The sequence below is a fragment of the Paenibacillus sp. Soil522 genome (assembly GCF_001428245.1).
Lineage (GTDB): Bacteria > Bacillota > Bacilli > Paenibacillales > Paenibacillaceae > Pristimantibacillus.
Map to the genome: position 1 here is coordinate 173,015 of NZ_LMRV01000055.1, position 57,671 is coordinate 230,685.

Consider the following 57,671-nt stretch of genomic DNA (forward strand, 5'->3'; position numbering starts at 1 on the left):
CGGAGCTGCCTGTGTCATTGCCTAAGTGCATGCTCGGCTTAAAAGAAAAGAAGACGGGTCTAAGCGGCGAAGCCCTACTTCGTCAAGAAGTGACGACGAAGCTGATGTTGGAGGCTCTAATTGGTCCTAGCTCCAAGCTTTATCAACAGCTTTATGAAAATGATCTGATCTCGGATTCCTTCGGACACGAATACAATTCGAGCACCGGCTATGCCTTCTCGGTTATTGGCGGCGATACTCCTAACCCGGATGAGCTCATCAAGCAAATACGAACGTCTGTAGAAGGACTATTGGCCAGAGGAATCGAACCAACCGCGTTCGAGAGATCCAAACGAAAAAAAATCGGCGGATATTTACGCATGCTAAACTCCCCAGAAGCGATTGCCGGCGAATTTACGAAATATCGGTTCCGTGACAGCGATATGTTCGATGTGCTCGATTTCTATGAAAAATGTACGCTTGACGAGGTAAACGAGCGGCTGCGCGAGCATTTCGATTTTGACCAGCTTGCAGTATCGATTGTGGAACAGCCGTCAAAATGAAGACGCTCCAGCAAATGACGGTGCTTATTACCGGGGGAGGCCGCGGTATCGGGGCAGCCATTGCCAAACGATTTGCGGCTGAGGGTTTAAATATCGTCATACATTATTTGCAATCGCATGAAACGGCTAACGAGACGGCACGTACGTGCATGGCTCTTGGGGCAAACGTATTAACAATCTCTGCGGATTTACGCTCGAAGGAGCAGCTCGAGCGGATGCGGGAGAAGCTGGAGAGCCATAACATGCTTCCGGATATATTGGTTAACAATGGCGGTATCTCGCACTACGGCATGCTGATGGATGTGTCGGAGGAAGAATGGGATGAAGTGATGGCCGTTAACCTGAAGGGAATGTTTCTTTGCTCGCAGCTATTTATGCCTAATATGATTGCACAGCGTTATGGCCGAATTATTAATGTTTCTTCTATTTGGGGAATGTCGGGAGCATCCTGCGAAGTGCTTTATTCTACAACCAAGGGCGGCATGAACGCTTTTACGAAGGCGCTGGCGAAGGAGCTGGCGCCGACGGGCGTTACCGTCAACGCCGTTGCCCCAGGAGCTGTTGACACGGAAATGATGGACGGGTTTAATGCGGAGGAGAAGGCTGCGATGCAGCAGGAAATTCCAGTCGGACGATTCGGCTCCACTGATGAAATCGCTTCGCTTGTTTATTTTCTGGCGCTGCCGGAGTCATCCTACATTACGGGGCAAATCATCAGCCCTAACGGCGGTTGGCATACTTAATTTCGCTTAATTTCGAGACTGCCTTTTTTACGGACAAGTCTTTTGGCTTTTTGCATAATCAGAGCGGCATTTACACATGATAGAACTGTTGATGATTCTTTTCTATACCTGTAGGAGGCGAAGAAACATGTCAACTGTCCTTACTAATTTTGCAACATGGAAGCATTTTTTGGCAGACCGAGTATCGCATGCGAAAAAGATGGGGATGACGGAAGAAACAATTTCATCTTTAGCTTACGAAATCGGTTCCTTTCTCGAAGAGAAGGTCGATCCGAAAAATGAGGAAGAACGCGTGTTGAAGGAGCTATGGGATGTTGGTGACGAGAGTGAACGCAAAGCGCTTTCATGCATGATGGTCAAGCTCGTCCAAAATTCTTAACTGCCACCGTACGGAGACGATATTTTCGTCAACAGAAGCAGAAGCAGAAGCAGGAGAGCCTCCCACTAGGAGGCTTTTCTGCAATGTTTCTTTTTAGGTTGCAGGATTGTGACGAAAATTGTAGAATTATGTTTTATGACGAACATATCCATCATTTACATACTTCTATATCAACAGGTTTAGGACGGTGACAGTTTTGGAATCAAAACAGTGGTACATGGAATACAAAATACATAAGAACCGCCCGGGTTTACTCGGAGATATCGCCTCATTGCTAGGTATGCTTGAGGTTAATATTATGACCATTAACGGCGTTGAGGATCGGACACGGGGGATGCTCCTTCAGACCAATGACGACGAGAAGATTGAGTTGCTTGGTAAAATGCTGCAAAAGGTTGATAATATTACAGTAAATAAACTGAGAACGCCAACAATCGTCGATATATTGGCGGTTCGTCATGGACGTTATATCGAGCGCGATTCTGACGACCGCAAAACATTCCGCTTTACGCGCGATGAGCTTGGTATTTTGGTCGACTTTTTAGGCGAAGTGTTTAAGCGTGACGGTAACCAGGTTATAGGATTACGGGGGATGCCTCGAGTGGGTAAGACGGAATCTATCATTGCAGGCAGCGTATGCTCAAACAAGCGATGGACATTTGTGTCCTCTACTTTGCTTCGCCAAACGGTTAGAAGTCAGCTTTCTGATGACGAGATGCAGCCAAACAATATTTTTATTATTGACGGAATCGTAAGCACCATTCGCTCGAATGAGAAGCATTATGGCTTGCTGCAGGAAATTATGGCCATGCCATCGACGAAAGTGATTGAACACCCGGATATATTCATTAGGGAATCTAATTTCGATTATAGCCATTTTGACATTATTGTTGAATTACGCAATACGCCAGATGAGGAAATATCGTATGAATCTTTCACAGCAAACTATACAGACGATTTCTAATCGGAAGGAGGCCGTCTCATGTCTGATTTAGGTGAATTGCTTCGTAAAGCGAGGGACCAGCGCGGCTTAACGCTAGATGATATTCAAGAAACAACGAAAATAAGAAAACGGTACTTGGAAGCAATCGAGAGTGGAGACCACAGGGTTTTGCCCGGTCCATTTTATGTTCGGGCATTTGTGAAAAATTACTCAGAAGCTGTAGGGCTGGATCCTGAAGAAGTGCTTCGTTTGTATCAGCATGAGGTGCCTGCTCCACCGGTTGAACAAATTTCAGAGCCTATTGTGGCAAGATCGCCACGTCGGGTGAAGTCACAATCGTCAGAGAGACTTGGCAAAATCGGTTTCAATGTCATGATGTGGTCCTTTCTTATTTTGATCGTTGTCGTCATATGGGTTTATGTCATCAATAGCGACACAAACGATCCTAAACAGGTTGATAATAGCACGGATATTACGGAAGCCTCCGAACCGCCGGTAATCGATACGGAGGATAATGTCACAGGTACAGGGAACGTAAGCACGCCGACTGCCCCGCCCGTTTCTCCTACACCAACTGAAGCGCCGACTACCGTTACTTTCGGAAGCAAGGTGGGAAAGGCTGACCAATATGATATTGGACCAGCAGGCACCATCCATAAGGTTGAAGTTAAAGTAGCTGGCGGAAGAAGCTGGCTGGAGGTTCGCTCGGGCAGCAATACAGGAGAGAAGCTTTACTCGGCAAATGCAGAGGACGGAACTGTCGAATCCTATGATCTTACCGAACCAATCTACATTAATGTGGGCAGATCCGATCTGACGGAAATAAAAGTGGATGGCGTGCTTGTGCCGGACGGCGATCGGGCGGGCTCCAAAAAACTGCTGCTTAAGCCCGTTAGCGGTGGAACTCCGGCAGTCGACGGAACCACAGGTACCGAGGCAGGTACAGAAACAGGCACTGAATCAGGCACTGAATCAGGTACCGGGGCTGGCGCCGATCAGGTGAAAACTGAATAATGATTACAGTAACAAAGGAGAGGTTTTTAAATGGCTTCAGAAAATGCTTTTGATATCGTATCTAAGGTAGACATGCAAGAATTAGCGAACGCGATTAAGCAAGCGGAGCGTGAGATTGAAACGCGCTTTGACTTTAAAGGCAGCAAGAGCTCTATCGCACTTGAGAAGGAAGAGCTCGTAGTCGCTTCAGACGATGATTATAAGCTAAAAAACGTTCTTGATATATTATTGTCCAAAATGGTAAAACGAGGCGTTCCGATCAAAAACTTGGATTACGGAAAAATTGAAGGCGCATCGGGCAATACCGTTCGTCAGCGTATTAAGCTAAGACAAGGCATAGAGCAGGATGTTTCGAAGAAAATCAATATTTTAATCCGCGATTCGAAGCTGAAGGTAAAGAGCTTAATTCAAGGCGATCAGATAAGAGTATCAGGTAAAAGTCTTGACGATTTGCAAGCGGTTATGAAGCTGCTTAGAGAAGCAGACTTGCCTGTTGAGCTTCAATTTACTAATTATCGCTCATAATAATAATAATGAAGCTTCGTTTCATCGGAATTCGATAAACGGGGCTTTTCGTTTTTGCTGCAGCCGCAGTTCCAAAATGAGGCTTTAGCCGCTTTTGACACGTGTATTAGCATGTATTATACTTGGTTAGATAGCTTCAGGGAAGGATCTGGAGGATACATAGATGAGAGAGAGAACAAATGCATTAACTCAAGGTTGCTTAGCTAGTGATCCGCAACTGGAAATAAAATCCGGTTTTATTCTCAAACAAAGGGTTCCCGTAACGCACACCAATGAGTTAGATCGATCTAAGGAGGGAATTGCGTGAATCTGGCGAACCGCATTACACTTGCCAGAATATTTTTGGTGCCGGTTATTATGTTTTTTCTGCTTATTAAAGTGGATTTGGGGTCGTTCAGCATCTCGGACTTCTCCATTACATACAATCAAATCGCAGCGGCACTCATTTTTATTGTGGCGGCAAGTACAGACGGATTAGATGGCTACATTGCGCGTAAGAACAAAATCGTAACGAACCTCGGCAAGCTGCTCGACCCTTTGGCGGATAAGCTGCTTGTAGCTGCTGTTCTTATTTCGCTTGTTGAAATGGACAAGGTGAATGCTTTGATTGCGATTGTTATCATTAGCCGAGAATTCGCAGTAACGGGTCTCCGTCAGGTAGCGCTTCTTGAAGGCTCCGTAATGGCTGCCAGCAAATGGGGAAAATGGAAGACGGCTATTCAAATTACAATGATTATCGCGCTATTGATCAACAATTTTCCTTTCAATTTCATTGACTTTCCTTTCGATGTTGTCGCTAGCTGGGCGGCAGCCATCATTACAGTTTACTCAGGTATCGATTATTTCGTAAAGAACAAGCATTTGATTCCGGTAGAATAACTTCAAAGCATCTTTCCTTTAAACGGAGAGATGCTTTTGTATATTTGCTTACGGTCAAACTTACTTTTGAAGTCGGAGGGAAACCAGTATTATGAAAGCAGAAATCATCGCGGTCGGAACGGAGCTGCTGCTCGGCCAAATCGTAAATACGAATGCACAATTTTTGTCACAGAAGCTTGCTGGATTAGGTGTCGACGTTTATTTTCAAACGGTTGTCGGAGACAATTCCGAGCGGCTGCGGCAAGCGATTGAAATCGGGAGAAGCCGGGCGGATTTACTAGTCTTTACGGGGGGACTCGGACCGACACAGGATGATCTTACGAAGGATGTATTAGCTGATTATTTGAAGCGTAAGCTCATTATTCATGAGCCTTCGATGGCTCAAATCGAGGAAATGTTCAGCTCCCGCGGCATTCATATGGCCCTGAGCAACCGCCGGCAGGCGTTAATGATCGAAGGCGGTGATCCGCTCGAAAATACGACGGGCCTAGCCGTAGGCAACGGCTTATCCGTAGACGGTACGCTGTATTTGCTTCTTCCAGGGCCGCCGCGCGAAATGAAGCCGATGATGGATGGCGCCGGCGAGGTTTGGCTTCGTTCTGTGCTTGGTGAGACAAAGCCGCTTTATTCGCGAATACTGAAATTCGCCGGGATCGGAGAATCGAACCTTGAAGCGAAGCTGCTTGATTTGATCGACGGTCAGGTTGACCCAACGATTGCCCCTTACGCGAAGGAGGGCGAGGTTTCCATTCGGGTATCCACCAAAGCAGGCACACCTGATGAAGCGGGTCAGAAAATCGATAAAACGCTCGAGAAAATCAAGGAACGTGTCGGCGAGCATTTATACGCACAGCAGGATATCCCGATCGAAGAAGAGGTTGTACACCTGCTGAGAGCCTCAAGGCGCAAGCTGGCGAGCGCGGAAAGCTGCAGCGGGGGTTTGCTTGCCGAGCTTATTACAAACGTTCCTGGAAGCAGTGGAGAGTATGTAGGAGGGGTTGTTACCTACACCAATATAATGAAGCATCATTTGCTTAGCATTCCGATGACGCAGCTTGAGGGGGAAGGTACGCCCGGCGCCATTAGCGATTCGACTGCCGCATTGATGGCGGAGCGGGTCAGAGAGCTTGCGGACGCTGATTTTGGCGTTTCTTTGACAGGAGTTGCGGGACCGTCAGAATCCGAGGGCAAGCCTGTTGGGCTTGTTTATGTAGGTATCGCAGAGCGCGGCAAGAAGGCCGTCGTGCATACCTTGAACTTAAGCGGAGGCAGAAGCATGATTAGGCTGCGTGCAGTCAAGGTTGCTTTATATCGTCTGTGGCTGGCGCTGCAAGGGCGTTAAGGAATCGAAATCGGATGGCTGAAGTCTGCCGTTTCTGAGGAAATTCGATAAAATAAATAATATTTGTCAAATGTCGACTTTCAAGCTATAATTAATTATAGTTACCGGAAGAACCGTGGCGAAGATTACTTTGCTGCGGTTTTTTTATGTCCATATGAGGGGGAAACAAAAAGGCGAATGTATGTTCGAAAAAATGCTTGTCAACCTCTCGGAAAAAAGGTATCATAACATTATAAATAAAGAAGGATGTGAGTTTCTTGTCGGATCGTCGCGCTGCACTAGAAATGGCTTTGCGTCAAATTGAGAAGCAATTTGGTAAAGGCTCCATCATGAAATTAGGAGAATCCACACACATGCAGGTAGAGACCGTGCCTAGCGGCTCGCTTGCTCTAGATATCGCTTTAGGAATAGGCGGCTTGCCGCGTGGACGTGTTATTGAAATATATGGACCGGAATCTTCCGGTAAAACGACAGTTGCGCTTCATGCAATTGCAGAGGTTCAACGAATTGGCGGACAAGCTGCTTTTATCGATGCGGAGCATGCGCTAGATCCGCTTTATGCAAGCAAACTTGGTGTTAATATTGATGAGCTTTTGCTTTCACAGCCTGATACAGGCGAGCAAGCCTTGGAAATCGCTGAAGCACTCGTACGCAGTGGCGCTGTTGATATCGTCGTTATTGACTCCGTTGCGGCACTTGTACCGAAAGCCGAAATTGAAGGCGATATGGGTGATTCCCACGTAGGTCTTCAAGCACGTCTAATGTCACAGGCTTTGCGGAAACTTTCGGGGGCAATCAGCAAATCGAAGACGATTGCGATTTTCATCAACCAATTGCGTGAAAAAGTAGGCGTTATGTTCGGTAACCCCGAGACAACGCCAGGCGGACGCGCTTTGAAGTTCTACTCGAGTGTACGCCTTGACGTACGCCGTATCGAGACATTGAAGCAAGGCAATGATATGGTCGGTAACCGTACCCGTATTAAGGTCGTTAAGAACAAAGTTGCTCCTCCGTTTAAGCAAGCGGAAATCGACATCATGTACGGCGAAGGCATTTCCAGAGAAGGAACGCTTATCGATATTGGCGTAGAGATGGATATTGTGCAGAAGAGCGGTGCATGGTTCTCTTACAATGGCGAGCGTCTTGGCCAAGGCCGTGAGAATGCGAAGCAGTATTTGAAGGATCACAAGGATATCGCTGAAGTCATCGAAAAGCAGATTCGCGAAGCGAGCAACCTGTCGGCTGCAGCAACTCAGGCTAACTTTAAGGCTGAGGAAGACGACGAAGAGTTCGAAGATCTGGAATAAAATTACCTGATCATATATACTTACTGATGCTTCGCCGTCCCTTTAGGGGCGGCGATGCTGTGTTTAGAGAGGATGTACAGTGTGGCCTATAGCAATCCAAGCGATGTAGAAGAATGGATGATCCTATCTGTTCGACAGGACAAGAAGGAACGAAAATTATATCATCTCTTTGCTGAATCAGACAAAGAGATGCTATCGGTGCATGAAGACATATTGATCCGTTTTCGGCTGACGAAAGGGCAAATATTAACGGAAGTTCAAATGGAAGAAATACGAATGGAAGATGAACGGTACCGTGCTTATGTGCTGGCTATCGCTTATTTGGGTGCAAAGCCGCGAACAAGAAAGCAAATCGAACAATATTTAAATCGCAAATGGTTTGAGGCTGACAATATTCAATATGCGCTTGACCGTTTAGAAAGGGAGCATATTGTGGATGATGAACAATATGCTCATATGTTTGCTATCGGCCGGCTTAGAAACAGCTTGAAGGGGCGTCGCTTTATCAAGCAGGAGCTGCAGCTGCGAGGCGTGTCGAAAGAAGTCGCAGCGGAAGCAACCGAATCGTTAGACCGTAAGGTAGAACTGGCGTCAGCAAAAAAGGCTGCTGAGAAGAAATGGCGCTCTTTAAAAGGAGAGCCGATTGACCGAAAGCGCAAGCTAATGGGCTATTTAATGCGTAGAGGCTTTCCAGGAGATATCGTGAAGGAAGCGTTAAAGTCGATCGATCTGAATGGGGAAGACGATGTATTCGAGGAAGATGATGGGCTTTTGCTTGACAATTGATTTTACGAAACGATAAAATGAGGTTGTATTCCTTCATTTTTGAATCAATTTTCCTTCCAAAAGTTGATTCGAAACGATTATTTTCGTCAAATTAGTAAATGTTGAAACGGTTTGTAGCCGGTTGAAAACCTAATATCATCCCAAGCAGTGCCTTGGTGTATGCAGCAAGGAGGTGAAACAGATGCTTAATGAGGTCATTTGGATCTTGATCTGTCTCTTTGTTGGCGCAATTTTCTTTGGGATTGGTTATTTTATTCGAAAGTCGATTGCCGAGGCCAAAATTTCAAGCGCTGAGCAAGCAGCTGTCCAAATCGTAGAAAATGCGAAGAAAGAAGCTGAAGCTCAGAAGAAAGAAACCGTGCTAGAAGCAAAAGATGAAGTCCACAAACTTCGTTCCGAAGCCGAGAGAGACATTCGTGAACGACGCAACGAGGCTCAACGTCAGGAAAGACGTTTGCTCCAAAAAGAGGAGTCGCTGGATAAAAAGTTAGAAGCGCTAGAACGCAAAGAAGAAACTGTAGCCAACAAAGAAAAACGGATCGAAGAAACGCAAGAGCAGATTGATTCCATTTACAAGCAGCAGCTTAGTGAATTGGAACGTATATCAGGTCTGACAACGGAAGATGCGAAATCGATCATTTTATCCAATGTTGAACAGGAAGTACGACATGAAACAGCACAGATGATTAAAGAGATCGAGCAGCAAGCGAAAGAAGAAGCCGACAAGAAAGCCCGTGATATTATATCACTTGCTATTCAACGTTGTGCGGCTGATCATGTGGCTGAGACGACGGTTTCCGTCGTAACATTGCCTAATGAAGAAATGAAAGGCCGTATTATTGGGCGTGAAGGCCGAAATATCCGAGCTTTGGAAACATTGACTGGTATCGATCTCATTATCGACGATACACCGGAAGCGGTCATTTTGTCTGGTTTCGACCCGATAAGACGCGAAATTGCCCGCACTTCTTTGGAAAAGCTTGTGGCTGACGGTCGTATCCATCCTGCCCGCATTGAAGAAATGGTTGAAAAATCTCGTAAAGAAGTGGACGAGCGAATCCGTGAATACGGTGAGCAAGCTACTTTCGAGGTTGGCGTTCATGGCTTGCATCCGGATTTAATCAAGATTTTAGGTCGATTGAAGTACCGGACAAGTTATGGTCAAAACGTATTGAAGCATTCCATGGAGGTTGCTTACTTGACTGGCTTGATGGCAGCAGAGCTTGGCGAAGATATAACGCTGGCAAAGCGTGCAGGATTGCTGCATGATATCGGTAAAGCGCTGGACCACGAAGTGGAAGGCTCACACGTTGAAATCGGTGTTGAGCTTGCTAAGAAATACAAGGAGCATCCTGTCGTAATTAACAGTATTGCCTCCCACCACGGTGATACGGAAGCGACTTCTGTTATTGCGATGCTCGTAGGAGCGGCTGATGCATTATCGGCTGCACGTCCTGGGGCTCGTCGCGAAACGCTTGAAACGTACATTAAACGACTGGAAAAGCTCGAAGATATTTCCGAATCGTTTGAAGGCGTTGAGAAATCGTATGCGATCCAAGCTGGCCGCGAAGTACGCGTCATGGTGCAGCCAGAAAAAATCGACGACACGGAAGCATTCCGCCTCGCACGAGATATTACGAAAAAAATCGAGAGCGAACTCGATTATCCGGGACATATTAAAGTCACGGTTATTCGAGAGACACGCGCGGTTGAATATGCGAAGTAATCAACAAAAAAATATCAGCTTTACAGAAAAGTGGCTGCTTGTTAGCCACTTTTCTGTTTGCAGGCGTACAAAAAAGGAAGTGTAATGACATGAATGTATTATTTATCGGCGATATCGTAGGGAACGTAGGAAGAAATGCATTAAAGCGTGTGCTGCCAGCTCTTAAAAGTAAATATAACCCTCATATCATTATTGCAAATGGCGAGAATGCGGCTGCAGGCAGAGGGATTACGGCAACGATTGCGAAGGAATTTTTCGAATGGGGTATTCATGGCATAACGATGGGTAACCATACGTGGGATAATAAAGATATTTTTGAATGGATTGATGAAGAACCCCGCCTTGTTCGCCCGGCGAATTATGCAGAAGGCGCTCCTGGACAAGGCATGGCCTTTATCAAAGCCGGAGGGAAACAGCTGGCCATTATCAATTTGCAAGGCCGTACGTTTTTGCCGCCGATCGATTGCCCTTTCCGCAAGGCTGATGAGCTGATCGAAGAGGCTAGAGAGCAAACGCAAAACATTTTGGTCGATTTTCATGCGGAAGCAACCTCCGAGAAGATTGCGATGGGCTGGCATCTGGACGGCAGAGCTTCGATCGTGCTTGGAACTCATACGCATGTACAAACGAATGACGATACGATTTTGCCTGGAGGAACGGCTTACATAACCGATGTTGGCATGGTTGGTCCTAAGGAAGGCGTGCTAGGCATGGAGCGCAATGCTGTATTGCATAAATTTATTACGCAGCTGCCGGTCCGTTTTGTGGTGGATGAGGGAAAATGGCATTTGCATGCCATTTCCGTTCAGATCGATGATGCAACGGGACAAGCGCGCAAAATTGAGAAAATTCGTCTCACAGAGGACGAATGGCTTCTGATGTAACGCTTTTAATCTTCGAAAAGTTCCGACAATTCAGAACAGTTTGTGAATAGGCGAAATAAAAGCAGGAATTTTTTAATCTCCCTCGAATACTATTTAAAAGTGGAATCCATCCAACAGTCCAAGGGGAGGTACTTTTTTTATGGATGTATTAAAAGTTTCAGCAAAGTCCAATCCAAATTCCGTTGCAGGTGCGCTCGCAGGCGTTCTTCGTGAACGTGGCGGTGCGGAACTGCAAGCCATTGGTGCTGGTGCGTTAAACCAAGCGATTAAAGCAGTCGCGATTGCTCGCGGATTTGTCGCTCCCAGCGGGGTGGATTTAATTTGCATACCGGCTTTTACTGACATCGTTATCGACGGGGAGGATCGAACAGCAATCAAATTGATTGTTGAGCCTCGGTAGCAAGTCCAAGCGGCGTTAATGCATCAGCCAATTGGATAAAATGAAAGGGTTTCGCCTGTTTACGTCGTAGACAGGTTTTTTTGCTGCGAGTCAAACGAACGGTGAGGTGTCTCTATGAAAGTAGTCGATTTTCATTGCGATGTGCTCTGCAAGCTGCTGATTGATGAGGATTTAAATTTTCAAGGAAACGAGCCTGGCCGTTTAGATGTTACATACGAGCGCCTGAAGGCAGCAGGAACTGTTCTGCAGACATTTGCGATCTACATACCGCAATCTATGAACGGAAGATTAGAGCCTGTTTTGGAAAGCGTGGACCGCTTTCACCAAATGGTATTATCGTGCGAGGACATGATTTGGGTAAGAACGGCTCAGGATTTAGACGATTGTGTACGGGACGGAAAAATCGGAGCGCTTTTGTCGCTGGAAGGCGTCGATGGACTTCAAGGTCAAATGTCCCTGCTTCGAATCATGTATCGATTAGGCATTCGCGCTGCGGGACTGACCTGGAATCATGCCAACTGGGCAGCAGACGGAGCTATGGAGCCGCGCGGCGGAGGATTAACAATAAAAGGCAGAAGGTTTGTAGAAGAATGTGAAAATTTGGATATACTATTAGATGTATCCCATTTGTCAGAGCGGGCGTTTTGGGAGGTGGCCGAGCTTTCACAAAGACCAGTCATCGCCTCTCACTCCAATGCAAGAGCGATATGCGATCATCCGAGAAATTTAACGGATGCCCAGATTGAGAAATTAATTGCGAAGCAAGGCCTGATCGGGGTCACGTTCGTACCCTGGTTTGTATCGAACGCGGAGGTCGTAGTCATCGATGATTTGCTTCGTCATATCGAGCATATCTGTAAGCTTGGCGGAGAATCCCATATTATGCTTGGCTCTGATTTTGACGGGATTGACCGTTATATAGAGGGATTAACGCATCCAGGCGAGCTTATCTCGCTTCAAGAAGCGCTGCTGAAAAGGTATTCCGAGTGGCAAACCGAGCAGTTTATGTCTGGAAACGCGCTTCGTTTTCTGAGAAAGAGCCTCCCCAATGCTTAAGGGCTGTTCGATCTATTTGCGGTATGGAAACAATCGAAACAAACTATGTTTTGATTATGCGTTTACATCTTGATTTTTGTTCATGCGAGCTTTAAAATTGTTGTGACTGTTATGACTTATATTATATAATTGCTTGATGATATGAATATTTGTACGTTCTAGAAAAAGAGGAGTTGGGCATTTTGATCAGTCAATTGTCTTGGAAGATCGGGGGACAACAAGGCGAAGGCGTCGAAAGTACGGACCGGATCTTTTCCACGGCGCTTAATCGCTTGGGTTATTATTTATATGGGTATAGACATTTTTCTTCGAGGATCAAGGGCGGACATACGAATAATAAAATACGTATAAGCACAAAGCCGATTCGCGCAATTTCGGATGATTTGGATATTCTGGTTGCATTTGACCAAGAGAGTATTGATCTGAATGCAAAGGAACTTCGTCTCGGCGGCGTTATCGTCGCTGATGCAAAATTTAATCCAACCATACCTGATGGTATAAAAGCAAGACTGTTTGCCGTTCCTATTACAGCAATGGCTGAGGAGCTAGGCACGTCATTGATGAAAAACATGGTTGCTTCAGGCGCATCCTGGGCACTTCTTGGACTTCCGCTAGAAGTATTTAATAAAGCGGTTGAAGAAGAGTTCGGACGCAAAGGCGCAGCTATCGTTGAGAAAAATATTGAAGCGGTTAAACGCGGAGCTGAGTTTGTGCTGGAGCAAGCGGGCGGACCGCTTGATGAATTCAAGCTTGATGAGGCTGACGGGCAGCAGAAGCTGTTCATGATCGGAAATGAGGCGATCGGACTTGGCTCTATTGCGGCAGGCTGCCGTCTGATGGCCGCTTATCCGATTACGCCTGCATCCGAGATCATGGAATATCTGATCAAGAAACTTCCTAAGTTCGGCGGAACGGTCGTACAAACCGAGGATGAAATTGCAGCTGTAACGATGGCAATCGGCGCAAACTATGCAGGCGTTCGCACGATGACGGCATCCGCGGGTCCTGGCCTCTCGTTAATGATGGAGGCGATTGGTCTTGCAGGCATGACGGAAACGCCCCTTGTAATCGTGAATACGCAGCGGGGCGGTCCATCGACTGGACTGCCGACAAAGCAAGAGCAGTCGGACCTGAATGCCATGGTTTACGGTACGCATGGGGAAATTCCAAAAATCGTTATCGCGCCGGCTTCGATTGAAGACTGCTTCTACGATACGATCGAATCATTTAACTTGGCTGAGCAATACCAAGTTCCGGTTATTTTGATGACAGATTTGCAGCTATCGCTAGGTAAACAATCATGCGATGAGCTGGATTACAAGAAAATTGAAATCAAACGCGGCAAGCTGGTCGAAAATGTACCTGCGCTTGAAGGCCATGATTTGTTTAAGCGCTATGAGCTTACGGAGGACGGCATCTCCCCTCGCGTCTTGCCTGGCGAGAAGGGCGGTCTGCATCACGTAACAGGCGTTGAGCATGATGAGACGGGACGTCCGTCGGAAAATGCATTGAACCGTCAGAACATGATGGATAAGCGGCTTGGCAAGCTGAACGAGATGTATATTCGTGACGCGATCCGCGTAGACGCACCTTTTGATACGCCGGAATTGCTTCTTATCGGCATGGGCTCGACCGGCGGTACGATTGACGAGGCTAGAAGCCTGCTGTCGCAGGAAAAGATATCGTCGAACCACATTACGATTCGTCAAATTCATCCGTTCCCTACGAAGCTTCTGCTTCCTTACTTGCAAAATGCGAAAAAAGTGATCGTTATCGAGAACAACGCTACGGGACAGTTAGCAGCCCAAATTAAAATGAATGCAGGCTTTGCAGATAAAATTGAAAGCTTGCTTAAATATGACGGAAATCCGTTCTTGCCTTCCGACGTTCACAAAGCTTGTAAGGAGTTGAGTTTAGATGGCAACATTCAAAGAGTTTAGAAATAATGTAAAGCCCAACTGGTGCCCAGGCTGCGGAGATTTCTCCATTCAAGCGGCAATTCAACGTGCGGCTGCGAACGTAGGGCTGGAGCCTGAGCAGCTTGCTGTCATCTCGGGTATCGGCTGCTCCGGACGGATTTCCGGCTACATTAATGCATATGGCTTTCACGGCATACACGGTCGTGTGCTTCCAATCGCGCAAGGCGTTAAGCTTGCTAACCGCGAACTAACGGTTATCGCATCCGGAGGCGACGGAGACGGTTTCGCAATCGGCATGGGTCACACGGTTCACGCCATTCGCCGTAACCTGAACGTAACTTATATCGTGATGGATAACCAAATATACGGTTTGACGAAAGGTCAAACCTCGCCGCGCAGCGCCGAGGGCTTTAAAACGAAATCGACGCCTGAAGGCTCGATCGAGTCGACGCTTTCGCCGCTCGAAATTGCATTGTCCGCGGGCGCGACATTCGTTGCCCAATCGTTCTCCAGCGATTTGAAGCAATTGACGAAGCTGATTGAAGAGGGGATTAACCACGAAGGCTTCTCCCTTATCAACGTATTCAGCCCATGCGTTACGTTCAACAAAATCAATACTTACGACTGGTTCAAAGAAAACATCGTCAACCTGGAGCAATTCCCAGACTACGATCCATCGAACCGCGTGCAAGCGATGAACAAGATCATGGAAACGAACGGCATGCTCACGGGTCTTATTTATCAAAATAAAACGCGTAAGTCTTACGAGGATCTTGTTACCGGCTTCAAGCCTGAGGGCCTATCTAAGCAGAACATCAAGATTACTCCGGAAGAATTCGAGAAGCTTGTTGCCGAATTTAAATAAGCGGTATGATTAGCATACGGCCATTCGGCCGTATGCTTTTTCAAAATATAAGAATTTATAAGTTTCACATTTATAAATAAGCTTATATTTCACCGCGAAACGAGCTGTTACCGCCAAAGGACGGCGACAGCCGTTTACGCTTGATCGACAGGAGCGGCAGGTCGATTATTACATAGCAGGAGAGTGACAGCATGATACATAGAGAAGTACCAATCGGCGTATCCGCAAGACATATTCACTTATCACAGGAGCATGTTGAGCTATTGTTTGGCCAGGGATACGAATTAACGGAAATGAAGCCTTTGTCCCAACCGGGTCAATATGCAGCCAATGAGACGGTCGCTGTCGTTGGACCAAAAGGGAATTTCGCTAAAGTAAGAATTCTCGGTCCGGCCCGTAAACGGACACAGCTCGAGGTATCGCGTACGGATGCATTTGCGCTTGGCGTTAATCCGCCCGTACGGGAATCCGGCGATACGAAAGGCTCGGCGGGAATTAAGCTCCAAGGGCCTGCAGGCGAGGTAACAATAGAAGAGGGCGTAATCGTAGCAGCAAGGCATATACACTTCCACACGAGCGACGCAGAGCGGTTTGGCATAGCAGACAAGCAGTCGCTCAGAGTTCGCTTTGCCGGCGAGCGCGGCGTCGTGTTCGAAAATGTAGTCGCGCGCGTATCCGATCAATTTACGCTCGATATGCATATCGATACCGATGAAGCGAATGCGGCGGGCGTGAAAAACGGAGATATGGCAGAAATCATAGACTAACATTAAAAAAAGACTGCTCTCTGGTCGTCTGTGACGATTTGAAAGCAGTCTTTTGCATAGAGCAGCTGTCATTAACAGCGGTTAATGGCCCATCATCATAGACACTTCAGGTTTCTCTTCCGGATTTGTGCTTTGCTCTTGCTTCGGTCTGCGCAGCAATAATGCGACAATCGCACCGGCGATTGAAACGGAAGCTAGAATGAAGAACGTATCTCCATAGGAGGAATAGATGACGTTTGGTCCTGGATTTGTCGTGCTGTAGTGCTCTATTCTGCTGGCCAGTATTGTCGATAAGCCGGCGATTGCGAAGGAGGTCATTACCTGCTGTGCAGCAGCGGTTAAAGAGGTTACACGGCTAACAAGCTCTTTAGGTGCAGACTGCATGATGTGCGTATTAAGCGGCATCATCGACAAGCCCATGCCTGCGCCAAGCATCGTAAGTGGTATCATAAGCGTAAGAATAGTCGTATCCGCAGAAATTTGGCTAAGTATGAAGCCTGCAAACGTAACGATAGCTAAGCCGGAAATGACGACGGGACGGGCTCCAAAACGGTCAAACAGCTTGCCGCCGATCGGCATGAATATACCTGCAGCAATGGCTTGCGGAAGCAGGATAAGCCCCGTTTCAAAAGCGGAGTAGTTTTTGGCGATTTGCAGGAAAATAGGAACAAGGAACAACGTACCGAATAACGCGATTTGAACGATCCATTGCAGAACGATGCCGCGGGTGAAATTGCTTGATTTGAAAACACGAAGCTCGAGCAACGGTTCTTTGCGGCTAAGCTCAACGATTATGAAAACAATCAGCGCGATCCCGCCAACGATCATACCCGTCAATGCTGCAGGAGATGTCCAGCCGCTGCCTGCTCCGCCCTCTCCGCCGCCAGCTGAGCTTACGCCGTAAGCGAGCATAGCGAATGCCAGAGGCGCAAATATGATTCCTAAGAAATCAAGAGCGGGTACGCGTTTCCGTTCGACATTAGGCAATGTGCGAAGTCCGACGATAACGGCAACTACGCCGATCGGGAGATTGATAATAAAAATCCAATGCCAAGATACATAATCAACGAGCCAGCCGGCCACTACAGGGCCAAGAGCAGGTGCCAGAAGCATCGGAATACCGATCATGCCCATCACCGCGCCCTGCTTGCCCGGAGGGCTCAGTCTAAAGGTAAAGGCCATGGCGATTGGTGCAACCATACCGCCGCCAAGACCTTGGATGATCCGGAAAACGATAAGCTGCTCTGCTGTCGTGGCAAGGGCGCATAGACCCGAACCGAGCGTAAACATAATGATCGAGAACAAGAAAATCTGTTTCGCTCCAAATCGGTCGGACATCCATCCCGCAAGCGGAATAACGGCGGCTTGCGCAAGCGCGTAGCCCGTTATCGTCCATTGAACGAGAGACATGGAGCTTTTGAAATCAGCCATTAAACCAGGCATAGCGACATTCATTGCGGTGCCATCCAAAATAACCATAAACATACCGACTATAATAGCGGTGAGCGGTGCGATAATATTGCGAATCGACATCGGATCGCCATTGGGTGCTGCTTTTTTTGAAGCTGCAGACATTTCATTTCCTCCTATCCGAATATGGGGGTCTTCTCTTCCTCTTATTGACCTGTGCTAACTTGTCAGGCTACAATAAAAAGATGACCGCATCTATGTGCGGACAATTGTCCGCACTACTGAATCATAAAGACGGATTGAGCAATTGTCAATCGTTTATTTGTTAGCGCGGAAAAAGGAGACAGAATCGATGACTGCACCAGAAAACGGCAGAACGAAACAAGAACTAAGCAAAGCGATTTTGCACACTGCTAATCACTTGTTTACGGAGCATGGGGTAGAATCGGTCAGTATGCACCAAATTGCCAAATCGGTTGGGATTGGACAAGGTACCCTTTACCGAAGGTATTCTAATAAAGGCGATTTGTGCATGGATATGATGAAAGAGAACTTCGACATCTTTATCAGTGAAATCGATGAATATTTAACAGCGGGGGCGCAGCTGACCGTGCAGCAGCGCTTGAGCGGAGTCATGCGCAAAATTATCGCGTTCATCGATAAGGAGTCGAAATGGCTGGGCGTCATGCAATCCTATAATAAAATCGAAGATCATAAACCCGATTTTTTTCAAACGCCGCCCTATCAATATTTACACAATGTGCTCAGCAGCTTATTTCGGGAGGCTGTCGAGAAAGAGCAGGTTCATCCCATTGATCCGGCCTATTCGGCCCATTCTTTTATAGCTGTGCAATCGCCGCATACGTACAGGCATCTGCGGCATGTGATGGGCTATACGTGCGAAGAGATTCAGGACCGATTTTGTATGACCTTTATTGACCCTCTATTCCGTTAACTGGTATAATACTGATTTGGGCTATCCGAACAGCAACTATTTGTACCCATAAGGAAGTGAATCGGCATTGAAGAAGGAAAGTAGCCAGACCGCTGCGGACAAGAAGCAGGACCAGCTTAAGGATTACTCCAAATATTTTGATTTTAGCGATGCGAAAGTGATCGACCAGAATGAGCATTCAACGACCTACCGCATTAAAGGAAGGATCGTCAATATAAATGCGGCACCAAGCCACAAGGATGAGAAGAAACGCGGCAAAGAGGACATCGAGGTGCATTACGATTTTGCAATCCCCGATGAGCTGCGGACGATCGGCGCGGGCAAGCATTATCTGATCCAGACGTACGGCTGCCAAATGAACGAGCATGACACCGAGGTCATGAAGGGCATGTTCGAAGAAATGGGCTATACAGCCACAGAGGATCGGAAGCTTGCAGACGTTATTTTGCTCAATACTTGCGCGATCCGTGAAAACGCGGAGGACAAGGTGTTTGGCGAGCTAGGTCACCTCAAGACGCTGAAGACGGAGAAGCCGGACTTGCTGCTCGGCGTTTGCGGCTGCATGTCGCAGGAGGAATCGGTTGTCGGACGTATTTTGCAAAAGCATGCTTTTGTGGACATGATCTTTGGTACGCATAACATACACAGACTGCCGTATTTGCTGCAAAACGCTTATTTCAGCAAAGAACTGGTCGTCGAGGTATGGTCCAAGGAAGGCGACATTATCGAAAATATGCCTAAGAAGCGCGAAGGCATGCGTGCTTGGGTGAACATTATGTATGGCTGCGATAAGTTCTGTACTTATTGCATTGTGCCGTATACACGCGGCAAGGAGCGCAGCCGGCGTCCTGAGGATGTGATCGCCGAGGTGCGCGACTTAGCCCGCAAAGGGTTTAAGGAAATTACGCTGCTCGGCCAGAACGTTAATGCGTACGGGAAAGATTTCGAAGACATTAACTACCGCTTTGGCGATCTGATGTTGGACATGTCCAACATCGATATTCCGCGAATCCGCTTTATGACGAGCCACCCGCGTGATTTTGATGATCATTTAATTGAGGTGCTTGGAACGGGCGGCAATTTGGTGGAGCATATTCATTTGCCGGTGCAGTCCGGAAGCACTGAAATATTGAAACGAATGAGCCGCAAATATACCCGCGAGATGTATTTGGAGCTGGTGGGTAAAATTAAAAAAGCGATCCCAAGCGCCATGCTGACTTCGGATATCATCGTCGGCTTCCCTGGCGAAACGGATGAGCAGTTCGAGGATACGATGACGCTGGTTAAAGAAGTAGGCTTCGATTCCGCGTATACCTTCCTTTATTCTCCTCGCGAAGGAACACCTGCCGCAGGCATGGAGGACAATGTGCCGATAGAGGTGAAGAAGGCGCGGCTGCAGCGCTTAAACGCGCAGCTTGCTGCGAATGCGAGAGAAATGAATGAGAAGCTGCGAGGCCAAATCGTTGAAGTGCTCGTTGAAGGCGAAAGTAAAAACAATGCAAATGTCCTATCCGGACGGACGCGTACGAATAAATTAGTTCATTTGGAAGGTCCAAAGGAATGGATCGGGCAGTTCATTATGGCGAAGGTAACCGAGGCTCAAACCTGGTATATTAAAGCCGAAGCGATCGAACAGAGCCCGCAAGAAGCCGTTAGCTAACGGGAAAACAGGAGAGATGACAAATGGCAGAGCAGCATACAGCAGAAAATCAAGCGGGTCAATGCGATCACGGGCATGAGCATGGAGAGGGCTGCGGCATTCCGAGCTTTCATACGCGCGACCTTATTGTACGCGAAGATATTACGAAAAAAGCGAAGGAGCTGGCCGATCTAATCTTCACATCGGAGGAAGTACAGCACTATCGCCGCGCGGAGCAGCAAATCAATGGAAATGAGCGCATTCAGCAGCTTATTACCAAAATCAAAAAGAAACAAAAGGAAGTTGTCGCATTCGAAACGACTTTCAAAAACGCGGATATGGTTAAAAAAATTGAAGGCGAGATGGAAGAGCTGCAGGATGAGCTTGACGGTATTCCAATCGTAACCGAATTTCAACAAAGTCAATCCGACATTAACTATTTGCTGCAGCTTGTCATCTCAATTGTACGCGACACGGTAGCTGAGAAGATCAACGTGGAAGATGCGTCGGAGCCAGCTCCAGAGGAGTGCATCGAGTAAGCCGCTCTAGTCAACAAGTGAAGGCTGCCTGTATGAAAAGGAATAAGCCGTATATGATGCAGCTCCCGTCGGCGCAGTATCATATGCGGCTTTTTTTAAAATGAATTATTCAGATATTAAGAATTATCCGGGCACGGGGCCGAAAGGATAAATAACAAAAACCGCTTATCCCTTGTTGATGAGAATCAATGAAAGGAATAAGCGGTTTTTTATAAGTCAGCTGTGGCTTTGTGCGTTAAATGAAGATTTTTCCGCACGGCTGCTTGCGGTTGACGAGCGAATGTAGACAATGTAAGGTGTTAAGGAGATTGCTAAAATCGTGCCGGCGAGCGATTTCAGCGCATCACCGATGATGAAGGGATAAAACCCGGCTATCATCGCCTTCTGGAAGGTAAGATCGTAACCTTGCATGAGCCAAGGAATACCCGGAATGTATGCGCACAGTGAGCTGAATAACTCGAAAATAATGAAAAAAGCGATAAATGCGATGATTTTATTTCCTTTGGAGCCGCTGCTGCGTAAGAAGGCGCCAACCGCAAGGCTGACTAATAGCGCGCAGAACGGAAAGGCGAAGATAAAGCCGCCTGTAGGTCCTGTCAGATGTGCAATTCCGCCTTGGCCGCTGAACAACGGCAGGCCGAATGCCGCAAGCACGATGACGATGAATATGCTTAGGAAAGCGTTGCGCGGCGTCAGGAACAGGCCGGCTAACGCAACAGCTAATGTCTGAAGCGTAATGGGAACAAACGAGCCTCCGAGTTTAATCGTCAGTGAGCTCATGACGATAAACAATGCAGCGAATAAAGCAATGAAGACGAGCGATCGAATGTTATTGGTTTGCATAATTTGAAACGGCTCCTTTATGTAGCTGCGGATTTAATGTTAACCATATTTATTTGGACTCAGTTAACAAAATAGAATTGTAGCATAGCCAATCGTTTTGGGGAAGAGGTTGGGTGAAAGTTTTTTGGATGAAATCAGTCAGATCGAAATGAAGCAAGTAACGGTTACGCCGCCTGTCATGCTGGAAGGGCAGAAGCGGCTGCCCCTAATAAAAAATGTGTCCCTGACTATATATAAAGGGGAGTGGATAACGCTGGTTGGGCGAAACGGCAGCGGGAAGAGCACGCTTGCCAAAGTAGCTGCGGGCTTCCGTACAGCCGGCGTTGCCGGACAAATTACGAGGAGCATAAAGACTTCAGCAGAGGGCAAGCCGATTCCGATCGTGATGCAGCAGCCGGAGACAGCGATGGTCGGAGCAACGCCTTGGGAGGACGTCATTCTTATGCTTGAGCAAAATGAGCTGGCGGCTGCCGATATTCCATCAGAAGCCGCACTTGCGCTGCGAAAAGTCGGGATGGGCGACCGGCTGCATCAGCCAATTGAAACCCTATCCGGCGGGCAAAAGCAGCTGGTTGCCATAGCAGGCTGCTTGGCGGTGCAATCTCCATTGCTAGTTCTAGATGAAGTGACGGCTATGCTGGATCCCGAGGCAGCGTGCGCAGTGCTGGAGCAGGTCAGGCGCCTGCAGAAATCCGGCGTCACGGTTATGTGGATTACGCAAAAGCTGGAGGAGCTGCGCGAGGGAGATCGCATCGTGGCGATGAATGAAGGCTTGATTGCGTATGACGGACAAGCTGGAGAATGGTTTGCCAGATCTCAATCCGGGGCGAAAGACAGCATATGCGAGCAGCTCGGCTTTATAGCGCCTTATGCAGCGCAGGTCGCTTGGGAGCTTGAAGAGCAAGGCGTCAAGCTGCGGCCGTTTCCATTTACGGCCCATATGCTGGCAGAGGCGGTGAAACGCTATGAACGCTGATTGGAAGTTAAGCGGCGTTAGCGTCTATGCTGACGGAGCGGAAAAAAAACAGCTGCTTAAAGATGTTCATATGAGCTTCGAAGCGGGGAAAATTACTTTGCTGACCGGACGCAACGGTGCGGGAAAATCAACTTTGCTTGAGGCGATCGCAGGAATCCGAATGATCCAGGCGGGCAGCATCGAGCTCGGCGGTAATCCGCTGTGGGCGGAAGACAGCCGCAGAAGGCGGCTTAATCGGGACGTGGCGCTTAGGCTTTGCATAGCTATGCAAAGCTCTGAATCGCAATGGTTTGCTGCTACGGTTCGGGACGAGCTCCTTTATTCGCTAAAGCCTTACGATGTGGATGCCGCTAATGCGGAGGCGAGAATGGAGCGGGCGCTTGAGGGTGCAGGCTTGCCGCAGGAGATGCTGGAGCGTGATCCATGGACGCTCAGCGGAGGGCAGCAGCGACGGCTTTCACTCGCCTGTTTGCTGGCGTGCGAGCCGGAATGGCTGCTGCTGGACGAGCCGACGGCGGGGTTAGACGCCGCCGGTATCCGCCGCCTGTGCGCGGTGCTTGAGGCGCACAGGGCGGCGGGGCGCGGAGCGGTCGTGGCAACGCACGACCTCGACGCGCTGCTGCCGCTGGCGGACGCGGTCGCCGTGGTTGACGGCGGCACGGTCCGCGCAGCGGCTCCTGCGGCGGCGGTTGCGCATGCCGCAGCGGCGCCGCAGGCGCTTCGCGTGCTGGCGGAGCTGCGCGCGGAGGCGGCTTTGCCGCCGCAGGTGCCGGCGCGGAGCGACGGGGCGCCGTGGCCGGCGGCGCGCGAGGTTGCGGCGGCGCTGGCAGCGGAGCTGGCGCGGCGGACGGCGTTGCGGACGGCGCTGCATGCCGCCGCCCCAGCTGGTCAAGCGGAGGCGTGCATTTTGCCCAAACCATCACTGAAGGAAGAACAACCGTTAACCTGTAAACCGGAAGATGATCTTGCAGCAGCTAATGGATCCACTGCAGACTTCGCCCTTCCAGCAACAGAAAGACTTACGCCGCTCCGTTCCGACCGGTTCGATCCCCGTGCACTTGTCCTTGTTTATTTATTTCTTTCGGCAAGCGTGCTGGCGCAAAAAACGACTTTGGAGCTATCGCTTGCCGCGCTTGTAACGCTGTTGCTGTTAGTGCCATTTCGAGCGCTCATACGGCCTTGGCTGCGTGTCATTCGCGCTTATGTCATGATGATCCTTATTTTTTGCGTAATAGGGGGCGTAGAATTTGGGCCGTTATCCTTCGATTGGGATAAGGTCTGGCCGATTGCGATAAAGTTTGGCAAGCTGCTTCTTATTATGCTTATTGGGATGCCGATGCTTAAGCTCATGACGCCTTACAGGCTGCAGAGGGCCATCGAGCAAACGTTTGGCTGGCTTAACAGGCTGCGAGTACCGATTCATTCTTTCGCGCTAATCGTAACGCTAATTTTTCGGTTTATTCCGCTTTTAACAGGAGAGTGGGAGAGGTTTGCAAAGCTTGCACATGCGAGAGGGAAGGCGGTTACGCCTCTGAGAACAGTGCCATTCAACATGCTTCTTTCGGTTCTTATTCCTTATATGCGTTCTATGCTTCGTTTAGCGGAGCAGATGGCGGATGCGCTGGAGGCGCGCGGTTTCGGCTATTCGAAGCGAAAGCCCGCTTATGGCTTCCGCCTGCGATTCGGCCTGCCTGATGTCTATCTGCTCAGTATTGCTGCGGGAAGCGGCATATTGCTCTTCGTCTTAGCTTTCTTGCTTTAACAGCGGGAGAACGAAGGAAATCCACTGCCCATCCTCATCGGCAAGCAGCGTCCGCCAGCCGAGCGACGCTGCTTGCCTTATATTTTTTTCTTGATCATCGACGAACAACACATGGCTGCCTGACGGTATAAATGCGGCCGCCCTGGCGTAAATTTCCGGGTGAGGCTTTTTTAAAGCTGCCTCGCTTGAGATCGTTACGCTCTTCAAATAGGGCCTGATCGGCTTAACGATAGGCTCGATCCAAGCGGGTAGATGATTGCTTAGCAGGTGAATATCGGCGATATCGTTCCATTCAGCGATTTTCGCTAGCGCCGGCAATGGCTGCAAGCTTCTATCTATATAGGATCTCGCTCTTTCTGAGCTCAGCTTGGGCGCATGCTTATTGATCCATTCCCAAAACTGCTCCTCCGAAATGCTGCCCGTCCACAAATGTTCGCTTATTTGGCGTTTATATTCAGAGTAGAGCGCTTCTTCGGAAACGTTGGCTTCCGCTGCCAGCAGCCGCCAGAAGAGAGGCGATAAGTTTGTCGCAAGCACGCCGCCGATATCCAGCACGAGCTGGGGTCTCATCATCCTCTAACCTCCTCAGCACGCTCTTTACGTATGATCACCTTTGCATGGCGCTCCTTCATAGCCCACACGACGACAAGCGCGAATGCTATTGCGCCGAGCATTGAACCAAACAGGAAGCCTCCATTCAAGCCCCAGCTTTCATTCAGCCAGCCGGCCAGAAAAGGCCCCGAGAACATTCCGATCGCATACAATGCCTGATACAAGCCCATCGCGGTAGCGCGTCCGGGAAGCTCGACATCGCGAATAGCGAGTCCAAGCAGAAGAGGCATATGCAATCCCTGCGCAAAGCCGTTAATCGCTTGAGTCGCGACGAGCACGCCGAACGAATCCGCTAATACCATAGCCGCCGTGCAAATCGTGCTCAAAATAAAGCCAAGCCCAATCGTGCCCCAATAACCAAATCTAGGTGTGAACCACCTTGCTGTTACGAGTGAGGCGAAGGCATGAGGAAGCATGAAAGCAAACACAAGCATGGTCAGCTTAAGCCCGTCAGCTCCCATTTCTTCCGCTTTAAGCGGCGTAAACCCGAACATGGTAATAAAGAGAACGCCATGAGCGAGAATGGAGAGCAGCGATACCTGCAGCAGCGTTTTCGTTCGCACCACGTTTTTAATCATCGCAAAAGACATGCCCGGCTGCTCGCGAAGCTCCGAACGAGGCTCTTTTAGCATAAATGCAAGCAGAAATCCGATGACTGCAAGCACAGCCCCGGTGGCGAACGGCGCAATCGCGTTAAAACCGTCAGTGAGCCAGCCGCTAAGCAGCATGCCGATCATTTGCCCCGACACGGTCATCACGCTAATATTGCCCATCGCGCGTCCTGTCTGTCCGGCTCCAAAATAGCTGGCGTAAAGGACCGTGAAAGCGACCCAGGTGGAAGCGCAAACGCCTGCCATCAGCCTGCCCGCAAGCGGCCATATCCAAAGTCCCGGTATAAGAAACAGCAAGCAGCTGATTCCTGCGGTCAGCATGCCGAGCAGGATGAACGGCTTGCGCTTTCCGAAGCGGTCTGACAAGATACCGAGCGGGAAACGAACGAACATTTGCACGAAGCCGTAGCTTCCAAGCACGATGCCGATAAAAGGCAAAGTTAGTCCGCGATCGCTTAGGTAAGGCGATAAAGTAGGGACGTATACGTACATAGAGGTCCAGTATAAAATGGTTACAGTCGTAAAAAGCAATCTTTGTGCGGCCGATATTTGATTCATCGCTCTTAAAAACCCCTCTCACTTTCACTTTAGCGCATGGCAGCAGCCGTTGTCACTCCCTATTTTCAAAGCTCATTTGGAAACTTTCCCCATTCAATGGCGTATAAAGCAATGGACTTTTTAAGGTCTTTATCCAGTGGAAACGATTAATGGAAGAGGAGAATGCTTGTGAAAACAGAAAAACATCAAGCTAAAGAATGGCTTAAACCATTACGGGAATGGGTTGTATCGTTAGGCATAGCGGTTGCCGTAGCCATGCTGTTCCAGACGTATGTATATGCGCAATCGGAGGTCCGTAATGTGTCCATGCAAAATACGCTTGTCGCGGGACAACGTTTGATCGAGGATAAGTGGTCCTATCATTTTCACGAGCCGCGTCACGGGGATATTGTCATAATAAACGGCCCTGAGAGTGATTTGCGCCTGATTAAGCGAGTCGTTGGCTTACCGGGTGATGTAGTCGATATCCATAATGGGGAAGTATATTTGAACGGGGAAAAAATCGATGAGCATTACGTCAAAGGACAGACGTTTGCGGGCAGCGTAGACATCCCGTTTACAGTAGAAGAGGGGCAGCTGTTCGTCATGGGCGATAACCGCGAGCACAGCATGGACAGCCGGGAAATCGGTCCGATCGCAAGATCAAGCATCGAGGGCAAAGCCGTATTACGCGTATGGCCGCTTCCTAAGTTCGGAACGCTTGACAAATAGCAGGAGCAACGTACAGTTTGCTTAATTAAACCAGGCGAACTATTTATGCCGTTAAATAATAATGCCATTAATATATTAAGCCTTATTCAACAAACGTAATAATTTCGTAAGAATTGGTTACAAGTTCGTTTAGAAATAGCCGTTATGATAAACCATAGATTCAACAATAAGGATCAGCGAGGCGTGAAATGGATTGTCTATTCGAGTGAAGCTGTACATGTCTTACTTGGCAATGGTCTTCGTACCGATCATATTAATGAGTGCTTTTATGATCTTCATTTTTTATGCCGGCGGCGTCGAGGATGTTCGTCATTACTATGAGAGGGAAGACAAAGAGTCCTATCAGCAAGCGCTCGTATATGGCGAATTGTCATATGTGCTGCGTAATGATGCAGGCGAGCTGGAGAAGAAGCGATACGTGGCCGAGATTCAAGAAAGGCTGGGAGAGTTGTGGGCGGGCCTGCTTATTTCAAGGGAGGGGAAGATAACTTCGGTCGCCCCTTTTCTGGAGCGGGCCGCGCCGAATGAAAATTGGCAGCAGCTATTAGAGCAGCCGCCAGCAACGGTAACGTTCAATTCGTACCGCTTCGAAACGAGCACGGTCGATTTTGCCTATCCGGATGGAGGCGAAGGCAGAGCTGTGCTGCTCAGAAGGAACGATACCGTTCCTATTTATTGGAGACCTGTCGGCACAGCCTTCAGCTTGGCATTCATCGGTTTAACGAGCTTGCTGCTTACTTATTTCGTTTCCAGGAGCATCATCCGTCCGATTAAGAAGCTTGAGGCGGCGGCGCTTCAAATCAAGGACGGTGATCTGTCTCACAAAGTCGAGGCGACGACGAAGGGTGAAATCGGACAGCTCAGCATCGCATTCGAGGATATGAGGGTGCGGCTGAAGCAGTCGATCGATCAAAGCCTGCAATATGAAGAAAATCGCAAAATGCTGCTTTCCCACATTTCGCATGATCTGAAAACACCAATATCAGCAATAAAAGGCTATGTTGAAGGAATTATGGACGGAATTGCGAACACGGAGGAGAAGCGCAGCCGTTACATGGAGACCATCTACCGGAAGGCTGCGGATATGGATCAATTGATTGATGAGCTGTTCCTGTTCTCGAAGCTAGATCTGCAAACCGTCGCATTCGATTTTAAAGTAATCGATATTAGCCGTTATATGGAGCATTTCTTGGTCGAGCAGCGCTTCGATCTGGAGAAATCGGGCGTAAGACTGCTTTACAGAGAGCAAGCGGAGCCGATCATGATCGCAGCTGATCCGGATAAGCTCACCCGGGTACTCACTAATATTTTGAACAATTGCGTCAAATATATGGGTCAGCAGTCCGAGCATGCAGCAAAGCATATCACCGTTAGAGTAAAGGAATTAGAGCAGCACGCTCTCATAGAAATCGAAGATTCGGGTCCGGGCATTGATAAGGACGATTTGCCTCATATATTTGACCGCTTCTACCGTGCGGAGCAATCCCGCAATTCAGAAACAGGCGGAAGCGGTCTCGGGCTTGCAATTGTCAAACAAATTATTGAAGGGCACGGCGGTGTCGTATGGGCGGAAAATGCAGAGCATGGGGGAGCCCGCTTCTGTCTGAAGCTGCCTAAGTCGATACCCGTCAAAACGGTGGGCGCGCATGAAAAACATACTAATCATTGAAGACGAGAAAGCCATTGCCGAGCTGGAACGCGATTACTTGGAAAGCTACGGCTTTTCCGTGCACATTGAAGGGAAAGGCGATATCGGGCTGCAGAAAGCATTGGAAGGAAAGTTTGACCTTATTATTTTGGATGTCATGCTGCCAAAGATAGACGGCTTCGAAATTTGCCGCCAGATTAGACAGACGGTAAATATACCAGTACTTATGGTGACAGCTAAGAAGGAAGATATCGATAAAATTAGAGGGCTTGGCTTAGGGGCCGACGATTATATGACGAAGCCCTTCAGCCCAAGCGAGCTCGTTGCGCGTGTGAAAGCACATTTAGCCCGGTATGAACGGCTTACGTCGGACAAAACAGAGCGTGGCGACCTGATTCGCATCCGCGGTTTGTTCATTGATAAGCCATCCCGCAGAGTGATGATTCATGAACAGGAAGCGATGCTGACATCTAAGGAATACGAGCTGCTGCTTCTGCTGGCCTCTCATCCCAATCGCGTATTTGAGAAGGAAGAGCTGTTTGAGCGGATATGGGGGCTTGATTCGAACGGGGATGCAGCTACAGTCACGGTACATATTCGGAGACTGCGCGAGAAAATAGAGCATGACCCGTCAAAGCCCCAATATATCGAGACGATTTGGGGAGTTGGCTACCGTTTTAAAGTATAGATAGAAGACGAGGAGTGGAACAAATTGAAAAGCATTATACGATTTTCGATTAATAACAAATTTGCTTTATGGATATTGACGCTGCTGGTTTTAATCGCCGGGCTTTATTCGGGAATGAATATGAAGATGGAAACATTGCCAGACATAACGGTACCTATCGTTAGTGTGACGACGGTATATCCCGGGGCTGCCCCGGAAGAAATTATGGATAAAATCACGAAGCCGATCGAGCAGCGCACACGTAATCTGAACGGCGTGAACATCATCAGCTCAACGTCCTACGAGAATGCTTCCTCGGTTGTGATCGAGTATTCGTATGAGACGGATATGGATAAAGCGGCTGCCGAAGTGAAAAATGCACTTTCTGAGCTATCGCTTCCGGATGGCGCTCAGGACCCTTCGGTATCACGAATCAGCCTGAATGCCTTTCCGGTGCTATCGCTTAGCTTGTCTAACGACAGCATGAATTTGGAGCAGCTAACAAAGGAAGTTCAAGCAAATGTTTTGCCGAATTTGCAAGGCATTGAAGGTGTGGCAAGCATTCAAATTTCAGGCCAAAATGTGATGGAAGGCGAGCTTGCCTTTAAGAAGGATAAGCTGAAGCCATTCGGCTTGACTGAGGATATGGTAAAAGGGATCATTCAAGCTTCGGCCGTAACCGTCCCGCTTGGCATTTATGAATTCGGCGATACGGAGAAGGCGATCGTCGTTGACGGAAATATTTCTTCAGAGAATGATTTGAAAAATCTAATGATCATGCCGGGCGTCAAGCTAAGCGATATTGCGGATATTACCATTGTAGGCAAAGCGGAGTCGATTTCCCGTACGAACGGCAAAGATGCAATCGGTCTGAGTGTGGTGAAGGCGGCCGATTCCAATACCGTCGATGTCGTAAACAAAGTGAAAGAGGAAATCAAACAGCTTGAAGGAAAAAATGAAGGCTTATCGTTCGTCACGACGCTCGATCAAGGGAAACCTATTGAGGAATCCGTGAACACGATGTTAAGCAAAGCGGTCATAGGCGCGTTGTTCGCTGTCATTATTATTATGATCTTCTTACGCGATATTCGTTCCACGATCATTGCGGTTGTATCGATACCGTTGTCGATCCTGATAGCTCTCCTGCTTTTGAGCCGGATGGATATTACACTGAACATTATGACGCTAGGCGCAATGACTGTTGCTATCGGTCGGGTGATTGATGATTCCATAGTCGTAATCGAGAACGTCTACCGAAGAATGGCTCTCTCCACAGAGAAACTGAGGGGCAAGGATTTGATCTTCGACGCCACGCGCGAAATGTTCGTACCGATATTGGCGTCGACCATCGTAACGATTGCGGTATTTCTGCCGCTTGGATTTGTGTCCGGCATGATCGGCGAAATTTTCCTTCCGTTCGCATTAACGATCGTGTTCGCGCTATTGGCATCGCTCCTTGTAGCGATTACGGTTGTGCCGATGCTGGCGCATATGATGTTCCGTAAAGGCATAAAGCCGGGCAAAGCGCATCAAGACCGGCCGGGCCGTTTGGCGCAGGGGTACAAAGGCGTTCTTCTCTGGTCGCTCAATCACAAATTAGCCGCTTTTGGTCTGGCTGTCATTCTGTTAGTCGGAAGTTTATTCCTCGTTCCCGTTATTGGCGTCAGCTTCCTGGCCGGCGACGAGGAAAAAATGATGGTCGTATCCTATAACCCAGCCCCTGGCGAGACGCGCGAGCACGTTGAGAAGCTGTCGCTCGAAGCGGAACGGCAATTGCTTGATCGCGAAGGCATTGCAGTTGTGCAATATTCAGTGGGCGGTCAAAATCCATTTAGTCCGGGAGCTTCGAAGCAAGCCTTATTTAACCTGAGCTATGAGGATGAGTTTGCGGACTTCACCGCTGAAAAAGAAAAAATCGTACCGCTTCTTCAGGCGTTAGGCGGCAAAGGCGAATGGAAGCAGCAGGACTTCACCGGCGGCGGCCTTGGCGGATCGGGCGTATCGATGCTCGTCTATGGACCGGATATGAAGTCGCTGCAGCCAGTGGTTGACGAATTAGTGACAAAGCTTGAGGGCAACAAGGATTTGAAAAATATCGGTTCCAGCTTGTCTGAAACGTATGAGCAATACAGACTTGTGGCGAGTCAAGAGAAGCTGATTCAAAACGGCCTAACAGCTGGCCAAATTGCAATGGCGCTTAGTCCGGTTCGCGAACGTCCCGTATTGACGACTATCGAAAAGGACGGCGAAACATTCAACGTTTATGTAAAGGTTGAAGCAAAGGCGTATTCAAACAAAGCAGATCTTGAAAACGTGATGCTGACATCACAGATGGGCAAGGAAGTGGCGCTCAAAGACGTTGTGACGATCGAGGAAGGCGAATCGCCTAACACGATTACAAGACGCGATGACCGGATTTATGCCGAAGTAACGGCCGATGTAACGGCGTCTGATGTAGGTAAAGTATCAACTGAGCTTCAGAAGATGATTGACGGGACTGACCTTCCTGCTGGTGTTGACATTGAAATGGGCGGCGTAACAGACCAAATCAATGAATCGTTTACGCAGCTTGGATTAGCGATGCTGGCGGCAATCGCGGTTGTATATCTCGTGCTTGTCATTACGTTTGGCGGAGCCGTGACGCCTTTCGCGATATTATTCTCTCTGCCGTTTACGATTATTGGTGCATTAGCGGCATTGCTTATAGCAGGGGAAACCCTTAGTGTTACCGCGATGATCGGAGCGCTAATGTTAATCGGTATCGTAGTCACGAACGCGATCGTTCTAGTCGACCGCGTCATCCAGAAGGAGAAAGAAGGCTTATCCGTTCGCGAATCGTTGCTTGAAGCAGCGGGCACTCGGCTTCGTCCGATTTTAATGACGGCGATTGCTACTGTCGGGGCGCTGATTCCGCTTGCATTTGGCTTCGAATCCGGCGGACTGATCTCTAAAGGGATGGCGGTTACTGTCATCGGCGGCTTAACGAGCTCGACCTTGCTCACGCTCATTATTGTACCCGTCGTATATGAGTTCTTAAACCGTAAGAAAAAACCGCGCGCTGCAGAAGAAGGATAATGAGGCTTTATTTTAAGGTGTAACAGGGAGGCTGTCTACAAGGTCAACGACCTTGAAGGCAGCCTCCCTCTACGTAAACAATATTTCTATTAAACCTGTATATGGGCGAATGCAGCAGGAACACTAGCGGAGCTATCTTCATACGTTATGTCATGAACGATCAACGGCATTAGACCTGTTCGGGCTGCTCAACCTGCAGATCTCGATTCTTGTCTAAACCGTTGAATAAATCATGAACACATAACGGAGGTTACAGTGATGAATGAGTTTAAAAATGATCTTCAAAATCTGAATATTGACCCATACAAAACGAGCGGAATGACGCCAAATGCCGGTCAAGGTCAAGTTGATCCAGACAATTCAAGGCTCTGCATCGGCTTTTGCATTGGCTTTTGTATCGGTTTTTGTTCCTGCGGAAGCTGTTTCAGGTGCAGCAGTTGTTTCAGGTGCGCAAACTGCTTTAACTGCGCAAACTGCTTCCGCTGCGCTCGCTGCAGCAACTGCTCTCGTTGCGGCAGCTGTGCCCGCTGCAACGACTAGTGCATAATAAATGAGCAAGTAAATGGAAGTTCAAGACGCCCCTGTCAGCGATTCGGCTGACAGGGGCGTCTTTCTATATAGAAGCTGGCATGACGGACAAATAGGCATACATACCTTTATAGAGGAAATGTTGCAAGGATTTGTGACAATTTACGATAAGGAGGAATGAAATTTGGATTCTTCTATGCGTCTTAAAGTGAGAGGGGATACTTTTTTTCTCCCGAGCTCTGACGGAAGCGTCTATTTTCGAAACAATATCGGTTCGTTCCGAATGGAAGGCAGTACGATCAATCAATGGATTGAAAAATTAATGCCGGTCTTTAACGGAGAGCACTCGATGCATGAATTAACGGATGGCCTGCCGGATCAATACCAAAAGCACATATATGAAATCGCGGAAGTCCTGTATACGAACGGATTTGTTCGGGATGTAAGCCGGGACCGGCCGCATCAGCTTAAAGAAGCTGTTCTTAAGAAATATGCTTCTCAAATCGAATTTTTGGACAGCTTTGAAGGCTCGGGTGCATACAAGTTTCAGTTCTTTCGTCAATCAAACGTGCTCGCCGCCGGTTCCGGTACTTTTTTTGTATCGCTAGTGAAGTCTTTATTAGAGTCTGGGATGCCGCAAATTCGTATGGTGATTACGAATCCTGAAACGACGAATCGGCAGCGGATATTGGAGCTGGCGGAGCATGCCCGCCGAACAGACCCGGAGGTCAACGTGGATGAGGTCAGCCTGCCTAAGGAGGGGGGGATCGATTGGCGTTCGTTGGTGCAGCCGTTCGATGCGGTATTGTTTGTGTCGGGAGAGGATGGCGAGCAGGATCTAAGGGCTCTTCAAAAAATTTGCAGGGAGGAGAAAAAGGTTCTGCTGCCCGCCATAATGGTGAGGCAAGCAGGGCTTGCCGGGCCGCTTATACAACCGGATTCAGAGGGGGACTGGGAATCCGCATGGCGCCGGGTCCATCATCAAGCCGTCCATAAAGATTCCCGGCTTCACACTGTCTCCGTTACGGCAGAAGCTATGCTTGCGAATGTAATCGTCTTTGAATGGCTAAAAACGGCTACGGCAGTTGCTGTATCGGAGCTGAAAAATAAATTGTTCCTGCTTGATTTGGAGACATTGGAAGGGGGCTGGCACGCGTTCCTGCCGCATCCACTTGCAAGCGGTCGTCCCTGTATCGATCAGATAGACAATTTGGATCTGCTGTTAGAAAGTGAATCGGAACAGAAGCGCTCAACTGGCTTGATTACTTACTTCAGCCGGTTAACATCAAGTGAAACGGGTATTTTTCATGTATGGGAGGAAGGGGAGCTGCGGCAGCTTCCATTGTCCCAGTGCCGCGTGCAGACGGCAGACCCGTTGTCGGCAGGACCGTCTGAGATGCTGCCGGAAATCATTTGCAACGGCATCAATCATGAAGAGGTACGAAGGGAAGCAGGGCTTGCCGGCATCGAAGCTTATGTGTCGCGAATGTCAGACTTACTTGTAAATGCTGTACATGCGGAAAGCGACGGTGCCGCCCAGCCTCGAACGCTTGAATTTGTGGGAGTCGGAGCGGGGGAGTCGATCGCGGAAGGCATTTGCCGCGGTTTGCAAAAATGTCTGACAGACGAACATGTAAGGGCAGTAGAAGTTCATGCTCCATCTGTCAATCTAGTGCAGCTTGATAAAGTAGAGGATGAACGCTGCCGCTATTATTTAAGCGCGTTAACGACGATACAGGGTGCACCGTCGATCGGCTTTGATGAGGATGAAATAGGCTTCCCTGTCGCTTGGGTCGAATCAAACGGCTGCTGGTATGACGCGGTCGATTTCAATCGTACAAGGGCGCTGCGGAGAACATTGCAGCGAGCGCTGCTGGCTGCCCAAAACAAAGAAGCCCGCGATACGGCGAATCCGCTTAGTAAGTCTTCCATGAAAGTGAAAGAAGCTACGGCGGGAAACGTAACCATTCCGGCATGCGACCCATTGGAACATCGTGAGGTGCTGCAATCCGCTTTGCAGCAATTAAACCGTAACCGGAAGCGCCTGGTGGTCTACGATTTGTCATTTGAAGCGTTTTTGAAAGAGGGGCTGGCGGGAGCGTTCGGAGTGTCGCTTCGAGAGGAGGTTGAAGAGTGAGCGCAATCGTAGCAGTTATAGGGGAAGGGCAGCTCGCAGATTATGTTTGCGGCGAATTATCCGCAGACTACCAGATTGTCCGCCAGATGGATTTTACATCCGAAGTGCCGGAAACGGCTAAGTTGGCACTTGTACTGCATGATGGTTATATGCCATCAGATCATCAATTTGCAGAGGAAGAGTTTCAGCGCTCCGGTATACCTTGGCTGAGAGGGTTTGTTTCATTTGGCGAGGGTGTGATAGGACCGTTGGTTGTTCCTGGAGCGGCGGGATGCGGAAGTTGCGCCGATCTTCGCCGCTTAATGGCTGGAAACGACCGGAAGGAAATGTGGGAAATACAGCAGCACCTCATGCAGGAAGGGATTTCTTCCGACGTGTGGTCTTCGCGCCTAGGTCTTTTGCACATGGCTCAAGTAGTTGCAGCTGAGGTTCGGAGAGTGCTTACGGGTTCCCCTGCCCGAACAGAAAACCGGATCATGCTCATCCATCTGCAAACGTTGAACAGCACCGCTCATTTCTTTTTGCCGGATCCGCTCTGTCCGTCATGCGGACGAACACCTGAGGATTCTGCATCGGCTGCCAGGATTTCGCTGCAGCCTAGTCCGAAAATCAGTGAAAACAGCTATCGGTGCCGCTCGGCGGCTGAACTGAAAGCATTAGTGGCTAATGATTATTTGGACGCTCGGATGGGCTTTTTAAACGGAAAAATGATCGATCTCATGTCGCCATTTGCAGATTCGAGCATAAATTTGCCTTTGTTCTCGGGGGATGAAGGCTGCGCAGGCCGTACTCATTCCTATGCGGACAGCGAGATGACGGCCATTTTAGAAGGTTTGGAGCGATATTGCGGCATGTCGCCGCGCGGGAAGAGGACGGCCGTTCATGACAGTTACCTTAATTTAAAAGAGCTAGCGCTCAATCCCGTTTTGGTAGGCGTACACGGAAAGGATCAGTATGAGAGACCCGGCTTTCCATTCCGGCCGTTTGATCCAAGCAGGCAAATCGATTGGGTGTGGGGCTACTCGTTTTTGCAGGAGAGACCGATTCTCGTACCCGAGCTGCTCGCCTACTACAGCTCGGGATGCGGCCATGGATTTGTCTACGAAACCTCCAACGGTTGTGCGTTAGGCGGCAGCCTTGAGGAAGCCATTTTTTACGGCATATTGGAAGTAGTAGAACGCGATTCGTTCCTTATGGCCTGGTATGCGGAGCTGCCGCTTGCACCCCTGGATCCTTACTCCGCCGGGGATCTCGAGCTGAATTTAATGGTCGAACGTTTGCGCGAGGTGGTCTCTTATGACGTGCACTTATTCAACTCGACGATGGAACATGGCATTCCAAGCGTTTGGGCGCTCGCCAAAAACAGGACGGATAAGGGAGTAAACCTGATTTGCGCGGCTGGAGCGCATCCGGATCCGGTCCGTGCGGCAAAAGGCGCGATCCATGAGATCGCGGGCTTGCTGCTCTCGTTGAACGAGAAGCTGGAGGAGAACCGGGAGCAGTATGAACAAATGATGTATGATCCGTTTCTCGTCCGGCAAATGGACGATCATTCGATGCTGTACAGCTTAAAGCAAGCGGAGGAACGATTTGACTTTTTGCTCCAAAATGGCCGATCGTACCGGACTTTCGCAGAGGAATTTAAACCAAAGGCCGAGCATGCGGATTTGACTGATGATTTAAAGGCCTTTCTTCAAACGTTCCGCGAGTTAAATCTGGATGTGATCGTTGTGGATCAGACGACGCCGGAAACGCTGCGCAATGGACTTCATTGTGTGAAGGTATTGATTCCGGGCATGCTGCCGATGACGTTCGGTCAACATCTTATCCGCTTAAGCGGTTTGGAGAGGGTCCTTAGAATCCCTGCGGAGCTTGGGTATACAGATAAGCCTCTCACGCCTGAACAGCTAAATCAGCATCCGCATCCGTTTCCGTAAGTCCCGTCTGAAGTTTCAAAGCGGTTTTGCCCTAAGCAAAGCCTTTAGGAGGAGAAGGGATGAGTCTGAAGGCATTTTTGCACCAATTGCAATACGACCCGGACAAGGCCAAACCTCAAAATTGGGAGACCGACTGGGAAGACGCCCCGCTCCCGTATAAGCTTTACCGGCATTTGCCGGTTTTTCCCCTCTCCGCGGACATTCCGCTTACATTGAAGGTAGAGCGGGATTATGCAAAGCCAACGCTTCGGGAGCTCGGCCATTTTCTGTGGTATACATTCGGACTTACGCAGCTCAGCCAAGCTGTATACGGACCGGAAGCGGGTGGCGATTGGGGCGGCTCGATGCAGCTTTGCAGGCGCTACGTTCCTTCAGGCGGCGGTTTGTATCCAAGCGAGCTTTATCTTTATTTGAAGCTAGAGGATTTGCCTCAAGGCATTTATCATTATGATGTGGCGCATCATCGGTTGATACTGCTTCGCGAAGGTGATTTTGACTGCTACTTGGGAAAGGCGCTAGGCAATCGCTGCGACATTCCCGCTTGCTTCGGCGTCGCATTCGTGTCAACCATGTTTTGGAAAAATTACTATAAGTACAATAATTTCTCTTATCGCCTCCAGGGGCTGGATGCCGGACTTCTGATCGGACAGCTGCTGGAGGTGGCAAAAAGGTTCGGTTTTGCGACGGGGGTGTATTTTCAATTTCTTGACCGTGCCGTTAACCATCTGCTTGGGTTATCCGAGCAGGAAGAGAGCGCTTATGCGGCCGTTCCGCTTTCTGCTGAGCCGGATATCGAATGGTTTCATGAGAACAAGGACGAAGATCTCATGTCTGCGGCTGATTTATGCGGAGAACTAGCAGCGGTTGAGCATGAGCACTACAGGCGTTCGAAGAAAGTAGCGGATTATCCGATGCTCTTAAAGCTGAACGCTGCATCCATGACGGACTCCTCACAATTTTTCCGGCAAATCGGAAGGGAAATAGATGCCTCCGTTGAGAGCTCAGCGTATATGCTGCCGCGCGTGAATAGGCTGTCTTATGATCTGGCGGCGGTTTTCCGGGAGCGTTATTCACCGGAAAATGAATACGTTTTGCAGCCGGTTAGCAAATCCACCCTCGCTGCTCTACTACAAGAGGTTTTGGCATCCTTTAAGTACCGCAATGATTTGGATGGTAAGCTGCAGAGACCGCAAACCCGCGTTTCCCTTTATGGCTGCTTCTATGGCGTTGACGGGATTGGCAATGGAGCTTATCGCTATGACGGCTCGGAGCATGCCTTGCGGCTGGTTCGTTCCGGAGATCACCGGTCCTGGCTGCAGCAGGGGATGTCGCTGGATAACGTAAATTTGTATCAAGTACCGCTATGCTTTCATGTGGCAGGGGATATGGAACATTACCAAGCGAAGCTAGGCTATCGAGGCTATCGTATCCAACAAATGGAGGCGGGTATGCTCGTTCAACGTCTGCTGCTTGCAGCTGCCGCTTCCAAAATGGGGGGACGCCCGCTGCTCGGTTTTGATGCAAACGCGAGTGATGATCTTTACGGGATGGCTCCTTTCGGACATTCAAGCCTTATCCAAATTCCGGTCGGTCATTGCCGTGGTCGTTCGCGGCTTGAGGGGAGTTTGGCACACTAGCTGTTAAACCAAAAAGGACAGATGGAATGTTGATGACATTCCGCTGTCCTCTTTGGTTTATGCGTTTTGTTAAGCGGAGGGCCGCAAGTTTACCTGGGTTGCCCTGTTTCAGCCGGGTAGCATACGACAGGATAACATACATGGTGAGGGTGGGCCGATGGATGGTGCCATTCATGATGATCATCGAGTGAGGTGTTCTCCATACCATCGTGTCCATCCTGCGGATCATGATGCCCGTAGTGCACGTGGTGATCCCATGTTTCATGCATCGCAGGATGGTAATCATGCATGTGATGGTAGTCATGCATGTGATGGAAATCATGCATGTGATGGAAATCATGCATGTGATGGTAGTCATGCATGTGATGCAAGTCATGCATGTGATGGTAGTCATGCATGTGATGGTAGTCATGCATGTGATGCAAGTCATGCATGTGATGGAAATCATGCATATGATGCAAATCATGCATATGATGCAAGTCATGCATGTGATGGAAATCGAGCATATGATGGAAATCATGCATGTGGCTCAGATCTACGCAGCAATGACAATGGGTTTTCGGAGTCTTCTCAGTCTCGGCTTGTGTTTGCATTTCCGGTTGATTAGGGCTTACTTGCATTTGCTGGTAATAATCCGGCATGGCAGCCGATTGTTGTATATAAGGCTGATTTGATATCATGATTTGCCTCCTTTTTTTCATACTTTACAATATGCCTTAATCGAAAAAAGGGCACTTATCCCTATAAAATGGGCTTAAGCAGTGGAAACGGCTCCTTCTATCGCTATTAATCCAATTAGGCTGCATAGGACGAAACGAAGAAGGCGACGCTAGTACTATCACAATGAATCAGACAGGTGGTGGTAAAATGCTTCGTCATATCGTAATGAAGGCTGTGTTTGTCTTGCTGAGCCTAGCGCACTCTGAGGTGATGACAGCGGATGAGGCGGCCCTGCATGCGGAACCGGCTTATGCAAAGTGGGGTAAGCTTGCCATAGAGGAAACGTCGAAAATGTATCGTAACGCTTCCATTATCGATTATAAATATGAAGGCAGAACAAAGCTGTCAGAGGAGCAAGCGCAGGAGAACTTCGTGCTTTGGCTGCGAAAGGACTCGCGGGAATTTGGTGTTAGGGTCAGTATTACGATCCAGATAAGCTCGGATCAGCTGCTGCATCTCCAGATAAAGGAGCTTAATCCGAATTAATTGAAACATCCTATGCAGCTGCTCCGTAATAGTAGAAGCAAAATTAGATCATATGCTTCAGGATGAAGCGGGAGGAGCTTAACGATGCTAATTACGACAACGCCAACGATTGAGGGACGTCCGATTCAGGATTATGTAGGGGTCGTTACGGGTGAAGCGATTATGGGAGCCAACGTCGTTCGCGATTTTTTTGCATCGATTACGGACATCGTAGGAGGCCGCTCCGGTGCATATGAGGGCAAGCTGAAGGAAGCGCGTGACGTTGCGATCGATGAAATGAAAAATCAGGCTGCCCGGCTGGGAGCCAATGCGATCGTTGCCATCGATATTGATTACGAGGTCGTGCGGGAAGGAATGCTGATGGTTGCCGTTAGCGGAACGGCCGTTCGTCTATAACGGGATTGCAAATTATAGGAAAAGCGATACAAATTTGATTGGTATAAGCAACGCTTATGCAATCGGGTTTTATCGCTTTTTTTGTTGTGCAGCGGTAGACTATAGTTGGCATGCAAGGTTACTAGAGTGTGCTCTATTGATTTTACAATCTATTAGATAAAATGATAGGTTTCGGTTATACTCAGGATGAAAGCTTTGATAAAATGATTACCGGTTTACATGGTTTCCAGCATCTGATTTCAAACAAAATCAGATGCTTTTTTATTTGATTTTTTTTTTCAGTAGGAAAGCGGGCTGCATATGAGAATTAATAAATATATAAGCGAAACAGGCTTTTGTTCGAGAAGGGAAACGGATCGCTTAATAAGCGCCCGAAGAATTACGATTAATAATGTGATTTGTTTGCCGGGGGCTTCCGTAGCGCCTGAAGATGTTGTTCTTATTGACGGAAACGCAATAGCGAGCAAAGGGGAAGCCGTTTATATTGCGCTTAATAAACCGGTTGGCATAACTTGCACAGCAGCAAAGCATGTTAATGGTAATATTATTGATTTTATAAACCATCCCGCCCGGATTTTTGCGATTGGCAGATTGGATAAAGCATCGGAGGGATTAATTTTATTAACGAATGACGGAGATATCGTAAACAAAATGATGCGCTCGGAGAACGGACATGAGAAAGAATACTTGGTGAAAGTAGATAAACCGGTCACATCCCGGTTTCTTCAGGAAATGTCGAACGGCGTGGAGATTTTAGGCACTAGAACAAAGCCATGCGCTGCAATGATGCATAGTGAAAATGAGTTCCGGATTATCCTGACTGAAGGCCTTAATCTACAAATTCGGAGAATGTGCAAGGCTCTCGGTTTCAGAGTTTTACGGCTCGAACGCATAAGAATTATGGATATTACCTTGGACGGTTTAGAAAAAGGGGAATGGAAAGACCTCACCGCAGGCCAGTTACAGAGGCTTCACGCACAGCTTTATTAAAATAAGGCTTATAGATGCACGCATATGCTATGATGTCATTCCAATATAGACATTGACTTACCTTCGCGATACAATGCATGTGAACGAATAAAGAAAAGCTTGAAGGGATGGAATATATGTATCCGGAAATAACGACAGCTGAGCTGGAAAACCAGCTGAAAGAAGGCAAATCCTTAAACCTCGTTGATGTTCGTGAACCAGACGAATGGCAGGCCGGCCATATCAAGGAAGCACGCAGCATTCCGCTGTCTGAGCTTCAAGAGCGCATCAATGAGCTTCAGCAAGGCGACCAAGAAATCATACTCATCTGCCGCAGCGGCGGACGCAGCGGCAAAGCCTGCGACTTCCTGCACGCCCAAGGCTATAAAGTCGTCAACGTAGCCGGCGGCATGCTCCAATGGCCAGGCGAGGTTACATACGGCGAATAAACGGGAAAATTAATCCCTGCACAAAGCTATTTTTTGAAAAAGGTCCTTCTGAGGGCTTTTTTTTTTTATCCGAATTCATCCTCAAATATACGGTCGGCTGCAGGATAAAAACCTGCGGCTTTTTGATGTTAATGACCGTCCTATTTTAATAAATTCGCTTATTGGATCATAAAAAAGAGTATAAGGATTTAGCTCCTTGCAGCTTGTTATGGGGGTTAGATGTTAGCCGGATATATTTTTAACGACATTTAGGTTATTCTTAAAAGCATATTTGATTTCAGGTAAATTAGTTCAAGCTGCGTCGTAAATGAAGTGAAGGATTGGGTGATGGCAATGATCATAATCAAGTCGAAGGACGAAATTTTGAAAATGAAAAAAGCGGGTGAGATTTTAGCGGCCTGCCACCGGGAGCTGCGCACATTCATTCGTCCCGGTATTACGACACTGGAAATCGATCAATTTGTTGAAGCTTTTCTGAAAAAAAATGGAGCATTACCGGAACAAAAAGGTTATCACGGATATCCGTTCGCGACTTGCACTTCGGTTAATGATGTTATATGTCACGGTTTTCCTAGTCAGACGCTATTAGTGGAAGGAGATATCGTGACGGTTGATATGGTTGTCAATCTGGATGGCTGGCTTGCGGATTCGGCTTGGTCGTATGCGATCGGGAATGTGTCGGAAAAATCGCAGAAGCTGCTTGATGTTACGAAGGAATCGCTCTATAAAGGCATTGAGCAGGCCGTTGCGGGAAATAGAATCGGGGATATTTCGCATGCCATTCAAGTTTTTGCCGAAGCGCAAGGATTCTCGGTCGTGAGAGATTTTATAGGACATGGCATCGGCCAGGAAATGCATGAGGAGCCTCAAGTGCCCCACTATGGACCTCCTCACAAAGGAACGCGTTTAAAGGCTGGAATGGTGCTGACAATCGAACCGATGTTAAATACGGGGAAATATCACAGCAAAATCGATCAGGACGGCTGGACGGCCAGAACGGTAGACGGCGGCTTATCGGCTCAATATGAGCATACGATTGCCATTACGGAGGATGGTCCGGTCATTCTGACGGAGCAATAGGCGTGCATTCTAAAAAGTCTTTTTTCCATCTTGACATGACCATTGGTATCCTGTATAAATACATTTAAGCAAGCAATTGGATATAAATAACATTAGTGATTGGGACAGTAGTCTATGGCGGATAGTCACAGCGAGCCGGGTCGTTGGAAGCCGGTACGGATGCCTTAGATGAAACGGGCCCAGGAAATGGTTTGCCGAACCGAAATTGCAGCAGTAGGCAAATCCGGTCATAGACCGTTATGAAAACGAGGGGTCAAGCCAGAATTAGGCTTGGCACTTAGAGTGGTACCACGGGATCTTTACGGCTCTCGTCTCTTATTTTAGAGACGGGGGCTTTTTTTATTTTAGCGAAGTGGAGGAGAACGGAATGATTCATGAACAAATCATAGCGGCCATTGAAAAATTAATGCAAGGCATTCTAGCGGAGAATAAGCTGGAGCTGCCGGAAAATGTTAAGATCGCTCTCGAGCATCCTGTCAGTCTTGAGCATGGCGATTACAGCAGCAGCATAGCTATGCAGCTTGCAAAGCTATTGAAGCTCGCGCCGTCGCAGATCGCAAGCGAGTTCAAACAAAAGCTGCTTGCTCATCCGGGCATAGCCGCTTCTATCGAAAAAATCGAGGTTGCGCCTCCAGGCTTTCTTAACTTTTTTGTAAATTGGGCCTGGTGGGCGGAATCGGCTCAGCCGGCGCATTTAAACAAACGTTCCGGAAAAAAAGTGCTCATCGAGCATACGTCGATCAATCCGAACAAATCGGCTCATATCGGTCATTTGCGCAATTCCTGCATAGGCGACACGTTAGCGCGAATGCTGAGAAGGACGGGACATGAAGTAGAGGTGCATAACTATATCGATGACCTCGGCAATCAGTTGGCAGATACAGTGGTAGGCATTCTGAATACGACGACGGAGAAGCCTTATGAACGTTTTGGCGATTTTTGCTGGGAGACGTATGCCAAAATCAATAAAGCGTACAAGGAGCAGCCGGATATGCTGAAGCAGCGTGCGATTGTGCTTTCCCAGCTGGAGGAGGGCCATTCCAATACAGCATGGATGGGCCTGCTCATTGCGGAGAGAATCGTACGCGAGCATGTCGAGGAAATGAAGCGTTTCGGCATCACCTACGATGTTCTCGTGTGGGAAAGCAGCATCGTTAGGGAAGGCTTTTGGGCACGGGCGTTTGCGCTGCTGCAGACGACAGATATATTCCGTCTAGAAGACGAAGGAAAGCTGAAGGGCTGCTATGTGCTGAAGCAGCCGGCAGCCGAGGGTGAGCCGAATGAGCAATCGGAGTTCCATGCAGATAAAGTACTCGTTCGCTCGAATGGCATTTTGACCTATACCGCCAAGGACATCGCTTATCATCTCTGGAAGTTTGGTCTGCTCGATCAAGATTTTCGCTACAAAAACTTTTCGGATCGCCTATGGTCCACCCATTCGAGCGGTATAAGGAAGAAAATAGGCCGCGCCGATACGGTCATAAACGTGATCGATCAGAGGCAGGAATATCCGCAAGCGATGGTTAAGCAGGCGCTGCTCGCATTAGGTTATAAGAAGCAAGCAGAGCAGCTTAAACATGTCAGCTATGGAGTGGTATCGCTTAGTCAAGGCACGGCTAAGGGCCTCGGTATCGATACGTCCGACGGCAAGCATGCTTACGCCATGTCGGGCCGACAAGGGATCGGCATTAAAATTGCTGATTTTTTGGAACGAATGGAACAAATAATTGAAGCGAAACGTACCCGTAAAGACGGTTTAGCGAGTCATGCTATAGCGGCAGCATCTATCCGTTACTATTTGCTGCGTTACCACCTGCAGACGGAGGTAATATTTGATCTCGACCAGGCGACGGAGGTATCCGGGAATACCGGCGTTTATTTGCTTTATTCCTATGCGCGCTCCAGCAGCATTTTGAAGAAGACCGGTGTATCTGGTTCGCCCCCGCATGATTTATTGACGTTTAATGAGCTGGGGCCGCAGGAGCGAAGTCTGCTAAGACAGCTTGCTTATTGGCCTGAGACCCTTCAAGCAGCCGTTAAGGAGCTGGCTCCTAACCAGTTGTGCTCGTATGTTTATGAGCTATCTGCTTTATTTAATCACTTCTATGCAGCTTGTCCGATTCTTAAGGCAGAGGGCCAGGCGAGGAGCCTGCGCATATGGCTCACCGGGCGTTATAAGCAAACGATGCAGGATGCGCTGGTCATATTGGGATTACCCGCTCCGAACAGGATGTAGCCGGATGTTCCATTCATGCAATTCGATTGCCTGTCATATAGATAAACGCAGAGGTACAGGCATTTGAACGGCAATGAATGGAAGGCGGGTGCTTTCGTTGAAGCATGTTGCTCAGAATGATGAGACGGATCGGGATATAACGATAGATTTTGCGGTGCATGGTATGAGCTGCTCGGCTTGCGCAGCGAGGATCGAGAAGGCAGTCGGCAAAATGGATGGCGTTCAGATGGCGGCGGTCAGCTTTCCGCTTCGTACAGCGTGGGTACAGTTTAAGCCGGAGTTGCTCGGTCCTAAACAACTAGCCGAGCGGGTTAAGCAGCTGGGATTTGTCGCGCTCCTGAATGAGACGGCAGAGGCAGGACTGCATAAAGAACACAAAGCGCTTAAGCTAAGGCTCGCCGTATCGGCTGTTCTAACGCTGCCGTTATTAACCGGTATGGTGCAGCATATTCCTTTGCTTGAGCCATTGCTTGCCAGCTTGCCGGATTGGTTAACGCTGCCATGGCTGCAGCTCGCACTCGCTTCGATCATACAGTTTGTGATTGGACTGCCTTTTTATTTTGGCGCATATCATGCGGTGCGCGAGCGGAGCGCGAATATGGATGTGCTGGTTGTGATCGGTACGACCGCCGCCTATTTGTACAGCCATTATGTTGTATTTCAGAACGGCTTGTTCGGTCCGGATGCAGCTTCTGCTGCACATGCGCCACCGTTATATTTCGAAACCTCTGCTGTCGTGATTACGGCCGTGCTGCTGGGAAAATATATTGAAATCTCGGCCTCGCTTCGGGCGCAGCACGGTTCGGATGGGTATGGCAAGCTGCAGAGCCAAACGGCTGCGGTTGAACGTGCAGGGGAAGTGGTTCGCATGAAGACGGAGTTTGTGCGAGCCGGCGACATCGTGATCGTTCAGGCAGGCGAGGTTGTGCCGGTTGACGGTATCGTATGCGGCGGTCAGTCGGCAGCAGACGAATCCCTGCTCACGGGAGAAAGCTTGCCGATTGCTAAGCGGGAGGGCGATCCGGTGTGGGCGGGAACCCGAAATGAAAGCGCGCGGCTTCGCATCCGCACAAGGGCCGCCGGACATGATACGATGCTGAGCCGGATTCAAGAGCTTGTCCGGCAAGCGCAGCGGTCGAAATCAGCGATTCAGCGCAATGTCGATGCGGCGGCGAGCTGGTTTGTTCCGGTCATGCTCATCTTCGCGCTGGCAACGCTCGTGATGTGGGGAACGATTCTAGAGCCTGGCAATTGGAGTCAAGCCTATATTTGCGCTATAGCAGTCCTATTAGCGGCTTGCCCATGCGCTCTTGGGTTAGCGGCACCGATCTCGCTAGTCCTTGCATCCGCGAGGCTCGCGAAGCAAGGGATTGTGGCGAAGGAAGCGGGAGCGCTTGAGCGCTTAGCGAGAATTCAAACGATTATTTTTGATAAGACGGGGACATTAACGGAGGGCAAGCCGCATGTAAGCGCCATGGTGGCTGTTAATGGAAGCCGGGCTTCGGTGCTTCGATTGGCGGCAGCCGCCGAAGCCCAATCGGCTCATCCGCTTTCACTTGCCATTATACGTGAGGCTAACAAGCTTGGACTTGTTATCCCTGACGCCAGTCAGCATACGTTTACGCCAGGCGGTGGCGTTGAAGCGGTAGTTGAGAAACAACGATTCGCGGTAGGCAATGCCAGATTTGCGCATGAACGTGAATGGAACATGAGCAGCGAGGCCGCCGGATTTGCGAAGCAGCGCGAGGCTATGGGTGAAACGGTGCTTTACGCCGCACTCGAGGGACAATGCGTTGGCGTACTCGCATTTAGCGATATGGTTAAGGCAAATGCGGCAGATACGGTAAAGGAGCTAAGGGCGCTTGGCGTTTCGTCGCTTCTGGCAACAGGCGATCACGAAGCGCCGGCTCGAGCTGCTGCAAAAGCAGTAGGCATAGCAACCGTTCATGCTTCCATGCTGCCAGAGAGCAAGGTAGCGCTTATAGAGCAGCTGAAGCGTCAAGGCAAGCGGGTCGCAATGGCCGGCGATGGCTGGAATGATGCGCCGGCATTGGCTGCAGCGGATGTTGGGCTTGCGATGGGGGAAGGCACGGACGCGGCGCTGAGCGCAGGCCATATGACTTTGCTCTTCTCCCGCTTGCAGGCGATCCCTGAAGCGATCAGAATAAGCCGCTTAACGATTCGAAATGTCAGGCAAAACTTAACATTCGCCTTTCTATACAATGTGATCATCATTCCCTTTGCCGCATTTGGCCTGCTTGAGCCTTGGATGGCAGGAACGGCAATGGCGCTCAGCTCGGTATCGGTCGTCGGCAACGCACTCCGGCTCACGGGTCAGCTTCGGCGGAAGGCTGGAGCTGGCTAATGACGATGACGTGGCAGCAGGTGGGCTTCATTATATTGACCGGCTTGTTCAGCGCGCCGCATTGTATCGGAATGTGCGGGGGGATTGTGTCCGCCGTATCAATGAATTCCTCGGCATCTGCACATAAATCGATGCTTCTATACAATGCAGGACGTGTTCTATCCTATACTATGCTAGGAGCCCTTATGGGAGTGGTTGGTTCTTTTGTTGATGTGGCCGGCAAGCTTGCAGGCGTGCAAGGCCTAGCTTCTATTATAGGCGGCTGTTTTTTGCTGCTGTGGCTGTGGCGCAGATTTCAGCTCCCGCTTATGCACCGGTTATCCGTTATTCTTCACAGGAGATTAGCAGGCGGCGCACAGCGCTCAGTGAATCAAGAACATTGGCATTTGCTCGCTACGGGAGTTGCCTTCGGATTTTTGCCCTGCGGCTTGACGTATGCGATGCAGATGACGGCCGCCTCCACCGGCTCCGGGCTCCAAGGGGCGGCTGTCATGGCGTTGTTTGGACTTTCAACCTTTCCGGCATTAGCGGCTGCTGCGTCTATTGCCTCCTTTGCCAATAGGAAATGGCGGCGGTTCATGCGCAAAGCCAGCGTCATGACGGCAATATCCGTAGGCGTCATATCCATTTTGCGCGGGCTGGCCGTCAACGGTGTTATCCCGACGATAAATCCGTGGCTTTGGTAAGCAGGCTAATGGATTGCCCGTAATACTCTTATAATGGTGTACGTGTGATCGCCCGTTACAAGCGTTAATGCTGCTTTCCACGTGCCGGCCATTAAAGGTACGCCTTCACCCGAATACATTCCCGGAGCAGTTTCGGTCATGCTAAACTCGTAATCGCCGCAGATCATATTCAGCATATTAAGCTTGACCGTTAAGCCGGCACCCTGCAAGGGAGCGCCGGACAGATCGGTCAGTTCGATCAAAAAATGGTTGCTGTGAAGCACTTTAGCCGGATAATCATCGATCGACCATATCGCATGTCCGCTCTCAAACGCATGCTCTGTTATAGGGGGAGGCGCTTCCTCGCGATCACGGAGCAAGGTGAAAGCAATTCCGGCGAAAAGAGCAATAACGACAAAAATGCAGATGAATCTAAAAAGAGGGGAGATTGGCCTGTGCTGAGGCAACATGTCTGGTAATGACCTCCTTTACGGTAAACGGAAATAGATTTTCTTAAAGAGCGATGAAAGAGGCTTATTACGTTACCTATGCTTCAAATGGAAGGAGCAGAACGGGATTGCCGCTCTGAATAATTGTACGGATATTAATGGACAAATTTCGAGAGACAGTGTATATTAACAACTGATAATTTCATATTGTATAAACAGGTGTGGATACGAGGCTATCTTACAAGGAAGAAGCAGCTTGTAAACTCTCGTTGACACTTAATAGGGAAGACCGGTGAGAATCCGGCACGGACCCGCCACTGTAAGGATTGCCAGCGAAAGCACGCGTTCGCTGCGCTATCCGAGTCAGAAAATCTGCCTGTTTACATAACGCTTAAACCTACGTGGACTTAGGATGGTGTTAGGGAAGCTTTTCGCTTAGCTTGTTTTTAGAGAGCGTGTAATAGCATTTCTGGCACAATTGTCAGAGATGCTTTTTTATTTTATACGAAAAAATAATATAGGGGTGCAGGACAAGATGAATGGGATTAACCGAAATATGATGAAGTTTCTTTTCAGCATGCTGCTGACGATGATGCTCGTATTTACGAGCGCATGCGGCGCAAACAGCGAAACGGAGAACAAGCCTGGCAATACTGCTGCTAATTCGGAGCAGGCCGCTGCGAACGAGCCGGCGCCATCCGGGCAAGCTACTGTTTATCCGCTCACGCTAAAGGATGATACGGGCACGGAGATTACGTTCGAGCAGCAGCCGACGAAGGTTGTAACGCTTGTTCCTAGTGAAACGGAAGCCATTTATGCCATTGGCTCTGGCGAGCAAGTGGTTGGCGTCGACGAATACAGCAATTATCCGGAGGAAGCGGCATCCAAGCCGAAGGTCGGCGATATGACGACTAATATTGAAGCAGTCGCCGCGCTGGAGCCGGATCTCGTGCTTGCGTCATCTTCGATGAACACGGAAGCGATCATGAAGCTGCGCGAATTGAAAATTACGGTATATGCGACAGACCCGCTTACTTATGAAGCAGTTATTGCCAAAATCGAAAATTTAGGCCATATTATGAATAAACAATCCGAAGCGGCTGAAATTGCTGAGCATATGCGCTTAGTTAAGCAGCAGGTGACCGATGCCGTGAAGGACGCGGAGAAGAAGAACGTATACCTGGAATTTTCGCCTGGTTGGACGGTTGGATCCTCTACATTCCTCGATGAGCTGCTGACACTGGCGGGCGGTAAGAACATTGCAGCTGCTAAGCCAGGCTGGTACGAGGTCAGCGCAGAGGAAGTCGTTACTCAAAATCCGGAGCTTATTATTTACCCTGATTTGAAGGAGGACCCGAATCCAATCGTTGCAGGCATTGAAAGCCGTCCCGGCTGGAATGTCATCGATGCGGTGAAAAATAAGCAAATGTTTGCTGTGACCGAGGATCCGCTCGTACGCGTAGGACCGCGTCTTGCTGATGGTTTGCTCGAGCTTGCTAAAGTGATTCACCCGGATCTCGTAAAATAATCAAATGACCTATAAACTAGTTTGGTATGGAGGAGCAGCTATGCTCCTTCTTGCTGTTTCTATCGTTGTTAGTTTATCGATTGGCTCGGCTGGCATCTCTGTTAGGGACGTATGGGGCATCATGCTTCATCAGCTGCCTTGGCTTGCGGATAAGCCGCTTCCTTATACGCCGGGAGAAATAGCGATCGTAACACAGGTTAGGCTTTCACGCGTTTTGCTTGCTGTCCTTGTCGGCGCTTGCCTTGCGCTTGCGGGCACCGGCTTTCAAGGCGTGCTGCGCAATCCGTTAGCCGATCCGTATACGCTTGGCGTAGCCTCGGGCTGCTCGGTAGGCGCCGCATTCATTATATTGTTCGGGCTGCAGACTGCGATTGGCATGTGGACGATACCGCTTGTAGCCTTCGGTACGGGAACCGTTACGCTGCTTGGCGTCTTCTGGCTCTCGCGGAACAAAGGGGTCATGCTTATTGAAACGCTTATTTTGTCAGGAGTCATTGTTCAATCGTTTCTTGGCGCTTTCGTATCGTTCATGGTGTCGATGTCGGAGGGCGTCGTCAATCAGATTTTATTTTGGCTGATGGGCTCGCTTGCCATGCGGAGCTGGGATAATGTCTATATGCTTATTCCATTTCTGCTTGTCGGGCTTCCGCTCCTGCTCATCTACGGTCAATCGCTCAATTTATTCGTGCTTGGAGAGCGGCATGCTGCGCATCTCGGTATTCGCGTCGAACGAACGAAGCTAATCGTATTAATCAGCTCGACCCTGCTGACGGCTGCAGCCGTTTCCGTATCCGGCGTTATCGGTTTCGTCGGACTAGTGGTGCCGCATCTGATCCGTTTGCTTGTCGGTCCGGACTATCGGCTGATTACCCCTTTATCTGCTATCGGGGGCGGCGCATTCATCCTTTGGTCAGATACGCTTGCGCGAATGGCGCTGTCGCCAAAAGAAATTCCGCTGGGCGTCGTTACAGCACTTATCGGTGCGCCTTTCTTCGCCTATTTACTGCATAGGCAGAAGCTGAAGCAAGGAGGGACGATATGATCGAGGTGCAAGACATCGTTCAGACCGTGCAGGGAAGGCTTGTGCTGAAGGGCCTTTCCTGCTCGTTTAAGGAAGGGTGTATTTACGGCATTATTGGACCCAATGGCGTTGGCAAATCAACGCTGCTGCACTTACTTTCCGGAGTCGATCAGCCAAAGCAAGGAAAGGTGCTGCTTGCTGGCCGAAATATAGCTTCAATTCCGCGTAAGCAGCTTGCGAAAAAGCTGGCTGTGCTGCAGCAGGGCGGTCTGCCTCCTTCCATGTTCTCCGTACGCGAGGTCGTCAGCATGGGGAGATATCCGTTCCAAAACTGGCTTGGCAGCGAGGAAAATGATTCCGGGTCGATTATCGATGAGGCATTAGCCGCGATGGGTCTTCAAGAGCTGGAGCACCGCAAAATGGATCAGCTTAGCGGAGGAGAGCGGCAGCGCGTGGCGCTGGCAAAGCTGATGGCGCAGGAGCCGTCTATTATTTTGCTGGACGAGCCGACAACCTTTTTGGATATTGGCTTCCAGGTACAGCTGCTCGATACGGTGCGAATGTGGCAGCGCGAGCGCGGGCTGACTGTTATCGCCGTGCTTCATGATTTAAATTTAGCTTCTCTTTATTGTGACGAGCTCCTCGTTCTTCATCAAGGAAAGGTCGCTGCCGCAGGAACGCCTCATGAGGTGCTTACGTCAGCGCTAATCGAACATGTTTATGAGACAACAACTGCTATCATTGTGCATCCTTTGACAGGTGTTCCGCAAATTATGATTCAACCAAATTTATATAACTAAACAGCCCATGCGGGTTTGAAGGAGCTGACGAAATGGAAAGCGATTTGTATAAACAGCTTACAGATACGATTACTCAAATAAAGCCCTTCAACGAAGAGGCAGCGGTATTAGCCATGAGGCATTCTGATTCCTTAACGAAGCCCCCGGGCAGCTTAGGCAGGCTTGAAGCCATTGCAAAGCAGCTAGCCGGCATTTCTGGTCAATTATGGCCGGATTTATCACGTAAATCTGTCATTGTTATGGCAGGCGACCACGGCGTTTGCGATGAGGGGGTTAGTGCGTTTCCGCAGGCGGTGACGCCGCAGATGGTACTAAACTTTCTAAACGGCGGAGCGGCTGTCAACGTGTTGGCGCGGCAAGCTGGAGCAGACGTCATTTGCGTCGATATTGGCGTGAATGCGGATTTAGAGCATGAGCGGCTCGTAAGCCGCAAGGTAGTGCGCGGGACGGCCAATATGACGAAGCAGCCTGCTTTGACCCGTGAAGAAGCCATTAAAGCGATTTTGGTTGGAATAGAAGTCGTGAACGAGCAGGTACAGCGCGGCTGCCGTTTGTTTGCAACGGGTGAAATGGGCATTGGCAACACAACGGCCAGCGCCGCTATCACAACCGTATTGACGGGGCTAACGCCGGAAGAATCTGTAGGCCGCGGAACAGGCATTAACGATGCGGTCTGGTTAAACAAAGTGGATGTTGTGAAACGCGCGATCGCTGTTAATCAGATTGATCCGGCTGATCCAATCGATGTGCTCGCCAAGGTCGGCGGTGCGGAAATTGCCGGACTTGTCGGCGTCATTATCGGAGCTGCGGCGAACGGGTGTCCAGTCGTCATCGACGGCTATATTTCATCGGCTGCGGCGCTTGTCGCATCGCGTATCGCAGAGCAGACGCTTCCTTATATGCTTGCATCCCACCTCTCGCAGGAGCAAGGTCATTTGAAACTGCTGGAATCGATTGGCTTGCAGCCGATCATGCAGCTGGAGATGCGGCTGGGAGAGGGTACAGGAGCGGTATTATGTTTTCATTTTATTGACGCTGCGCTCCATCTCATGCAGGAGATGGCTACTTTTGAGAGCGCGGGCGTATCTAAGGGCTAGGTGATGGAAGTTGGCAATACTGGTAACCGGCGGAGCCCGCAGCGGAAAGAGCGGTTTCGCTGAGCAATATGCGAAGCGTGCTGCGGCCCGCGGCATTTATATCGCAACCTGTCTGCCTTATGATGACGAGATGATTGAGCGCATCGGAAAGCACCGGACAGATCGCGTCGAATCCGGCTTTAGCTGGGAAACGGAAGAGGAAGCCTATGAAGCAGCTGAACGGCTTAATCGGATGGCTGAGCAATTTAAAGCAGCAGCACAACATGGCCTGGAACCGCCCGTCGTGCTGCTCGATTGTTTAACCTTATGGCTGACGAATTGGCTCCTGCGAATCGAGCATGAATCGTTAGAAGAGAATCGTCTGGAAATAGAAATAGCAAAGCTGCTGGAAGCTATCCAAAATTATCCATATTCCTTGCTAATCGTCACGAATGAGGTTGGCTCCGGCATCGTGCCGGCTTATCCGCTGGGCAGATTGTTCCGAGACGAGGCAGGTCGTCTTAATCAGCAGGCAGCTGCGATTTGCGAACGTGTCTTTCTCGTTACGGCGGGCATTCCGGTCGAGCTGAAATCGCAAGCCTTCAGGTGGGACCAACTATGATTTTATACTCTATGAAGGAGCTGCTGCTGCTTGCGGCGGCAGCTATTGCGATTGACTGGTTTATTGGTGATCCGAAATGGCCCACCCATCCTGTTATATGGATTGGACGGCTCATTCGGCTGCTGGAGCGACTTCTCGCTCCAGAGCGGTTGACTGGACGACCTGCCGCTGTTAAGGTTTTGGGTATCATTCTAACTGCGGTAACGCTCGCGATAAGCTGGGGATCGATGTGGTTGATCGTTTGGGCAGCGGATGCCCTGCACCCGTGGCTTGGTTATGCGGTTAGCGCTTGGTTTATTTCGACTACGCTAGCGGTCAAGGGCTTGAAGGAAGCGGCCATGCTGGTCTATGTCCCGTTGGTTGAGGGGAGACTGGGTGAAGCGCGAAAATATGTCGGTTATATTGTCGGACGGGATACGGCGATGCTTGATGAACGGGAGGCTTCGCGGGCTGCTGTCGAGACCGTAGCCGAAAATACGGTAGACGCGCTAGTATCGCCGTTGTTGTTCGCACTTATCGGAGGAGCTCCGCTCGCTATGCTGTATCGCGCCGCGAATACGCTGGATTCTATGGTCGGTTATCGCAATGAGAAGTATATATGGTTTGGCTGGTGCTCGGCACGGACAGATGATGTGCTTAATTACATACCTGCACGGTTGACAGGCGTAATGCTTACGATCTCGGCATTGTTTTTTCGGCGCATGAAGGCAAGGCAAGCGGTTCGCGCCATATTTGCCTTTGCGCATCTTCATCCGAGCCCAAACAGCGGCATCCCGGAATCCGCGGTGGCGGGTGCGCTTGGCATTGAGCTGGGGGGCACGAATGTGTACTTCGGCGTACCTGGCGAACGGGCAAGAATGGGCTGGCCGACGCGCCTGCTGCAGCCGAACGATATTCTGCTTACCGTTCGTTTATTGTATAGCGTTAGCATTATTTTATTTGCGGGAGTGATAGCGGTATGGTTCGTCGTGAGGTAAAGCTGCATGTTCAAGCTCTTATCGCTGCATTTCAATTTTTAACGCGAATTCCGGTCCCGGTGACCGTTCCGTTTGTAGAACCCGTTCTTGCACGGAGTGTGATCTATTTCCCGCTCGCGGGAGCGCTTATTGGCGTTTGCCTAGCCGCTTTCGCTTTTGTTTTAGACCTTTTTGTTCCTGCATGGCCCTGCGCTGTAATCGTGCTCGCCTTTTGGACGGCATTAAGCGGAGGCCTGCATCTTGACGGCTGGATGGACACGGCAGACGGCGTGCTGAGTCACCGCTCCCGCGAGCGGATGCTCGAAATTATGAAGGATAGCCGGGTAGGGGCGATGGGTGTACTTGCTGCCGTGCTGCTGCTGTTGTTGAAAGCCTCGTTGGTATACGAATTATTAGATGGTGTTCAGGCTATGCCTTATTGGCCGCTGCTCGTGACCGTTCCGATATGGAGCCGGGCTTGGATGACCGCGGCAATTGCATGCTGGCCAAATGCAAGGCAAGGAGAAGGAATTGCCGTATTGTTTAATGAGGTTAAAGGTTTGCATGCTGCGGCAGCGTTTTTCGCAGCTGCTGCCGGCACATGGATCGTTTTATGGATTTCTGGCATGAAAGAGAACGCAGCATTCATCTTGCTGTTGATAATAGGATTGATTACCGTTTGTTGCGGTTGGCTTCTTGCCGCATGGTTGAATCGGAAGCTTGGCGGTTTGACCGGCGATACATACGGAGCTATGAACGAAGCGATTGAGGCGGTGCTGTTGTTGGCTGCGGTCATATGGCTTCACGCGCTATAGAAAAGGAGTTGCAAGTAAAGATGTTGGAAAGATACGGTCATGGCGGCGATTTGCGGACCGCGGAGGAAGCTTTCGGAATACCTGCACAAAAATTTGTAGATTTCAGCTCGAACATGAATCCGCTGGGACCGCCGCTTAGTGTAAAGCAAGCCTTACTCGCTTATGCGGAGCTTATCGGACAATACCCGGACCCTGCCGTGCGCGGACTGAGACGGAAGCTCTCTAAGCTGCACAATATCGATGAGCAATCGATTGTCGTCGGCAATGGGGCAGCGGAATTAATAGATCTTATCGTACGTGTGCTGCAGCCCAAATTAACGACGCTGGCTATTCCTTGCTTTGACGAATATGGAGATGCAATACGGAAAATTGGCGGAGCGGTGTATGAAGTTAAGCTGTCAGCGGATCATCAATTCGAATTGATATGGGATTCGGAGCATTTATGCGAAGCAGCTGCTGCCGGATCGTTATTCATTCTCGGCTCGCCGAACAATCCGACCGGGCAGCTTGTAGATCCGGAGCTCATCCGGAAGCTGTTGAAAAAGGGCGGATATGTTGTCGTTGACGAAGCATTTATGGATTTTGTTCCGGAGGAATCGTGTTACAGCCTTATTCAGGAGGCGACGAAAAATGAGAGATTATTCGTTATCCGCTCCATGACGAAATTTTATGCGATACCCGGCATTCGGCTTGGCTATATCGTAGGCATGCCAAAAACGTTGAGCGGATTAAGGCGCCTGCAGGTGCCTTGGAGCGTTAATTCCTTAGCACAGCTGATCGGAGAGTCGGTGCTGGACGAGGCGGATTATGCCGGACGGACGATTTCGTGGCTGCAAAAGGAAAGGCCGTGGCTGATCTCAGAGCTGGAGGCAATCGGCTTTGAAGTTAATCCTAGTGCGGCCAATTATTTACTCGTACGCATTCCGAAGGACGTTGGATTAAGCGCCAGCATGCTTCAGCTTGAGATGGGTAAGAAGGGCGTCCTCATTCGTGACGCGTCGAGATTTTCCGGCCTTGATCATACTTATATTCGGGTTGCCATTAAGCTTCGTGAGCAAAATGAGCAGCTGGTAGCGGCATTAAAGCTATGCTTGATTCAAAACGGGAGCCGTGGTGTGAAATGACTTATAAAGAAGAGCGTGCATCAGGGATAACCGCAGCTTTAGGCCGTACAATCATGGTACAGGGTACAGCTTCAGATGTAGGCAAAAGCTTGATTACAGCTGCGCTTTGCAGGATTTTCACGAAGGATGGCTGGCGTACGGCCCCCTTTAAATCGCAAAATATGTCGCTAAACTCTTATGTCACATGGGATGGTAAAGAAATCGGCCGCGCGCAAGGTATGCAGGCGGATGCTTGCGGCATCCTCGCGACGACGGACATGAATCCGATATTGCTTAAGCCGTCGGGAGAAATGAAATCGCAGGTCGTGGTGCACGGCAAGCCTTTGCGAGATTATAATGCAAAAGAATACCGCGAGAAATATTTGCCGGTCGCCGGCAGTATCGTCCAGGCGTCGCTTCGGCGTTTGCGCGAGGCGTATGACATCGTAGTGCTGGAAGGTGCGGGCAGTCCGGCTGAGATTAATTTGAAGGATCGCGATATCGTCAATATGCGGATGGCAGCTTGGGCGGACGCTCCCGTCATTCTTGTTGCCGATATTGATCGGGGCGGCGTATTTGCTTCCATCGTCGGTACCTTGGAGCTGCTTGAGCCGGAGGAGAGAGACCGCATATGCGGCTTCATCATTAACAAGTTCCGCGGCGATGTATCTTTGCTGCAAGCTGGCCTGGATTGGCTGGAGGATCGAACAGGGAAGCCAGTGCTTGGTGTCCTGCCATTTATGCCGGGCTTGGAGCTCGAGGATGAGGATTCGCTTTCACTTAGCAAACAGCAGGCCGCTGCCTTACATTCGGATGGTGCCAAGCTGCAGCGGGAGCTGGATATAGCCGTTATACAGCTGCCGCGCATTTCTAACTTTACGGATATCGACCCGCTGCGCTTCGAGACGGACGTTCAGCTTCGTTATATTGAACATGCAGGACAGTGGGGCAGTCCTGATGCTGTCATCCTTCCAGGCAGCAAAAATACGATCGAGGATTTATTATGGCTGAGGGAAACAGGCTTGGCCGAGCTAATACATAAACATGTGTCCAGCGGCGGGGCAGCAGTCGGTATTTGCGGCGGATACGAGATGCTGGGATCAAAGCTGTATGATCCGCTGCACATCGAATCGTCCGTGGAGGAAACGGACGGGTTATCCTTTTTTCCATTCGAGGTCCGCTTTACGGAGCAGAAAAAAACGGTGCGAGTCGAAGGTGCAGGCCAATTTAACGGTGATGCGTCACCCGCCAAGATCGAGGGTTATGAGATTCATATGGGCGAGGTGAACTGGCAGCAGGCGGACCAGTCCATGTATCGGCCGTTTCTAATTAGGGAGCATCGATCATTGCTGGAGGACGAGTCTCCTTCCCCTTACGAAGCCGAGGGAGCGAGCTCACCCGATGGAAAGTTGTGGGGAACTTTTATTCACGGTATATTGCATAATGACGATTTTCGCCGAAACTGGTTAAACAGCTTGCGTGAATCGAAGGGACTGGAGTCCTTACCGGCTGAACTGCGGTTTCAAGAAAGACGGGAAGCTGCGTTCGACCGGCTGGCGGAGCATGCGCGTCGCTACCTTAATACAGCGCTTATTTACGATCTACTAGGTTTG

The 57,671-nt window shown here is 49.4% G+C and carries 53 protein-coding genes, 1 riboswitch and 1 other annotated feature (2 of these 55 running past the window's edge); of the genes, 48 read left to right on the top strand and 5 right to left on the bottom strand.

From position 1 onward, the window contains the following. The 17 genes from yfmH to pduL all read left to right on the top strand — a co-directional run. Positions 1–542 carry the end of an EF-P 5-aminopentanol modification-associated protein YfmH gene (yfmH, locus tag ASG81_RS18450; RefSeq protein ID WP_056637283.1) on the top strand. 745 nt of this gene lie to the left of the window's left edge, so the window shows 542 of its 1,287 coding nt (coding positions 746–1,287); its start codon lies beyond the left edge, outside the window; its stop codon occupies positions 540–542. Continuing rightward, positions 539–1,285 carry an elongation factor P 5-aminopentanone reductase gene (gene ymfI / locus ASG81_RS18455; protein ID WP_056637287.1) on the top strand — a complete coding sequence of 249 codons (747 nt, stop codon included), beginning with the start codon at positions 539–541 and terminating at the stop codon, positions 1,283–1,285. Before yfmH ends, ymfI begins: the two co-directional genes overlap by 4 nt. A gap of 127 nt (positions 1,286–1,412) precedes the next feature. Further along, the gene (locus ASG81_RS18460) at positions 1,413–1,664 is read left to right on the top strand and encodes a DUF3243 domain-containing protein (RefSeq protein ID WP_056637290.1); all 252 of its coding nucleotides are present in this window, start codon (positions 1,413–1,415) and stop codon (positions 1,662–1,664) included. 196 nt (positions 1,665–1,860) lie between these two features. Then, positions 1,861–2,628 carry a DUF3388 domain-containing protein gene (locus ASG81_RS18465; RefSeq protein ID WP_056637293.1) on the top strand — a complete coding sequence of 256 codons (768 nt, stop codon included), beginning with the start codon at positions 1,861–1,863 and terminating at the stop codon, positions 2,626–2,628. A gap of 18 nt (positions 2,629–2,646) precedes the next feature. Beyond that, positions 2,647–3,621, top strand: coding sequence for a RodZ domain-containing protein (locus tag ASG81_RS18470; RefSeq protein WP_056637297.1), 975 nt, complete (start codon positions 2,647–2,649; stop codon positions 3,619–3,621). A gap of 30 nt (positions 3,622–3,651) precedes the next feature. Next, on the top strand, positions 3,652–4,146 hold the full coding sequence (locus ASG81_RS18475) for a YajQ family cyclic di-GMP-binding protein (RefSeq protein ID WP_056637300.1): 495 nt from the start codon (positions 3,652–3,654) through the stop codon (positions 4,144–4,146). A 303-nt stretch (positions 4,147–4,449) separates the two neighbouring features. Beyond that, the gene (gene pgsA, locus ASG81_RS18480; RefSeq protein ID WP_056637303.1) at positions 4,450–5,025 is read left to right on the top strand and encodes a CDP-diacylglycerol--glycerol-3-phosphate 3-phosphatidyltransferase; all 576 of its coding nucleotides are present in this window, start codon (positions 4,450–4,452) and stop codon (positions 5,023–5,025) included. Positions 5,026–5,116: 91 nt separating this feature from the next. Beyond that, complete coding sequence (locus tag ASG81_RS18485) at positions 5,117–6,367, top strand: competence/damage-inducible protein A (protein ID WP_056637307.1); 1,251 nt, start codon at positions 5,117–5,119, stop codon at positions 6,365–6,367. 257 nt (positions 6,368–6,624) lie between these two features. Further along, positions 6,625–7,674: a recombinase RecA gene (recA, locus tag ASG81_RS18490; RefSeq protein WP_056637310.1), complete on the top strand. Its 1,050-nt coding sequence runs from the start codon at positions 6,625–6,627 to the stop codon at positions 7,672–7,674. 81 nt (positions 7,675–7,755) lie between these two features. Continuing rightward, positions 7,756–8,460, top strand: a complete 705-nt coding sequence (locus ASG81_RS18495) for a RecX family transcriptional regulator (protein ID WP_235548924.1) — start codon at positions 7,756–7,758, stop codon at positions 8,458–8,460. A gap of 181 nt (positions 8,461–8,641) precedes the next feature. Next, entirely contained in the window at positions 8,642–10,186 is a 1,545-nt protein-coding gene (gene rny / locus ASG81_RS18500) for a ribonuclease Y (protein WP_056637314.1), read from the top strand. A gap of 89 nt (positions 10,187–10,275) precedes the next feature. Further along, a complete protein-coding gene (locus tag ASG81_RS18505; protein ID WP_056637317.1) occupies positions 10,276–11,070 on the top strand; it encodes a TIGR00282 family metallophosphoesterase in 795 nt (264 codons plus the stop codon). 139 nt (positions 11,071–11,209) lie between these two features. Further along, a complete protein-coding gene (locus ASG81_RS18510; protein ID WP_006036664.1) occupies positions 11,210–11,470 on the top strand; it encodes a stage V sporulation protein S in 261 nt (86 codons plus the stop codon). A 114-nt stretch (positions 11,471–11,584) separates the two neighbouring features. Next, positions 11,585–12,526, top strand: coding sequence for a dipeptidase (locus ASG81_RS18515; protein WP_056637320.1), 942 nt, complete (start codon positions 11,585–11,587; stop codon positions 12,524–12,526). Between the two features lie 182 nt (positions 12,527–12,708). After that, entirely contained in the window at positions 12,709–14,466 is a 1,758-nt protein-coding gene (locus tag ASG81_RS18520; protein ID WP_056637323.1) for a 2-oxoacid:acceptor oxidoreductase subunit alpha, read from the top strand. Then, a complete protein-coding gene (locus ASG81_RS18525; RefSeq protein ID WP_056637326.1) occupies positions 14,444–15,310 on the top strand; it encodes a 2-oxoacid:ferredoxin oxidoreductase subunit beta in 867 nt (288 codons plus the stop codon). The genes ASG81_RS18520 and ASG81_RS18525 overlap by 23 nt, the downstream gene beginning before the upstream one ends. A 191-nt stretch (positions 15,311–15,501) precedes the next feature. After that, positions 15,502–16,077 carry a phosphate propanoyltransferase gene (gene pduL / locus ASG81_RS18530; protein ID WP_056637335.1) on the top strand — a complete coding sequence of 192 codons (576 nt, stop codon included), beginning with the start codon at positions 15,502–15,504 and terminating at the stop codon, positions 16,075–16,077. Positions 16,078–16,158: 81 nt separating this feature from the next. On the opposite strand, the gene ASG81_RS18535 is transcribed toward pduL, so the two are convergent. After that, complete coding sequence (locus ASG81_RS18535) at positions 16,159–17,652, bottom strand: MDR family MFS transporter (RefSeq protein WP_056637340.1); 1,494 nt, start codon at positions 17,650–17,652, stop codon at positions 16,159–16,161. Between the two features lie 187 nt (positions 17,653–17,839). Here ASG81_RS18535 and ASG81_RS18540 point away from each other — a divergent pair, with 187 nt between their 5' ends. The 3 genes from ASG81_RS18540 to ASG81_RS18550 all read left to right on the top strand — a co-directional run bounded on the left by ASG81_RS18540 (position 17,840) and on the right by ASG81_RS18550 (position 20,620). Next, positions 17,840–18,442 (top strand): TetR/AcrR family transcriptional regulator, encoded by a 603-nt coding sequence (locus tag ASG81_RS18540; RefSeq protein ID WP_056637343.1) that lies wholly within the window; start codon positions 17,840–17,842, stop codon positions 18,440–18,442. A 67-nt stretch (positions 18,443–18,509) separates the two neighbouring features. Further along, positions 18,510–20,102: a tRNA (N6-isopentenyl adenosine(37)-C2)-methylthiotransferase MiaB gene (gene miaB / locus ASG81_RS18545; protein WP_056637346.1), complete on the top strand. Its 1,593-nt coding sequence runs from the start codon at positions 18,510–18,512 to the stop codon at positions 20,100–20,102. Positions 20,103–20,125: 23 nt separating this feature from the next. After that, a complete protein-coding gene (locus ASG81_RS18550) occupies positions 20,126–20,620 on the top strand; it encodes a RicAFT regulatory complex protein RicA family protein (RefSeq protein ID WP_056637349.1) in 495 nt (164 codons plus the stop codon). A gap of 216 nt (positions 20,621–20,836) precedes the next feature. Here the strand turns inward: ASG81_RS18550 and ASG81_RS18555 are convergent, their stop codons facing one another. Continuing rightward, positions 20,837–21,463, bottom strand: a complete 627-nt coding sequence (locus tag ASG81_RS18555; RefSeq protein ID WP_056637354.1) for a biotin transporter BioY — start codon at positions 21,461–21,463, stop codon at positions 20,837–20,839. A 124-nt stretch (positions 21,464–21,587) separates the two neighbouring features. Between ASG81_RS18555 and ASG81_RS18560 the strand changes: the two genes are divergently transcribed. Beyond that, the gene (locus ASG81_RS18560; RefSeq protein WP_056637357.1) at positions 21,588–22,439 is read left to right on the top strand and encodes an ATP-binding cassette domain-containing protein; all 852 of its coding nucleotides are present in this window, start codon (positions 21,588–21,590) and stop codon (positions 22,437–22,439) included. Next, on the top strand, positions 22,429–24,201 hold the full coding sequence (locus tag ASG81_RS18565) for an ATP-binding cassette domain-containing protein (protein ID WP_056637359.1): 1,773 nt from the start codon (positions 22,429–22,431) through the stop codon (positions 24,199–24,201). The genes ASG81_RS18560 and ASG81_RS18565 overlap by 11 nt, the downstream gene beginning before the upstream one ends. Here the strand turns inward: ASG81_RS18565 and ASG81_RS18570 are convergent. Next, positions 24,184–24,774 (bottom strand): HAD family hydrolase, encoded by a 591-nt coding sequence (locus tag ASG81_RS18570; RefSeq protein WP_056637368.1) that lies wholly within the window; start codon positions 24,772–24,774, stop codon positions 24,184–24,186. The genes ASG81_RS18565 and ASG81_RS18570 overlap by 18 nt on opposite strands. After that, positions 24,771–25,982, bottom strand: coding sequence for an MFS transporter (locus tag ASG81_RS18575; RefSeq protein ID WP_056637371.1), 1,212 nt, complete (start codon positions 25,980–25,982; stop codon positions 24,771–24,773). The genes ASG81_RS18570 and ASG81_RS18575 overlap by 4 nt, the downstream gene beginning before the upstream one ends. 168 nt (positions 25,983–26,150) lie before the next feature. Between ASG81_RS18575 and lepB the strand changes: the two genes are divergently transcribed. From lepB to ASG81_RS18660, 17 genes are all read left to right on the top strand, one after another. Continuing rightward, positions 26,151–26,693, top strand: coding sequence for a signal peptidase I (lepB, locus tag ASG81_RS18580; protein WP_056637374.1), 543 nt, complete (start codon positions 26,151–26,153; stop codon positions 26,691–26,693). Between the two features lie 193 nt (positions 26,694–26,886). Next, a complete protein-coding gene (locus tag ASG81_RS18585) occupies positions 26,887–28,362 on the top strand; it encodes a sensor histidine kinase (protein ID WP_056637376.1) in 1,476 nt (491 codons plus the stop codon). Then, positions 28,340–29,029 (top strand): response regulator transcription factor, encoded by a 690-nt coding sequence (locus ASG81_RS18590; RefSeq protein ID WP_056637378.1) that lies wholly within the window; start codon positions 28,340–28,342, stop codon positions 29,027–29,029. Before ASG81_RS18585 ends, ASG81_RS18590 begins: the two co-directional genes overlap by 23 nt. Positions 29,030–29,053: 24 nt before the next feature. After that, entirely contained in the window at positions 29,054–32,083 is a 3,030-nt protein-coding gene (locus tag ASG81_RS18595; RefSeq protein WP_056637381.1) for an efflux RND transporter permease subunit, read from the top strand. Positions 32,084–32,411: 328 nt separating this feature from the next. Further along, on the top strand, positions 32,412–32,630 hold the full coding sequence (locus ASG81_RS18600; protein ID WP_056637383.1) for a hypothetical protein: 219 nt from the start codon (positions 32,412–32,414) through the stop codon (positions 32,628–32,630). Positions 32,631–32,795: 165 nt separating this feature from the next. Beyond that, on the top strand, positions 32,796–34,748 hold the full coding sequence (locus ASG81_RS18605) for a putative thiazole-containing bacteriocin maturation protein (protein WP_056637388.1): 1,953 nt from the start codon (positions 32,796–32,798) through the stop codon (positions 34,746–34,748). Further along, on the top strand, positions 34,745–36,685 hold the full coding sequence (locus ASG81_RS18610; protein ID WP_056637392.1) for a TOMM precursor leader peptide-binding protein: 1,941 nt from the start codon (positions 34,745–34,747) through the stop codon (positions 36,683–36,685). Before ASG81_RS18605 ends, ASG81_RS18610 begins: the two co-directional genes overlap by 4 nt. Positions 36,686–36,744: 59 nt before the next feature. After that, positions 36,745–38,322, top strand: coding sequence for a SagB family peptide dehydrogenase (locus ASG81_RS18615; protein ID WP_056637394.1), 1,578 nt, complete (start codon positions 36,745–36,747; stop codon positions 38,320–38,322). A 284-nt stretch (positions 38,323–38,606) separates the two neighbouring features. Beyond that, entirely contained in the window at positions 38,607–38,996 is a 390-nt protein-coding gene (locus ASG81_RS18620; protein WP_056637399.1) for a hypothetical protein, read from the top strand. 193 nt (positions 38,997–39,189) lie between these two features. Then, positions 39,190–39,528 carry a DUF3889 domain-containing protein gene (locus tag ASG81_RS18625; RefSeq protein WP_056637402.1) on the top strand — a complete coding sequence of 113 codons (339 nt, stop codon included), beginning with the start codon at positions 39,190–39,192 and terminating at the stop codon, positions 39,526–39,528. An 84-nt stretch (positions 39,529–39,612) separates the two neighbouring features. Next, positions 39,613–39,924 (top strand): YbjQ family protein, encoded by a 312-nt coding sequence (locus ASG81_RS18630; RefSeq protein WP_056637404.1) that lies wholly within the window; start codon positions 39,613–39,615, stop codon positions 39,922–39,924. A gap of 300 nt (positions 39,925–40,224) precedes the next feature. Further along, entirely contained in the window at positions 40,225–40,914 is a 690-nt protein-coding gene (locus ASG81_RS18635; RefSeq protein WP_056637408.1) for a pseudouridine synthase, read from the top strand. 116 nt (positions 40,915–41,030) lie between these two features. Continuing rightward, positions 41,031–41,342 carry a rhodanese-like domain-containing protein gene (locus tag ASG81_RS18640; RefSeq protein ID WP_442952912.1) on the top strand — a complete coding sequence of 104 codons (312 nt, stop codon included), beginning with the start codon at positions 41,031–41,033 and terminating at the stop codon, positions 41,340–41,342. Between the two features lie 333 nt (positions 41,343–41,675). After that, complete coding sequence (gene map / locus ASG81_RS18645) at positions 41,676–42,422, top strand: type I methionyl aminopeptidase (RefSeq protein ID WP_056637729.1); 747 nt, start codon at positions 41,676–41,678, stop codon at positions 42,420–42,422. An 86-nt stretch (positions 42,423–42,508) separates the two neighbouring features. Continuing rightward, positions 42,509–42,741: a binding site (T-box leader), on the top strand. Positions 42,742–42,789: 48 nt separating this feature from the next. After that, entirely contained in the window at positions 42,790–44,658 is a 1,869-nt protein-coding gene (locus tag ASG81_RS18650) for an arginine--tRNA ligase (protein ID WP_056637413.1), read from the top strand. A gap of 97 nt (positions 44,659–44,755) precedes the next feature. Beyond that, positions 44,756–47,023 (top strand): heavy metal translocating P-type ATPase, encoded by a 2,268-nt coding sequence (locus tag ASG81_RS18655; RefSeq protein ID WP_056637415.1) that lies wholly within the window; start codon positions 44,756–44,758, stop codon positions 47,021–47,023. Beyond that, the gene (locus ASG81_RS18660; protein WP_056637417.1) at positions 47,023–47,709 is read left to right on the top strand and encodes a sulfite exporter TauE/SafE family protein; all 687 of its coding nucleotides are present in this window, start codon (positions 47,023–47,025) and stop codon (positions 47,707–47,709) included. The genes ASG81_RS18655 and ASG81_RS18660 overlap by 1 nt, the downstream gene beginning before the upstream one ends. Before the next feature lie 5 nt (positions 47,710–47,714). On the opposite strand, the gene ASG81_RS18665 is transcribed toward ASG81_RS18660, so the two are convergent. Continuing rightward, positions 47,715–48,158, bottom strand: coding sequence for a hypothetical protein (locus ASG81_RS18665; protein ID WP_056637419.1), 444 nt, complete (start codon positions 48,156–48,158; stop codon positions 47,715–47,717). A gap of 215 nt (positions 48,159–48,373) precedes the next feature. Further along, positions 48,374–48,531: riboswitch (cobalamin riboswitch) on the top strand. Positions 48,532–48,672: 141 nt separating this feature from the next. Between ASG81_RS18665 and ASG81_RS18670 the strand changes: the two genes are divergently transcribed. The 9 genes in view from ASG81_RS18670 to ASG81_RS18710 are tightly spaced (at most 40 nt apart) and all read left to right on the top strand, a layout consistent with a single transcriptional unit that may run on beyond the window. Beyond that, positions 48,673–49,665 (top strand): ABC transporter substrate-binding protein, encoded by a 993-nt coding sequence (locus ASG81_RS18670; RefSeq protein WP_056637422.1) that lies wholly within the window; start codon positions 48,673–48,675, stop codon positions 49,663–49,665. 40 nt (positions 49,666–49,705) lie between these two features. Further along, positions 49,706–50,707: a FecCD family ABC transporter permease gene (locus tag ASG81_RS18675; RefSeq protein WP_235548925.1), complete on the top strand. Its 1,002-nt coding sequence runs from the start codon at positions 49,706–49,708 to the stop codon at positions 50,705–50,707. Continuing rightward, the gene (locus tag ASG81_RS18680; protein WP_056637427.1) at positions 50,704–51,486 is read left to right on the top strand and encodes an ABC transporter ATP-binding protein; all 783 of its coding nucleotides are present in this window, start codon (positions 50,704–50,706) and stop codon (positions 51,484–51,486) included. The genes ASG81_RS18675 and ASG81_RS18680 overlap by 4 nt, the downstream gene beginning before the upstream one ends. A gap of 32 nt (positions 51,487–51,518) precedes the next feature. Continuing rightward, positions 51,519–52,583, top strand: a complete 1,065-nt coding sequence (gene cobT, locus ASG81_RS18685; RefSeq protein ID WP_056637433.1) for a nicotinate-nucleotide--dimethylbenzimidazole phosphoribosyltransferase — start codon at positions 51,519–51,521, stop codon at positions 52,581–52,583. A 10-nt stretch (positions 52,584–52,593) separates the two neighbouring features. After that, positions 52,594–53,184 carry a bifunctional adenosylcobinamide kinase/adenosylcobinamide-phosphate guanylyltransferase gene (gene cobU / locus ASG81_RS18690; protein ID WP_056637440.1) on the top strand — a complete coding sequence of 197 codons (591 nt, stop codon included), beginning with the start codon at positions 52,594–52,596 and terminating at the stop codon, positions 53,182–53,184. Further along, the gene (cbiB, locus tag ASG81_RS18695; RefSeq protein ID WP_056637445.1) at positions 53,181–54,161 is read left to right on the top strand and encodes an adenosylcobinamide-phosphate synthase CbiB; all 981 of its coding nucleotides are present in this window, start codon (positions 53,181–53,183) and stop codon (positions 54,159–54,161) included. Before cobU ends, cbiB begins: the two co-directional genes overlap by 4 nt. Beyond that, positions 54,143–54,955 (top strand): adenosylcobinamide-GDP ribazoletransferase, encoded by an 813-nt coding sequence (cobS, locus tag ASG81_RS18700; RefSeq protein ID WP_056637451.1) that lies wholly within the window; start codon positions 54,143–54,145, stop codon positions 54,953–54,955. Before cbiB ends, cobS begins: the two co-directional genes overlap by 19 nt. Positions 54,956–54,975: 20 nt before the next feature. Beyond that, positions 54,976–56,079, top strand: coding sequence for a threonine-phosphate decarboxylase CobD (gene cobD, locus ASG81_RS18705; protein WP_056637454.1), 1,104 nt, complete (start codon positions 54,976–54,978; stop codon positions 56,077–56,079). Next, positions 56,076–57,671 carry the 5' portion of a cobyric acid synthase gene (locus ASG81_RS18710; protein WP_056637457.1) on the top strand. It continues 21 nt past the right edge of the window, so only the first 1,596 of its 1,617 coding nucleotides appear in the window; its start codon is at positions 56,076–56,078; its stop codon lies beyond the right edge, outside the window. Before cobD ends, ASG81_RS18710 begins: the two co-directional genes overlap by 4 nt.

Coding starts and splice junctions, on each gene's coding strand:
- ymfI (WP_056637287.1), top strand. CDS start 539: ATGAAGACGCTCCAGCAAATGACGGTGCTTATTACCGGGGGAGGCCGC.
- ASG81_RS18460 (WP_056637290.1), top strand. CDS start 1,413: ATGTCAACTGTCCTTACTAATTTTGCAACATGGAAGCATTTTTTGGCA.
- ASG81_RS18470 (WP_056637297.1), top strand. CDS start 2,647: ATGTCTGATTTAGGTGAATTGCTTCGTAAAGCGAGGGACCAGCGCGGC.
- ASG81_RS18475 (WP_056637300.1), top strand. CDS start 3,652: ATGGCTTCAGAAAATGCTTTTGATATCGTATCTAAGGTAGACATGCAA.
- ASG81_RS18485 (WP_056637307.1), top strand. CDS start 5,117: ATGAAAGCAGAAATCATCGCGGTCGGAACGGAGCTGCTGCTCGGCCAA.
- rny (WP_056637314.1), top strand. CDS start 8,642: ATGCTTAATGAGGTCATTTGGATCTTGATCTGTCTCTTTGTTGGCGCA.
- ASG81_RS18505 (WP_056637317.1), top strand. CDS start 10,276: ATGAATGTATTATTTATCGGCGATATCGTAGGGAACGTAGGAAGAAAT.
- ASG81_RS18510 (WP_006036664.1), top strand. CDS start 11,210: ATGGATGTATTAAAAGTTTCAGCAAAGTCCAATCCAAATTCCGTTGCA.
- ASG81_RS18515 (WP_056637320.1), top strand. CDS start 11,585: ATGAAAGTAGTCGATTTTCATTGCGATGTGCTCTGCAAGCTGCTGATT.
- ASG81_RS18525 (WP_056637326.1), top strand. CDS start 14,444: ATGGCAACATTCAAAGAGTTTAGAAATAATGTAAAGCCCAACTGGTGC.
- pduL (WP_056637335.1), top strand. CDS start 15,502: ATGATACATAGAGAAGTACCAATCGGCGTATCCGCAAGACATATTCAC.
- ASG81_RS18535 (WP_056637340.1), bottom strand. CDS start 17,652: ATGTCTGCAGCTTCAAAAAAAGCAGCACCCAATGGCGATCCGATGTCG.
- ASG81_RS18540 (WP_056637343.1), top strand. CDS start 17,840: ATGACTGCACCAGAAAACGGCAGAACGAAACAAGAACTAAGCAAAGCG.
- ASG81_RS18550 (WP_056637349.1), top strand. CDS start 20,126: ATGGCAGAGCAGCATACAGCAGAAAATCAAGCGGGTCAATGCGATCAC.
- ASG81_RS18555 (WP_056637354.1), bottom strand. CDS start 21,463: ATGCAAACCAATAACATTCGATCGCTCGTCTTCATTGCTTTATTCGCT.
- ASG81_RS18565 (WP_056637359.1), top strand. CDS start 22,429: ATGAACGCTGATTGGAAGTTAAGCGGCGTTAGCGTCTATGCTGACGGA.
- ASG81_RS18570 (WP_056637368.1), bottom strand. CDS start 24,774: ATGATGAGACCCCAGCTCGTGCTGGATATCGGCGGCGTGCTTGCGACA.
- ASG81_RS18575 (WP_056637371.1), bottom strand. CDS start 25,982: ATGAATCAAATATCGGCCGCACAAAGATTGCTTTTTACGACTGTAACC.
- ASG81_RS18590 (WP_056637378.1), top strand. CDS start 28,340: ATGAAAAACATACTAATCATTGAAGACGAGAAAGCCATTGCCGAGCTG.
- ASG81_RS18600 (WP_056637383.1), top strand. CDS start 32,412: ATGCCGGTCAAGGTCAAGTTGATCCAGACAATTCAAGGCTCTGCATCG.
- ASG81_RS18615 (WP_056637394.1), top strand. CDS start 36,745: ATGAGTCTGAAGGCATTTTTGCACCAATTGCAATACGACCCGGACAAG.
- ASG81_RS18620 (WP_056637399.1), top strand. CDS start 38,607: ATGCATGTGATGGTAGTCATGCATGTGATGGAAATCATGCATGTGATG.
- ASG81_RS18625 (WP_056637402.1), top strand. CDS start 39,190: ATGCTTCGTCATATCGTAATGAAGGCTGTGTTTGTCTTGCTGAGCCTA.
- ASG81_RS18630 (WP_056637404.1), top strand. CDS start 39,613: ATGCTAATTACGACAACGCCAACGATTGAGGGACGTCCGATTCAGGAT.
- ASG81_RS18635 (WP_056637408.1), top strand. CDS start 40,225: ATGAGAATTAATAAATATATAAGCGAAACAGGCTTTTGTTCGAGAAGG.
- ASG81_RS18640 (WP_442952912.1), top strand. CDS start 41,031: ATGTATCCGGAAATAACGACAGCTGAGCTGGAAAACCAGCTGAAAGAA.
- map (WP_056637729.1), top strand. CDS start 41,676: ATGATCATAATCAAGTCGAAGGACGAAATTTTGAAAATGAAAAAAGCG.
- ASG81_RS18650 (WP_056637413.1), top strand. CDS start 42,790: ATGATTCATGAACAAATCATAGCGGCCATTGAAAAATTAATGCAAGGC.
- ASG81_RS18660 (WP_056637417.1), top strand. CDS start 47,023: ATGACGATGACGTGGCAGCAGGTGGGCTTCATTATATTGACCGGCTTG.
- ASG81_RS18665 (WP_056637419.1), bottom strand. CDS start 48,158: ATGTTGCCTCAGCACAGGCCAATCTCCCCTCTTTTTAGATTCATCTGC.
- ASG81_RS18670 (WP_056637422.1), top strand. CDS start 48,673: ATGAATGGGATTAACCGAAATATGATGAAGTTTCTTTTCAGCATGCTG.
- ASG81_RS18675 (WP_235548925.1), top strand. CDS start 49,706: ATGCTCCTTCTTGCTGTTTCTATCGTTGTTAGTTTATCGATTGGCTCG.
- ASG81_RS18680 (WP_056637427.1), top strand. CDS start 50,704: ATGATCGAGGTGCAAGACATCGTTCAGACCGTGCAGGGAAGGCTTGTG.
- cobT (WP_056637433.1), top strand. CDS start 51,519: ATGGAAAGCGATTTGTATAAACAGCTTACAGATACGATTACTCAAATA.
- cbiB (WP_056637445.1), top strand. CDS start 53,181: ATGATTTTATACTCTATGAAGGAGCTGCTGCTGCTTGCGGCGGCAGCT.
- cobS (WP_056637451.1), top strand. CDS start 54,143: ATGGTTCGTCGTGAGGTAAAGCTGCATGTTCAAGCTCTTATCGCTGCA.
- cobD (WP_056637454.1), top strand. CDS start 54,976: ATGTTGGAAAGATACGGTCATGGCGGCGATTTGCGGACCGCGGAGGAA.